Genomic DNA, 57331 nt, shown 5'->3' on the forward strand with positions numbered 1-57331 from the left:
GGGAGAGTAGGACACCGCCGGACAAAACTTGATAGATAGATATATGTGTTATGCAAGGTAGGCCATCCACGGTGTGGATGGCCTACCTGCGTTTATGGACCATTTCCGCCGCAGGCCCCGGATCGGCTGTTACGACACCTCGCGCCCACCTCGGGACTCCCATCCCCCAGGCCGGCCAAGACCCAGGACCCAGGACCCAGGACGGGAATACCGGCCCAGCCGTGCCCGCCCGAGGGCAAGCGAATGGACCCGCCCGGCATACGAGTGGATGGTCCAAGGGTCGCTGCCCACCCCGATCGTCAGTCCGTCAGATACGGCGGTAGTAGCGGGGTGGGACGGCCGGACGATGGTGGCCGGTGGAGTCGACACCGTCCTGGGTCCGTCCCGCGACGTCACACTCGACACTCGCGCCCACGCCGGCACACCCATCCCCAGGCCCCACCTGAAGCGTGGCTACAGGAACCGGCCTGGCCGTGCCGTCAGCAGAGGATTAGATACGCCCGCCGGAGAAGTCGAATGGGGCCCGCCCGGCATGCGCGTAGGTGGTCTGTGCGTGCTGCCTACCCCGGTCGTCGGTCCGCCACGCGGAGCGGTAGTGGGGCGGGACGGCGGGACAATGGCCGGCGGCACCGGTCGCCGTCCTGCGGCGCCCCACTCAACACCGATCCACCCTCGCACACTCATCTTCGGGCCGATCTGAATCGTGACTCGGGATCAGGAAAACCGGCACAGCGGTGAAGGCCGAATGAGACCCGTCTGGCATGCGGGTGGGTGGTCCGAGGGTTGTTGCCCACCCCGGTCGTCAGTCCGTCAGGCCGGGCGGTAGTAGGGCTGGTACTGCGGGACGGTGGTCGGTGGGCCCGAGGTCAACCTCGTCTTACGGCGGCTACTCCCCCCGGCGGTTCATGGGCGCCGTTGCCGGCGGGCCTCCTGTTGAGGCGCACTCCGCCACTCGGCGTCCTGCTGCCAGCCGGCTTGGCGAAGATCGACGCCGATCCCGAACTCACGGGGAGTCAGGCTGCGCCGCCAGGGACTGGTGAGCGAACAGGCCTTACTCGGCGGCGTACGCTTCGAGGCGGTCCGCCAGTTCGTGCGGGCGGCTCAGCGCGGGGGTGTGCCCACCGTCGATCTCGTCGGGGATGATTCCCAGGCGCTCCTGGGCGACGCGGCGAAGAAAAGCAGCCGGGAACATGCGGTCGTCACGACAGATCAAAACGCGTGTGGGGACATCTGGCCAGGCTCGCAGTGGCGAAGGTTCCCCCATCCGAACCTCGGACTGGGCGCGCGCCCGCTTCAGCGCCTCAGTGGCCAGTTCCGGCGGAACATCCTGGTAGAACAGGGCGATGGCATCGTCGTAGTGGTCCCGCGCCTCCTCCTCGTATCTCGTGCGGGCCGAGTAACCGGCGGGCGCCTCCGCCGGCGCGGGGATCATGGGCGCGACCAGGACGAGGAGCCGCGCCGCCACGCGGTCGCAGACGAGCGGGGCCGTGAAGCCGCCGAACGACTGCGCGACGATGATCAGATCGGGTCCGGTCGCCGATCGCGCCGACCACGGCATCGGCGTACTCCGGCAGGCCGGCCGAGTCGTCGTCGCATGGAAGGTCCGGCGAGATGGCGTCATGGCCTCGCGCATGCAGTTCGGCCTCCACCAGGTGCCAGTACCAGCCGACATCGCCAGCGCCGTGGATCAAGACAAATGTGGCCATCATGCCACCTTCCGGTGCTCACATCCCGATCCAGGCGACGAGCTGCCGTCTGGCTCCGGGAAGATCGACGGGTGGACCGCAATCGCCGTTCGTGGCTGAGGTTAGGCGACGGGGCTGACATTCTCGGCGGCGTCACCAGGCCGGCTGATCTCACCAGGCCGCCCATCTCATGAGTCCCGCTGTGTCCTCGATCTCGGCTGTGTTCTCGATCGTGGCTGTGTCCTCGATCCCGCGGGCAGCGGTTGGCCGGTGTCATTGAATCGCCCAGTGTCACTGCATCGACCGGTGTCACGAGTCGGTCGGTGTCACGAGTCGGTCGGTGTCACGAGTCGGTCGGTGTCACGAGTCGGTCGGCGCCGGCGGCGGGTTGCCGGCGGCGGTTGCCGGAGTGGGGAGGCGGTCACCATGGACATAGGTGGCCCGGTGGTCCCGGTGAACATCTGGTGACGGCTTGGTCTGTTCGGTTCGCAGTCTCGTGGTGGCATGGAGGAGCTCGGCGGGGGCCGACGGGACGGTGAGGGTGGCTAGGGGATGTCGAGGGTGCCGGACCAGATGGTGATGGCGCTGCCGCTGAGTTCGAGGTGGTCGTCGTCGCGAAGAGTGGTGTGGACGATGCCGCCACGTTGCGATAGTTGTGCGCCTACAAGTGACTTTTCGCCGATTTTTCCCGACCAGTACGGGCCGAGCATGCAGTGCGCCGAACCGGTTACCGGGTCCTCCGGGACGCCGGCTGCGGGGGCGAAGAACCGGGAAACGTAGTCGACGCCGCCCGAGGCGTCCGTCGCTCTGGCGGTGACACAGACGGCCCGCGCGTTCAGAGTCGCGAGCGCGTCAATGTCGGGGGTCAAACTGCGTACGACCTGCTCGGACTCCACCACGGCGAGGATGTCGAAGGGGCCCGTACCGACCCAGACGACCGGCACTCCGAGCGCCTCCACCAGGCCGTCCGGAGTGGAGATCTCGGTGGGCATGTAAGCCGGGAAATCCATCGAAATACGACCGTGATCAAGAAGTTTGGTGGTCAGGATTCCGCTTCTCGTGGAAAACTCGAGCGGTCCTGACGTCGCCCCTGTCGAATACAGAACATGTGCGGCCGCCAGGGTGGCGTGGCCGCACAATGCCACCTCGACGGTAGGGGTGAACCACCGCAGAGAGAGGGGCCGGCCGTCGCCCTGCCCGAGGACGAAGGCCGTCTCGGAGTGTCGCATCTCGCTGGCCAGGGCCTGCATCCACTCGTCGGATCTCCCAGAGTCCAGCAGGCAGACGGCCGCCGGGTTACCCTTGAACGGCTGATCGGTGAACGAATCGACGGTGAAGATACGCATGCTCTCGACCCTATCCACCCCCAGATAACCGGTCGATACGGGAGCGAAAGCCGGGCAAAATCAAAAGCACATGGGCGTGTCGCGCCGCCCCAGGCGGCACGTCGGTTACGGTCATTTGTGTCGGGGCACGGCGAATGTGGCCGGTTCTCGCGGAAAGGACAGCCGATGGGGGCAGTGCGCAGGGTGGTGAGCTACCTTGGCATGGGCGATGGGGATCAGTACGACGAGCCCTACGACTATGACGAGTACGAGGATGAGTGGATGCCCGCGTCGGAACGGGCCGCCAGGCGCTGGGGGTCGGGTGGGGACCCCGCGCGGATTGTCATGATCCGTCCGCGGAAGTACTCCGACGCGCTTCTCGTGGGGCAGCACTTCAGGGAGGGGCAGGCGGTGATCATGGACGTCGCCGGGATGTCCATGGCCGAGGCGACGCGGATGGTCGACTTCGCCGCGGGCCTGACATACGGCTGTGAGGGGCGCATCGAGCGCATCGCCGACAAGGTGTTCCTCCTGGCCCCCGCCGACGTTGAGATCAGCACGACATGACCGGCAGCGGCCATGACGACCACCTGACCGTCGTCGGGTGTGATGATCACTGGCGCGCCGCCGGTCATGGCGACCACTTCGCTGTCATCGAGGGTGACGACTCCCTGGCCCTCACCGGCCGTGGCGGCCATTCGACCGCCGCCTCACGTTGTGGCGGTCGCGTGGCCGCCGCTGATCATGGCGACGACCTGGCCGTCATCGAGTGTGACGATCACTTGGTGGCCATCGGCCATGGCGACCTTCTGGCGACCTCCGAGCAGGCGACCTCCGGGCCGACATCGGCTGTTTGACCGCCGGTGCGTCCTATGTCCGCGTGACCATCAGCGACCCTCAGGGGCAATGACGATCAGCGACCCTCAGGGGCAATGACGATCAGCGACCCTCAGGGGCAATGACGATCAGCGACTCTCAGGGGCGGTGGTCGGTGGCTACTGCTGGGCCTCTGCGGAGGAGGCGGCTGAGGGCGGTGAGGTTCTCGGACGCCTTGTCGGCCCGTTCGCCGGCCTCTCGGGCGTAGTCGTGGAGCGCCCACATGGCCGCCTCGGCCTGCTCGCGCAGTTGGGTGATCTCGGTTTCGACGCGACGTGCCTCGGCCTGTTCCCGGACGCTGCGGCGCCACAGGATGTACCCGGCCACCCCTCCGAGAACGAGCCCGGCTACGGCGAACAGCTCCGAAACGGTGAAGGCGAGCACGACCGCCACGATGGGCAGCAGGGCGGGCGCGTACACCAGCCAGCGTCCCGACAGGCGTGCCGCTCCTTCGGCTCTGATCTTCGCTTCGGCGCCGGTGAGGGTGCCCTCGTCGGCGCCCTCGGGCCTGAGGATGACGTCATGCCCGTGGATCGGCACGATGATCTCGTCGGGCGGCGTCACGCGGGTCGCCTGAGCCAGGTCTTCGGCGGCGGCTCGTACGACGGGCGCGGCGACGTGGAAGGCGATCGCCGCGAGGTGCGGGTCGGAGCCCGACCGTACGTCCTCCAGAAGGTGACTTGTCAGCGAACCGAGCGGGCCCGGATCCTCGAATCCGATGAGCGCTCGCAGGACGGTCACCGGCTCGGTGTCCGGCCAGGGGCCGGGGCGGTCTGGCCGGGGAGTGGCCGCCGGGCGCGTCGCGGTGATCTCGGCGCACCGTTCGAGCAGCCGGGCCAGCCGCGCCGCGGCCTGGACAGGCCGCGTCAGCTCTGAGACCTCGGCCAGCGCGGGAAGGGCCGAGAGCGCCGGTGACTCCGCCAGAGCCTGTGCCACGGCCTCCGGCGAAGCCGCCGCGGCCTGCGATGGCGTTGAAGCCGCCGAGGACCCCGCGGGCGAAGCCGGTGCGGTACCGGTTGGAGCCGATGCGGTATCGCTTGACGGGGATGTGGTGCCGCTCGAAGGGGATGCGGGAGAGACCGGGGGCGAAGCCGCGTCGGTCGAAGGCGATGTCGCGGTGCTCGGAGGTTGTGCGGCATCGCTCGACGGGGATGCCGCGCTGCTCTGAGGAGATGGGGTGCCGTTTGGAGCGGGTGTCGCGTTGGTGGGCGTAGGCGAGGCGGCGCCGTTCGGGGGTGATCCCGTGTCGGCCGGGGTGGATGAGGGGGCGGTGGCCGCCGGAGGCGGGTCGCCGGGGACCAGGGCGGTCAGCCAGCGGTCGGGCTCGGCCGTGGAGGGCACGGCGGCGGCGTCCAGCTTGCGGAGGACGAAGATCTTTCCGGCCGGTCCGTAGGCGCCGCGCGCGGCCGCCATCCACAGGGCCCGCTGGCCGGGTTCGACAGGGCGGTCGGTCGACAGTTCGCCGAAGGCGGTGCCCAGCCATGAGGCATGGATGCGGTCGCCGTGTCCGCTGACGGCGAGGGACAGGCACAGGAACAACGCGGTGTTGGCCTGATCGAGCTGAGCGGCCCGGGTGAGGGGGTCCAGCGCGTCCTCACCGGACAGAATCAGAAGAAGCGCCTCGATGGCGGGGGCCAGCCAGTGACCGCGGACGTCCAGGACGCTGGGAGGCGCGGGAGGCGCGGTGCCGTCGGCGGCGAGCTGGGTGATCAGCGCCTCGGCGTACCGTTGCAACTCGGAGAGGTCGCCGTCGTGGTGGTGCGGCCGGCTGGGGGCGCCGCCGTGGTGCTGTGTCTCGGAGAGGGCGACACCGTGGTCAGCTGCTTCGGAGAGGTCGACACGGCGGCCGGGTGCCTCGGAGAGGTCGCCGTCGTGGTCGGGTGGCTCGGTGATCGACCCTTGAGGTTCTCCGTTGTGCTGCTGTGGGTGCTCAGCGTCCGCGGCCCGAGGGAGGTCGGGGTTCGCGGTCAGATCCATGCTCAAAGCGGGCAACTCCCCGAAGGCGTGAGGAAGGCCCCCGGAGGCGAGGGTTCGGCGGGCACTCCCATGACCGCGCCCAGGTTAGTTCTTCCAGCCCAGCCATGCCTGGCGGCACGCCGACACACGTGAGTAACTTGATGCCGTCATGTCGGTCGATGCCCGGCGGCCCGCCGGCACATTGCCCCCCGGCCGCGCCGATCTGGGCGTCGGCCCACCGACAGCCGGCCTGGGCGTCGGTCCGTACGAGTCGCACGGGCCCTACGAGTCTCAGGGGCCCTACGAGTCGCAACGGGCCGCACGAGTCGCACGGGCCGCACGAGTCGCACGGGCCGTACGAGTCGCACGGGCCGTACGAGTCGCACGGGCCGTACGAGTCCTCCGGGGCCCACGTCGATGGGTGGGAAGGTCGATGGGCTGGGGAAAGGGGCGGCGGTTACATGCGCTCGGGGATCGGCACGCCCAGGAGGGTCAGGCCGGTCTCCAGGACGCGGAGGGTGAGGGCGCACAGGGCCAGGCGGGAGGCGCGGGTGGCGGGGGGGACGTCGTCGCGCAGGACCGGGCACTTCTCGTAGAAGCCGGTGAAGGCGCTCGCGGTCTCGAAGAGGTAGGCGCAGACCCGGTGCGGCTCGGCCAGGGCGGCGGCGTTCTCGATCACCGAGCCGAAGCCGAGGAGCTGGAGCGCGAGCTCACGCTCCGCCGGCTCGCCGAGGACGATGGGCCCGGCGACGGTGGCGGGGTCGACGCCGCCCTTACGGAAGATCGACCGGATGCGCGCCGTGGCGTACTGCATGTACGGACCGGTGTTGCCGGTGAAGGACAGCATGCGGTCGAAGTCGAAGATGTACTCGCTGTCGTGGCTGACCGACAGGTCGGCGTACTTGACCGCGCCGATGCCGACGGCCCGCGCGATCTCGGCGCGGGTCGCCTCGTCGTACCCCCGCTCGGCGATGGCGGCGGAGGCCCGCTCGACGGCCTCGTCGAGGAGGTCGGTGAGCTTGACCGACTCGCCGCTGCGGGTGCGGAACCGGCGGCCGTCGGCGCCGAGCATCATGCCGATCTGGATGTGCTCGGCGGAGACGTCGTCGGTCAGGTAGCCGGCCATGCGCGCGGCGGCGAAGACCATCTGGAAGTGCAGCGACTGGTCGGCGCCCACCACGTACAGGATGCGGTCGGTCTTGAGGTCGCGGACGCGGTAGCGGACGGCGGCCATGTCGGTCGTCGCGTAGCCGTACCCGCCGTCGCTCTTACGGATGATCAAGGGCAGCGGCTTGTCATCACTGCCCGTGAAACCCGGCGGGAAGACGCAGAGGGCGCCCTCGCTCATCACGGCCACCCCAGACGCCTCGAGATCGGCGCAGATCTCGGCGAGCATCGGGTTGTACATGCTCTCGCCGGCGATGTCGTCGTCGGTGAGGGTGACGCCCAGCGTGTCGTAGACCTTGTTGAAGTAGCGGATCGTGGCGTCCATGAACATGTGCCACAGCCGCATGGTCTCGGGGTCGCCGCCCTGCAGGGTGGCCACCCGCCGCCGCGAGCGCTCTTTGAACTCGGGGTCGGAGTCGAACTTGGCCCGGGCCGCCTGGTAGTACTCGTTGGTCTCGCCGGCCTGCAGCTGGGCGATGGCATTGGCCTCGCCGATGTCGAGCAGGTGCTCGATGAGCAGGCCGAACTGCGTGCCCCAGTCGCCCAGGTGGTTCTGCCGGACGACATGGTTGCCGAGGTGCTCGAGCATGCGCACGAGGGAGTCGCCCACGATGGTGGTGCGCAGGTGGCCGACGTGCATCTCTTTGGCGGCGTTGGGCGCGGAGTAGTCGACGATGACGGTCGCCGGCGGCGTGCTCAGCCCCACCCCGTTGCGCGGGTCTTCCAGGGTGTGCAGGGCCTGGGCGGCGACCCACTCGTCGTTGAGCGTGATGTTGAGGAAGCCGGGGCCGCTGACCTCGACCGTGGAGAAGACGTCGCCGGCGTCCAGGGCGTCGGCGATGGCCTGGGCGACCTCCCGCGGCGCGCGTCGCAGCCGCTTGGCCAGGCTCAGTGCCACGTTCGCCTGGTAGTCGGCGAACTGGGAGGGCCGGATCAGCGGGTCGGCGCCTGCGTACTCCGGGCCGAAGGCGGCGCCCAGCGCCCGCTGGACCCTTTCGGTGAGCACGAGCTGCGGGTCGGTCATGCCACAAGGATATCCGCTGATCATCCGCCGCCGAGAATGGATATCCGGCCCTGTGGACGAGTCGGATGGGTCCCGGTCTGTGGACGGTCCCTGGTGCTTCCCCTTCCGTTGGTGGGTCACTGTACGGATCTCTCCCTGCGGATCCCCCGTTTCTCGAGAATCCGCCCCCGCGGGTGGTTCTTCGATCTCTGGAGGACCCCCTCCTGTGGACGGGCCACACCTGTGGACGACCGGCCCCCGGCGAACGGCTCTCCCTCGCGGGGAGAGGTCACCAGCGGCGGTGGGAGCGCTGGGTGGTGGCGATGCGGTCGCCGACGCGGGGGACGGTGCCCTGGCGGGCGAGCGTGGCGGCGAGGACGCAGGCCGCGGCGATGCCCTTGGCCGTCGAGGAGCCGTGGGCGATCACCACGGTGCCGTTGAGTCCGAGCAGCACCGCGCCCCCGTACGCCTCGGGGTCCAGCCGTTTGCGCAGGTCGCGGAGCCGGCCGCGCTGGAGGGCCGCGGCCAGGCGGGAGATCCGGCCGCCTTCGAGGGTCTCGCGCAGCTCGCTGAAGGCGTACCGGACCGCGCCCTCCATCGTCTTGAGCGCCACGTTGCCGGTGAAGCCGTCGGTGACGATGACGTCCACCTCGCCGCCCAGCAGGTCGTGGCCCTCCACGTTCCCGGTGAAGTTCATGCCGGGGACGGCGGTGAGCAGCTCGTGGGCGCGTTTGGTGAGCTTGTTGCCCTTCCCCGGCTCGCCGCCGATCGTGAGCAGCCCCACGCGCGGTGAGGTCAGGCCCAGCGCGGTCTCGGCGTACGCGACGCCGAGGTGGGCGAACTGCACGAGGATCTCGGGCTTGGCGTCGGCGGTGGCTCCGGCGTCCAGGAGCACCGTGGGATGGGGGCGGGTCGGCAGCGGGACGGCGATCGCCGGCCGCAGCACTCCCTGCTGCGCCCGCAGCCGCAGCTTCCCGGTGGCCACCACGCCCGCCGTCGAGCCGGCGGACACGACCGCCGAGGCGTCGCCGCGCCGGACCAGATGGCAGGCGAGGGCGATGCTGGACCGGGGCCGGCGCAGGCTGGCCAGGGCGCCCTCGTCCATGGTGAGGGCCTCCTCGGCCCGCACGATGGGGATCTCGCCGACGGCGTCGTGCTCGGCGAGGGTCTCGGCGATCGGCCGGGGCGCGCCGACCAGGACGACGGGCACGCCGTGTTCGCGTACGGCCCGCACGGCCCCGGCCACGATCTCGCCGGGGGCGTTGTCGCCTCCCATGGCGTCAAGGGCTATCGGCGCAATGCCGTCCAAGCGGTCACCTCGCGCGGAATGAGTGTGTGTCCCGCATCGTAGGTGGCCACGCGGGGTGGTCGGCCACCGCCCACCGGTCGTCGCGCCGACGCTGGAGACCTCCGCCGGTCAGCTGTCGCGCCAGGGCCAGTGCCACTGGGCTTCGCGGGAGACGACGACCTTGCCGAACATGGCGCGGCCGGTCACGCGGATGAGCGGAGCGTCGGGATCGCCGCCGTCGGAGGCGCCGCCCTGCGCGCCGCCGGAGACGTGGCGCTTGGAGAACACGGCGCTGCCCTCGTCGATGACCCGGGCGTTGGCGGGGACCCGGACGATCAGCTTGCCGCAGAAGGAGTTGAGTTCGAGGGTGACCTCGCGCCCGGGCAGGACGGCGTCGGTGAGGTCGATGATCAGTGCTCCGAAGGTCGAGCGGAGCGTGGTGTGCCGCCCGGCGACCCATCGGCCGCTCCGGATGACCTTGCTGAAGACGGCGGCGACCTCCTGCTGCTCGGCGCTGAAGCCCGAGGAGGACGGGCCGAGCGTGGACGGCAGGTCGCGGGTGAGGGGGACCAGGTCGCCGACGGTGACGGCCGTGTAGGCGGCCTCCAGCCGGTCGGCGTGCTCGACGCTGGTGAGGCGGCCGGTGGCCAGTCCCTCACCGAGGACCGCGGCGACGCGGTCGCGGTCGGCGTCCGATGCGCGCTGTGCGGTGTCGCCTGACTCGAAAGGCGTAAGGGAGCTCACTCGGCCAGCGTAGCCCAACTCAAGATATGTCGCGATATCCGGAAGGTTTTACCGAGGCTTTTCGGTCGGACGGAACCAGGCCGACACGTTGGCGCGTCCGTACAGAAAAGCGTGAGACGCACAACAGGCGCATCAGGTTTACCGGAGATCCCCAAAGAGAGGAAAATCTCGAGTGACCCTGACACAGACCGGTACACGCGGGTTCAAGGCCTACACGGCGAAACATCTGGATGATCTGCTCAAACGTGGCCACCTCAACGCCGAGACCCGGCTGCGCGTTCGCGCGGTGGCGACCGTGTTGCCCTTCCGGGTCAACCCCTACGTCGTCGACGAGCTGATCGACTGGTCGGACATCCCCGACGACCCGATCTACCGGCTGGTCTTCCCCCAGGAGGACATGCTGCCCTCCGACGAGGTGTCGCGCATCGCCGCGCTGCTGCGGTCGGAGGCTCCCCGGGACGAGCTCCAGGCGACCGTCCGCGCCGTCCGCATGCGGATGAACCCGCACCCGGCCGGGCAGATGGAGCTCAACACGCCCCGGGTCGGCGGCGAACCGGTCGCCGGCATGCAGCACAAATATCCCGAGACCGTGCTGTTCTTCCCCAAGCAGGGGCAGACCTGCCACGCGTACTGCACCTACTGTTTCCGCTGGGCCCAGTTCGTCGGCGAGCCTGATCTGAAGATGGCCTCCGACGACGCCCAGGCTCTGGTCCGCCACGTTCGCGAGCACCCGGAGATCACCAGCGTCCTGTTCACGGGCGGCGATCCGATGATCATGAGTGCCGCCGTGCTGAGGCGGTACGTCGAGCCGCTGCTGGGGCTCGAGCAACTGGAGTCCATCCGCGTCGGCACCAAGTCACTGGCGTACTGGCCGGGCCGCTTCGTGACCGACCCGGACGCGGCCGACACGCTGCGCCTGTTCTCCTCGGTGGCCGAGTCGGGCAAGAACCTGGCGTTCATGGCGCACTTCTCCCACCCGCGCGAGATGGAGTCGCCGCTCGTGCAGACGGCCGTGCGGGCGATCAGGGACGCCGGCGCGGTGATCCGCACGCAGGCGCCGCTCATCCGCACCGTGAACGACGACCCGGGCATCTGGGCCGAGATGTGGCGCAGGCAGCACGCGCTGGGCATGGTGCCCTACTACATGTTCGTCGAGCGCGACACCGGCCCGCAGGACTACTTCGCGGTGCCGCTGGCGCGCGGGTACGAGATCTTCCGGGACGCCTACACGCAGGTGTCGGGCCTGTGCCGCACGGTGCGAGGGCCGTCCATGTCCGCGACGCCCGGCAAGGTCTGCGTCGACGGCGTCGCGGAGGTCGCCGGCACGCGCGTCTTCGTCCTGCACCTCATCCAGGCCCGTGACCCGGCGCTCGCCGGGCGGCCGTTCTTCGCGCACTACGACCCCGAGGCGGTGTGGCTGAGCGACCTGCGCCCCGCCTTCGCCGACCGGTTCCCGTTCGAGACGGCGCCGGCGGCCGGCGCTCGCCTGGCCCTTGAGGAGCCGCCGCCGCGCTGACCGCCCCCGCGGACGCGCGTGACGCGGAGCGGCCGGCGCCCCGGGTGGGGCGCCGGCCGCTCGCGGTCTACGGGCGGACGTCTGTGAACCGACGTCTTCGCGACGGGGGGCGTTCTCGAACAGCGGCCTTTCGAACAGAAGCCTCGGGTGGGCCTCCGCCGAACGGATCTCGCTCGACCGGATCTGTCGGATCTCGTGCGACCGGATCTGTTCGGATATTCGGACATGTGGGGAAGCGCTGGGTTCGGCGGGCGGATCGGTCTCGGTTGTCGGCCGCCAGGCGGCGGACCGGCGGATATGCGGATATCAGGCGTCGGACGCCGGAGCGCGCACGTACGTGCGGCGGGCGATCTGGGCCTGAAGTCGGGCCATCTGCCAGTGCAGCTCGATGAGCTGCTCGGCGAGCAGGCCCCGCGGAATGTCCGACGGGTCTTCGGCGGACAGGTTATCGATCGCGTTCGCCAGCTCTCGCACCCCGCACCCCCACTCCATCACGGTTTCCCTCGGCTCGAATCTTCGTTCGAATCATAGTGGAATCGCGTGCGGGGTGTCAGCAGATTCACCGGGCGTGTCCGGACTTCTGTACGGTCTAGCCGCGTCCGTACCGGTACGCGCGCGGGGCCACTCAGACGCCGTCAGACCCTGTGGAGCCGTCGGGCCCCCAGAGTCGTCAGGCCTCCTGGAACCGTCAGGTCTCGTAGACCGGAGCGATGTAGCCGCGCGCCAGCGTGTTGGCCACGATGGTGAAGCCCACGACGGCCGGCGAGGCGTCCTCGCCGACCCCGAGCTTGTCCACGCCCAGGGCGTGCACGGCGAACAGGTAGCGGTGCGGCGCGCCGGGCGGCGGGGCGGCGCCGCCGTACTCGCGCAGGCCGTAGTCGTTGCGCCCGTGGACGGCGCCCTCGGGAAGGCCCTTGTTCTCCCCGCCGCCCGCGCCCGCCGGCAGCTCGGTGACGCTCGCGGGGATGTCGAACAGCAGCCAGTGCCAGAAGCCGCTGGTCGTGGGCGCGTCGGGGTCGTAGCAGGTGACGGCGAAGCTCTTGGTGCCCTCGGGCGCGCCCGACCAGCGCAGGTGCGGCGAGATGTTCTGCCCCGACATGCCCCAGTCGTTGAACACGTGGTCGTCGGACAGACGCTCGCCGTCGCGCACGTCGTCGCTCTCGACGGTCAGCGCGGGGACCTCGGGCAAGAAGTCATAGGGGATCGGTGGCTGGTTGGCCACGATGGACCTCCGAAGGAAGGACGTTCCGGACCTCCCCATCTTGCCCTCTGAGACGGCCCTCAGACGATCGACGGGCGCCGCGCCTCAGGGAAGGACCGGAAAGCCGTGAAGGCGCCCTCACGAGGCCGTGAGGGCGCCTTCACGCGGGATCGACCGGCCGGCCGGTCAGGAGTTGTAGGCGGCGAGCACCGTCGCGGGGTCGCCGTCCATCTTGATCTTGCCCTTGTGCAGCCAGATGACGCGGTTGCAGGTCTCCTCGATCACGTCGAGGTTGTGGGCGACGAGGAAGACCGTGCCGGCCTCTTCGCGCATCTGGTGGATGCGCTCTTGGCTCTTGCGCTTGAAGTCGCGGTCGCCGGTGGCGAGCGCCTCGTCGATGAGCAGGACGTTGTGGCTCTTGGCCGAGGCGATGGCGAAGCGCAGCCGCGCGCCCATGCCGGAGGAGTAGGTCGACATGGGGAACTGGACGAACTCGCCGATGCCGGAGAACTCGACGATCTCGTCGTACCTCTCCTTGACCTGCGCGGGCGTCATGCCCATCGCGTAGCAGCCGAGCACGATGTTGCGCTCGCCGGTGAGCTCTTTCATCAGCGCGGCGTTGACGCCGAGCAGCGACGGCTGGCCGTTGGTGTAGACCGAGCCCTTGTGCGGCGGCAGCAGGCCGGCGATGGCCCGCAGCAGCGTGGACTTGCCCGATCCGTTGCGGCCGATGATGCCGATGGCGTCACCGTGCCGGGCGACGAAGGACACGCCCTTGACGGCGTGGACCTCCTTCATCTGCGGCCGGCCCTGGCGGCGGATGAGCCGCATGAGGGCGTTGGCGGCGTTGCCCTTCTCGGCGTCGCTCGCCGCGCCGTACACGCGGTAGACGATGTGCAGGTCGTCGACGACGACGGTGGGCGTGCCGGGCTCGCGCTCGGGCGCGCTCGCGGGGGCGGGCTGGGGCGCCTCGTCCTGGGGGTGGGCCATCTGGGACGGCTCCTTGGTCAGCTCAGCCACGGCCATACCTCTCCTCGGCCCGCCAGAAGTACCAGAAGCCGCCGATCAGTGCGACCGCGGCCCAGAAGCCAGCGTATAGCCACAGTTGGGGCAGGGTGCTGTGCGGGAACTGGTGCACCTGCAGGTCATGGCCGTAGCTGCGCAGCAGCAGGTGGCGCATCAGGTCGATGAAGACCGAAGGAGGGTTGAACTCCAGCAGGAAGCGCGCCCACTCGGGGCTGCCCTTCATCTTGGCCGGGATGCTGTAGAACACGCCCGAGGTGTACAGCCAGGTGCGCAGGATGAACGGGAGCAACTGGTTCATGTCGCGGACGAATGCTCCGACGCGTGCGAGGAGCAGGCTTATCCCGACATTGAAGATCGTCTGCAGCAGCAGAGCGAAGGGGATCAGCAGCCAGGCCCAGGTCAGTGGCTCGCCCGTGACGAGCACGATGACGAACAGCACGCCCATCGAGATGGCGAGCTGCTGGAACTCCTGGATCGTGTAGGCCAGAGGGAGCGCGGCGCGGGGGAAGTGCAGCGCCCGGATGAGCGAGAGGTTCCCCGAGATGGACTTGGCGCCGCCGGTGATCGACCGCTGGGTGTAGGAGTAGACGAACACACCGGTGATCAGGAAGGCGGTGTAGTTCGTGAGGTCCTTCTTCTGCCCCAGGATCACGCCGAACATGAGGAAGTAGACGGCGGCGTTCAGCAGCGGCGTCAGCACCTGCCAAAGCTGGCCCAGCGCCGAGTCGGAATACTTCGAGACGTTACGCGACGTGGCGTACGTGAGGACGAAGTGCCGCCTGTCCCACAGTTGGCGCAGGTAGACGGGCAGACTGGGACGCGCGATGGCGCGTCGCAACCCGTGGCGCTCGGCGAGCGCGGACAGCGATTCCTTCCCGTTGGGAGAGGTGCCGCCCGCCCGGTCGCCCGCCCGGGAGTCCGCTACAGCGGATTCCGGCTGACTCATGGGATGGACTCTATTGGATACCGGTGAATGAGATGCCTACGGTCCCACTTGATCGCTCTTGAGCGGAAGCCGTCCGCCGAGGCGGCGCCGATCATGGCCGCGGGGCCGTGTCATCGCAGCTCGGTACCTGAGATGGCCGAAAGCGGCCACCCGGCCTGGATGTGCGATCACATCCCGGCCTGTGTACCTTGGTGACTGCTTTATGCCGTATCAGGGCATTATTGACAGCCTAGTTGGTATGCGTGTGACGTCCGTCAGGGGCACGTGTGACCGAACTGCAATGCGCCAGAGACTCGCTGGTGAGAAGTAGTGAGGAATGCTCGCGGTCGTCTGGCAGGGCGTCAACTGATTTGACCGTGTCCGCGAACTCCAGGGATCGATCCCCTGGGAGGCGTGCCCGACATGAGCGGCTCAGTCCTAACGCCCACCTTAGAGGGAGGATTAATCCACGATGCGTGTGACCAAGGGCGCACAGATCGTCGCCGGGACCGCACTGCTGGCGCTCGCGGTTGCGGCGTGCGGCGGCAGCGGCGGCAGCACCGGTACCAGCTCCAGCGCCGCAGGCAACGCAGGCGCGGTCAGGGTCGAGATCGCTGAACCGCAGCACGACCTCATCCCGGGCAACACCACCGAGACCAGCGGCGCCGAAGTGCTGAACGCACTCTTCGTCGGCCTCGTCGACTACGACGCGGACAAGAAGCCGTACAACCGCGTCGCCGAGTCCATCGAGTCGCCGGACTCCACCACGTGGACGATCAAGCTCAAGGACGGGTACAAGTGGCACAACGGTGAGCCCGTCACCGCCCAGAACTTCGTCGACTCCTGGAACTTCACCGCCAACGGCGCCAACGCCCAGGAGGGCAACTACTTCTTCGGCAGCATCGTCGGCTACGACGAGCTGAACCCGGGCGAGGGCAAGACCCCCACCGCCACCGCCCTGAAGGGCCTGAAGGTCGTCGACGACAAGACCTTCACCGTCGAGCTGAAGAACCCCTTCTCCGGTTTCCCGACGATGCTGGGCTACACGGCGTTCTACCCCCTCCCCAAGGCGGCGTTCGAGGGCGAAGGCAAGCTCAAGGCCGACTTCGGCGGCAACCCGATCGGCAACGGCCCCTTCAAGATCTCCAAGCCCTGGAAGCGCGGCACGGACCAGACCATCTCCCTGGTCCGCGACGACAACTTCAAGGAGGGCAAGGCCAAGATCGACGCGGTCGACTTCAAGATCTACACCGACCTGAGCACCGCGTTCAACGACCTGCGCGCCGGCAACCTGGACATCATGGACCAGCTGCCGCCGGAGGCCATCTCCACCGCCAAGCAGGAGTTCGGCGACCGCTACATCGAGCAGCCGTCGTCGGGCATCGGCTACATCGGCTTCCCGATCAAGAGCGGCGGCGACTACGCCAAGAACGCCGACATCCGCAAGGCCATCTCCATGGCGATCGACCGCAAGACGATCACCGAGACGGTCTTCTCCGGCACCCGCGTCCCGGCCGACGACTTCATCAGCCCGGTCGTCTCCGGCTACCGCCAGGGCGCCTGCGGCGAGGCCTGCACCTACGACCCCGCCAAGGCCAAGGCCCTGTTCGAGCAGGCCGGCGGGCCGAAGGCCGGCACCATCGAGATCGGCTACAACGGTGACGGCGGCCACAAGGAGTGGATCGAGGCCGTCGCCAACAACCTGCGCACCAACCTCGGCGCCGAGGTGACGCCGAAGCCGGTCGAGAAGTTCGCCACGATCCTCGAGGACCTGGGCAACAAGAAGTGGCCGGGCGCCTTCCGCATGGCGTGGATCATGGACTACCCGTCCCCGGAGAACTACCTGCGTCCGCAGTTCGGCTCGGGCGGCAGCTCGAACTACTCGGGCTACAAGAGCAAGGAGTTCGACGACCTGGTGACCCAGGGCGACGCGGCCAAGACCCTCGACGAGGGCGTCAAGTTCTACCAGCAGGCCGATGACCTGGTGCTCAAGGAGCTCCCGTACATCCCTGTGTACTTCTACCAGACGAACGGCGCATACTCGCAGCACGTGAAGAACGTCAAGATCGACCCGTTCGAGCGGATCGACCTGTTCAACGTCGAGAAGGCCTGACGTCAACCACTCCGGGTGGTTGGGTACCCTGAACCACCCGGAGTGGGCGACACCCACGAGGGCAGCTCTGTTGGTTGCGGCGGGCTGCCCTTTGTAATGATCGGGAGACTAGATGGGCCGCTACGTCATCAGGCGCCTTCTCCAGGCGATCCCTGTGCTGTTGGGCACCACATTCCTCATCTTCGCCATCGTCTACGCGCTTCCGGGTGATCCCCTCCAGGCGCTGGCCGGCGAAAAACGCGTTGACCCGGTGTTCGCGGCGGCACTCCGGGAGCAATTCCACCTCAACGACCCCCTCATCGTGCGGTATGGCTACTACATCCGCGACATTCTGAGCGGGAACTTCGGCACCACCTTCCGAGGGTTGCCGGTCTCGACCATCTTCGAGGGCAAGTTCCAGGTCACCCTCCAGTTGTCGGTCACCGCCCTGATCTTCGAGGCGGTCATCGGCGTCGGCCTAGGCCTGTGGGCGGCGCTGCGCCGCGGCAGGTGGGAGGACAAGGCCATCCTGGCCGTCACCCTGCTGATGGTGTCGGTCCCCACGCTGGTCAGCGGCTTCGTCCTGCAGCTCGTGCTCGGCGTGAAGCTGAAGCAGAGCACCGGCATCGACTTCTTCCCGGTGGCCGGCATCCAGGACGGGCTGCGAAGTTACATGGTGCCCGGGTTCGTGCTGGCGATGATCTCCATCGCCTACCTCACCCGCCTGACACGGACGAGCCTGATGGAGACGCTGCGCGCCGACTACGTGCGCACGGCCATCGCCAAGGGCATGCCCAGGAGACGGGTGCTCGCACGGCACGCCCTGCGGAACTCGCTGATCCCTCTGGTCACCTACCTGGGCGCGGACCTCGGAACGCTCATGGGCGGCGCGGTGATCACTGAGACGATCTTCAACCTGCCCGGCATCGGCCAGCAGCTCTTCCAGTCGGTGTACCTGCAGGAGAACTCCGTCGTGGTGGGCATCGTGACGGTCCTGGTCCTGATCTACATCGTGGCCAACCTCGTCGTCGACCTGCTGTACGCCGTCCTCGACCCCAGGATCCGCTATGAGTAACGACACCCTTCCTTCGCTGGCTCCGTCGCAACCCGCCGAGCCCGCCAAGGAGAGCAAGCCCGCCAGCCTGTGGTCGGACGCGTGGTACGACCTGCGGCGCAACCCGGTCTTCCTCATCGGCGCCGCCATGCTGGTGCTGCTTGTCGCCATCTCGGCCTTCCCGGGGCTGTTCGACACCGTCGGGGTCGACGCGAAGACCTGCTCCCTGGCGCAGGCGCGCAAGGGAATCACCCCCGAGCACTGGTTCGGCACCGACAACCTCGGCTGCGACGTGTACTCCCGCGTCATCTGGGGCGCCCGGGTCTCGATCATCGTCGGGTTCGTCAGCGCCATCGTCACCGCCCTGATCGGCGGCGCCCTGGGTCTGATCGGCGGCTTCTACGGCCGCTGGGTCGACATCCTGCTCTCCCGCATCGCCGAGATCTTCTTCGCGATCCCCTCCATCCTCGGCGCCCTGCTGATCCTCGCGGTCATCGGGCGCGACAACGCCGGCATCGGCAGCGTCGTGCTCGCCCTGTCCCTGCTCGCCTGGCCGATGATCCTGCGCATCATGCGCGCGGCGGTCATCACGGCCAAGCACCAGGACTACGTGATGGCGGCCCGCGCGCTCGGCGCCGGACCCGGGCGGATCATGCTGCGGCACATTCTGCCGAACGCCGTCGCGCCGGTCATCGTGGTCTCCACGATCAACCTCGGCGCGTTCATCGCCGCCGAGGCGGCCCTGTCCTTCCTCGGCGTGGGCATCCAGTCGCCGCAGATCTCCTGGGGCCTGATGATCGCGGACGCGCGCAACCGCTTCCTGGAGGCGCCGCTCCCGCTGATCTTCCCGGCGCTGTTCCTCAGCCTGACCATCCTCAGCGTCGTCATGCTGGGTGACGCGGTCCGAGACGCGCTAGACCCGAAGCTGCGGTAGGAGAGGGCAACCGAAGGTGAATAACCCGTCGATCGACACCCACCCCCAGGAAACCGGACCCGCGCACGAGCCCCTGCTCGTGGTGGACAACCTGCACGTGGAGTTCGCCACGCGGCAGGGCGTGGTGCGGGCCGTGAACGGCGTGAGCTACACGGTGAACGCCGGGGAGTCCCTCGCCGTGCTCGGCGAGTCGGGCTCGGGCAAGTCGGTGACCGCCCAGGCCATCATGGGCATCCTGGACATGCCGCCGGCCCGCATCCCCAAGGGCGAGGTCCGCTTCCGCGGCACCGACATGCTGAAGCTCTCCGACCAGGCCCGCAGCCAGATCCGCGGCCAGCGCATCGCGATGATCTTCCAGGACGCTCTTTCCGCGCTGAACCCGGTGTTCACCGTGGGCTGGCAGATCAGTGAGATGTTCCGCGTCCACCGCGGCATGTCCAAGCGCGACGGCATGAACAAGGCCGTCGAGCTGATGGACCGCGTGCGCATCCCCGCGGCCAAGCAGCGCGTCAACGACTACCCGCACCAGTTCTCCGGCGGCATGCGCCAGCGCATCATGATCGCGATGTCGATCGCGCTGGACCCGGAAGTCCTGATCGCCGACGAGCCGACGACCGCGCTCGACGTGACGGTCCAGGCGCAGATCATGGAGCTGCTCGCCGAGCTTCAGCGCGAGAGCAACATGGGCCTGATCCTCATCACGCACGACCTCGGCGTGGTGGCGGACGTGGCCGACAAGATCGCCGTCATGTACGCCGGGCGCATCGTCGAGCACGCCCCGGTCCACGACCTGTACAAGAGCCCCGCGCACCCCTACTCCAAGGGCCTGCTCGACTCGATCCCCCGGGTCGATATGAAGGGCCAGGAGCTCTACGCCATCAAGGGGCTGCCGCCCAACCTGCTCAACATGCCATCGGGCTGTGCCTTCCACCCCCGCTGCCCCTACCGTCGCGACAACTGCGTGACCGATGTGCCTCCGCTGTACGAGATCAGCGGGACGCGTGGGAGCGCCTGCCACTACTACCGGGAGGTCCTCGATGGCACCCTCGGGTGAGCGGATCCTCGAGGTTCGTGACCTGGTCAAGCACTTCCCGCTGACCCAGGGCATCGTTCTCAAGCGCCAGATCGGCGCCATCAAGGCGGTGGACGGGGTCTCCTTCGACCTGCACCGCGGCGAGACGCTCGGCGTCGTGGGCGAGTCGGGCTGCGGGAAGTCCACCCTCGCCAAGCTGCTCATGGCGCTGGAGCGGCCCACGTCGGGGGAGGTGAAGATCAACGGCACCGACATGGCCCGGGCGCACGGGGGAGACCTCAAGCGGATGCGCCGCAACATCCAGATGGTCATGCAGGACCCCTACACCTCGCTGAACCCCCGCATGACGGTCGGCGACATCATCGGGGAGCCGTTCGAGATCCACTCCGAGGTGGCGCCCCGCGGCGACCGCCGCAGGAAGGTGCAGGAGCTGCTCGAGGTCGTCGGCCTCAACCCCGAGCACATCAACCGGTACCCGCACCAGTTCTCCGGCGGCCAGCGGCAGCGCATCGGCATCGCCCGCGGCCTGGCGCTGCAGCCGGAGATCATCATCTGCGACGAGCCGGTCTCGGCGCTGGACGTGTCGATCCAGGCGCAGGTGATGAACCTGCTGGAGCGGCTGCAGGACGAGTTCAACCTCGCCTACATCTTCATCGCCCACGACCTGTCGGTCGTCCGGCACATCTCCGACCGCGTCGCGGTGATGTACCTGGGCAAGATCGTCGAGCTGGGCAAGGACGAGCAGATCTACGAGCGGCCTGCTCACCCGTACACGCAGGCGCTGCTGTCGGCCGTGCCGGTCCCCGACCCCGAGGGCCGCGAGACGCGCGAGCGCATCATCCTGCAGGGCGACCCGCCGTCGCCCGCGGACCCGCCCTCGGGCTGCCGCTTCCGCACCCGGTGCTGGAAGGCGCAGGACATCTGCGCCGAGCAGGAGCCGCTGCTGGAGATCCGCGCCGGCGGGCACCTCAGCGCCTGCCACTTCGCCGAGTCGTACGACGTCATCCACGCCTCCTGACCCGGCGCACCCGGTACGCCTGGGCCGCACGGCCCACGAGAGACCCCTCCACGGCAGGTCCGCGGAGGGGTCTGTGTCTCTGGCGCTCGCTCCGCTCGCGCGGGTTCGGGCGCCTTTGAGCCGGTCCCCTTCCCTCCTCACTCCGAAGCGCTCGTTCCTCGCACTTCCTCCCTCGTCGGTCAGGGAACCGGCGCGCCCGAACCGCGTTTTCCGGCGCTCGCTCCGCTCGCCGGCGGTTCAGCCGGTCTTGGCCGGGTGGGCGGTCTTGGACGGCGAGCGGAGGGCCGTGTCGGGGCCGTGGGCATTCGGGGCGTACAGCCCCGCGTCGGCGGCGGCGCTGACGTTGGTGTCGGCGTTGGTGTCGGTGGTGGTGTTGCTGTTGGTGTTGGCGACCACGGGCGTGCCCAACTCGGTGCCCAGCCCGGTGCCCAGGCCCAGGCCGACGCCGAGGCCGGTGTCCGTGTCGGTGTCGTCAGCGGTGTCGTCAGCGGCGTCCACGTCGGTCCCGGTCCCGGTGTCGGTGTCGTCTCCCCGGTGGATGCCGGCGGAGGCGGGGCTGTGGGCGCAGGCCGCGGCGGCCGGCACGACGATGGCGACGGCGGCGCAGGCCGTGGTGATCAGAAGACGGCGAATCATTTGTTGCTCCTCCCGAAGGAAACCCGTCACGGCGCCCCGGTCCAGGTCCCCTGGGAGACAGAGGTCTTTGATCAAGAACTGTCCGCGTGCGGGTGACTACTCTGGGCGCCGGTGTGACCGTACCCATCGCCCGAATGCGGATAAGAGTGATGAACGGTCAGCGGATGGTAAGGATTGCCGATCTCCGGCAGGGAGCCGCGGACGCCCGCTGTCGCGGCCGGTCAGATGTCGGCCGCCCGCGCCAGCCGCACATGGGCGCCGGGCGGCAGGCCGAGGCGCTCGGCGGCGTCGCCGGAGCGCACGGCGAAGGTGATGTGCCCCGCCGAGTCGGTGAAGGCGACCAGGCTGCCCGGCGGGACGGCGGCGAAGGTGTCGCGCAGCGGGACCGTGATCTGCCGCCTGCCCATGGAGACCGCCAGGGTGTCCCCGACGTGGACGCCGATGGAGGCGAGGTCGTCGGCGGTCACCGACAGTTGCACGTTGCCGTTGCGGTCGAGCGAGAGGACCTCGCCGTCGGCCGCCCCCTCTCCGAGCCGCGCGGTCGGCGCCGGCAGCGACAGCAGGCGGTCGAGCGGGACCTCGGGGCCGACGTCCGCGGGCTTGCTGCCGGTGCACAGGCGCGCCGCGACCGGCGCGTAGATGTCCCTGCCCGGGAAGGCCGGCGACAACCTGTTGAGGAACAGGTCGCGGTTGGAGATCTCGTAGGCCACCCGCGCGCCTCCCGCGGCCATCAGCGCCCACGAGAGCAGGCCGTTGTCGGGGCCGATGAACACGCGGTGCCCCGCCTCGACGACGACCGAGCGGCGGGCGCCCGCGGTGGCCGGGTCCACGGCGCCGACGTGCACACCGGCGGGCAGGTATGGCAGCGTCTGGGCGAGGATCGCGGCGCCGCGCCGGATGTCCCCGGCCGGGACCAGGTGACAGACGTCGATGATCCGTGCCTGCGGGGCGATTCCCATGATCACCCCGTGGCAGGAGGCCACGAACCCGTCTTCCAAGCCGTAGTCAGTGAGAAGCGTGATGACAGAGGTCACACTTGGTGACTGTACGTCGTTGGACCGCGGTGTCATAGGGGCCCATCCGCAGACGCCGGCAACCTTGCCGATCTTCGTGCCCGGCAGGCCCGAGGCGGCGGGCTTTCGCCCCGATATAGCGGTCACCGGTGCTCGGCCCCGCCGGGCGCGCGCGGCGTTCCCCGGCGATGCTCGGGTCCGGGTCTCCCGAACTGTCATGAACAGCCGCGAATTCCCGACTACGATTGCCACGGGCCGCACGCGCGCGTCGTGGCTCAGGGTCGCGCTCGACCGAGTGCACGACGCATCTCCCTCGCCCTGCCCGGCCCTCCGTCCACGTCTCCCGTGTACCCGACCGAGGAGGACATCTTGGACACCGCACCAGATCGTGGTGACAGCGATCCCGAGGAACCCTCCACCCCCGAGACCCCCGGCGGCCTGACCGATCGCGAGCGCGAGCTCCTGGCCTTCGAGCGCCAGTGGTGGCGGTACGCGGGCGCCAAAGAGCAGGCCATCCGCGACGCCTTCGACATCTCGGCGACGCGCTACTACCAGCTGCTCGGCCGGCTCGTCGACCGGCCGGAGGCCATGGCGTTCGACCCGCTCACCGTCAAGCGGCTGCGGCGGCTGCGCGCTTCGCGGCAGCGCGAGCGCGCGGCCCGCCGTCTGGGCATGCGCCCGTGATCCGGGGGGTAGTGCTGAACGCGTGACTCATGATGTGTTGCCGGACATCGCCGGATTGGCGGCGATCAAGGCCGATCCCCAGGGCGCCGTGATCGGGCTGGACTTCGACGGCACGCTCGCGCCGATCGTCCCCGATCCCGCCGACGCCCGCGTCGACCCGCACGCCGCCGCCGCGCTGGTGCGCCTCGGCGGCCTGGTCGGGGCGGTGGTGCTCGTGACCGGCCGCCCCGCCGCCACGGCCATCGCCTACGGCGAGGTGCCCGGCGGGCCCGGCCTCGCCGACGTGCCCGGGCTCGTGGTGCTCGGCCAGTACGGCCTGGAGCGCTGGGAGGACGGCACCTTGAGCGCCCCCCCGCCGCCGCCCGGCGCCGATCGCGTCCGCGCCGAGCTTCCCGGCCTGCTGGCCTCGCTGGGGCACCCCGTCAGGGACGGGAGCGAGCCGGGGATCACCGTGGAGGACAAGGGCAGGGCGATCGCCGTCCACACCCGCAGGGCCGCCGACCCTGAGGGCAGCCTGCGGGCCCTGCGCGACCCGCTGGCCAAGCTCGCCGCCGAGACCGGCATGCTGGTCGAGCCGGGGCGGCTGGTGCTCGAGCTGCGGCCCGCCGGGATGGACAAGGGGCACGCCCTCGGGGCGTTCCTCGCCGAGCGCGGCGCCCGGTCGGTGCTGTTCGCCGGGGACGATCTCGGCGACCTGGCCGCGTTCGAGGCCGTCCGCCTGTCGGGCCTGCCCGGCGTGACGGTGTGCAGCGCCTCCGCCGAGGTCACCGCGCTCGCCGAACGCGCCGACCTGGTCGTGGAGGGCCCGGCGGGCGTCGCGGCCCTGTTGTCGGCGCTCTCCGACGCCCTGACCCGCCACTGAGACCGGTAGGCGGCGAAGCACTCGAACGGCTCAGAAACCGTGTCAGCGCGCGATCGACCGCCTCCGCCGCGCCGGACGGCCGCGTCGAACGGCCTCGCCGGACGGCCTCGCCGGACGGCCGCGATCAGCGGTCGAGGGCGGCGAGCTGGTCGGCGAACCACTGGCGCGGGGGCAGGGCCGTGGCCGCCGCGCGCAGGCGGGTGCCGCGCTTGGCGCGCTCCTCCTCGGGGAGCATCAGCGCCTCGTACAGGGCGCCGGCCGTGCCCGAGACGTCGTAGGGATTGACCATCAGCGCGTCCCGGCCCAGCTCGGCGGCGGCCCCGGCCTCCCTGGACAGCACCAGCGCGCAGTTGGGCGCGAGGATGGGGCCCTCTTTGGCGACGAGGTTCATGCCGTCGCGGATGGGGTTCACCAGCAGCACGTCGGCCAGGCGATAGGCGGCGAGCGAGCGGGCGTAGTCGTCGTCCACGTTGAGGATCAGCGGGTCCCAGTCCTCGCCGGCGAACTCGTCCTCGATCTGCTTGGCGCACCGCTGCACGGCGGCGGTGTACTCGCGGTATTCGGGCAGGTCGTGCCGGGAGGGGTAGGCGAAGGCCAGGTGCACGACCTTGCCGTGCCACTCGGGATGGTCGGCGAGGAACTGCCGGTAGGCCGACAGCCCCCGGACGATGTTCTTGGACAGCTCGGTGCGGTCGATGCGCACGATGAGCTTGCGGTCGCCCACCCGCTCGCGCAGGGCCAGCATGTGCGACTCGACGTCCGGCTCCAGGGCCCGCGCCCACAGCGCGTCACCGTCGACCCCGAGAGGGTGCACGCCGATGCGGGTCGTGCGTCCCTCGTAGGTGATCGTGCGCTGGACGCGGTCGACCTGGGCGCCGAGCAGGGTCTCGCAGCAGTCCATGAACGCCGAGGCCCAGCGCGCGGTCAGGAAGCCGGCCTGGTCGGCGCCGAGGATGCCGGTCAGCAGCTCGGCCGCGATGTCGTCGGGCAGCAGCGAGAAGTACTCCGGCGGCGCCCACGGGGTGTGCGAGAAGTGGGAGATGCGCAGGTCGGGGCGCTCCACCCGCAGCATCGCCGGAGCGAGCGTCAGGTGGTAGTCCTGGATCATCGCCCGGGCTCCGTGCGCGGCCTCCTCGGCCAGCGCCAGTGCGAACGCGGCGTTGTAGTCCTGGTAGGACTCCCACTCCCGGCGGAAGCGCATGTCGAACTGCGGCGAGTTGGGCGTGTCATACAGCAGGTGGTTGACGAACCACAACGTGGAGTTGGCCACCGCGTTATAGGCCCGGTGGAACGTCGCGGGCGGTATGTCCAGCATGCGCACCGGGCCGGTGTCGTAGCCGGCCTGGTCCAGGCGCCCGCCCGACGCCAGCCGCACGGCGCTGCGGTCGCCGTCGGACAGCGCGGCGCACACCCACAGCACCTCGGCGTCCTTGGCCACCTCGGACAGGCCGGAGACCATGCCGCCCCCACCGCGGCGCATCGTCAGCGTGCCGTCATCGGCGAGCGTGAACGACACGGGCCCCCTGTTGGAGGCCAGCAGAACTGTGTTCATCCGCCCATCACCACTCCTCGTCCGCCCTGCGGCGGTCGTCCCTCGCCGGTTCATCTCCGCTGTGACGCGCACCTGGCCGCAGATTAATTGAATTTAACGCTCCCAATAAGATGGGTTGGCGGTCAGGTCAGGGCTGGCCGCAGGCGGTCGAGAGGAGCTCCGGCATGGCGCTTGACGAGACGACCGAGGATCTGGCCCGCGCGGCCGCCGCGGGCGACCACCGTTCGCTGGGCGAGCTCCTGCGCCGCATCGAGGCCGACGTGCTGCGCCACTGCTCGCGGCTGCTGCCGTACCACCAGGACGCCGAGGAGGCCTGCCAGGACACCCTGCTGGCCGTGGCGCGCAACATCGGGCGGTTCGAGGGGCGGGCCCGCTTCTCCACCTGGCTGCACATCGTGACGACCAACTGCGCCCGCACGACCTACCGCACCCTCAAGCGCCGTGCGGCCGAGCAGACGGCCGATGAACTGCCCGAGCTGCGGGCCGACCCGCGCAGGGTCAGCGTCATCGCCGGGTCGCGGCTCGACCTGCTCGACGCGATGGAGTCCCTGGAGGCCGACAAGCCCGAGCTGGCCCAGGCCCTGGTGCTGCGCGACATCTGCCAGCTCGACTACAACGAGGTCGCCGAGCAGCTCGGCATCCCGCTGGGCACGGCCAAGTCGCGCATCCACCAGGCGCGCAAGTACGTCCAGGCGGCGCTCGGCGACGCCTACGGCCGGCCCTTCGCCTAGCGGCCCGCGCGGTGCGTCACGCGCCCTCTTCCTGCCTGCTCTGTTCCGGGACGGAGCTTCTCGCAACGCTTCTCGCAACGTGCTCACCTGCGGCTTCGGTTTCTTCCATCGTGCTCTCACGTCTCGGAGAATGAGACGGACGGCCGTCCGCGCCGGTGGGCGAGGTACAGTTCTTAAGGCCTGCTTGTGATATGAGCGGGACCACAACTTCATATTGCTCATCCAGAGGGGTGGAGGGACCGGCCCTGCGAAGCCCCGGCAACCCTCCCGGCTGTGGTCATCCGCGTCTGCCGAACGACGCGGCACTCAAAGACCAGTGAGACCGGCCGGGACAGGTGCCAATTCCGGCCCGTGACCAAGGTGGTCCGGGCGAAGATGAGGGAAAGGCCTCGCTTCATGGCGCTCGCAACAGCTGAGACAACGACCACGCTCGACTTCGGTCCCGCCGTCGCTCTCTCGTGCCGCGAATGCGGCACCAGGTTCGACCTGGGACCGATCTTCGCCTGTGCCGAGTGTTTCGGGCCACTCGAAGTGGCCTACACCTGGAGCTCTCCCGGCGAGACCGGGGCGGCGGTGACCCGCGAGCAGATCGCCTCGGGTCCGAGCAACATCTGGCGCTACCGCGGGCTGCTGCCGGTGCCCGCCGACGTCGCCTCCCGGCCCAACCTGGCCCCCGGCTGGACCAAGCTGGTCAAGGCCGACAACCTGGCTCGCGAACTGGGCCTGCGCAGCCTGCATGTCAAGGACGACTCCGGCAACCCGACCCACTCGTTCAAGGACCGGGTCGTCGCCATCGCGCTGGAGGCCGCGCGCAACTTCGGCTTCCACACCCTGTCGTGCTCCTCCACGGGCAACCTCGCGGGCGCGGTGACAGCAGCGGCGGCGCGCGCGGGGCTGGACGCCTGCGTGTTCATCCCGTCCGACCTCGAAGAGGCCAAGATCGTCATGGCCTCGGTGTACGGCGGCCGGCTGGTGGGCATCGAGGGCACCTACGACGACGTCAACCGGTTCTGCTCCGAGCTCATCGGCGACCCGCTGGGCGACAAGTGGGGCTTCGTCAACGTGAACCTCCGGCCGTACTACGCCGAGGGCTCCAGGACGCTGGCCTTCGAGATCGCCGAGCAGCTCGGCTGGCGCCTGCCCGAGCAGATCGTCATCCCGGTGGCCTCCGGCTCCCAGCTCACCAAGATCGACAAGGGGTTCCGGGAGCTGATCAAGCTCGGCCTGGTCGAGGACCGCCCCTACAAGGTCTTCGGCGCGCAGGCCGAGGGCTGTTCGCCGGTGTCGGCGGCCTTCAAGGCGGGCCACGACATCGTGCGTCCCGTCAAGCCCGACACCATCGCCAAGTCGCTCGCCATCGGCAACCCGGCCGACGGCCCGTACGTGCTCGACATCGCCCGTCGCAGCGGCGGCGCGGTGGAGGACGTCACCGACGCCGAGGTGGTGGACGCCATCCGGCTGCTGGCGCGCACCGAGGGCATCTTCGCCGAGACCGCCGGCGGCGTGACCGTCGGCGTGCTGCGCAAACTCGTCTCCAACGGCCTGCTCGACCCCGAGGCCGAGACGGTGGTGCTCAACACCGGGGACGGCCTCAAGACGCTCGACGCGGTCTCCGCCGAGGCGAGGCCCACCGCGGTCATCCGTCCTTCGCTCGACGCATTTCGTACGGCTGTCGCCGACCACTCCTGAAAGGGCCTGATAAATGAGCGTTTCTGTGCGGATTCCGACGATTCTTCGCACCTACACCGACGGTGCGTCGGAGGTGAGCAGTGACGGGGCGACCCTGCGCGAGGTGCTCCAGAAGCTCGACGCCGACTTCCCGGGAATCGGGGCCCGTATTCTGGACGAAACGGGCAAGATCCGCCGTTTTGTCAACGTGTATGTCGGAGAAGAGGACGTCCGATTCGTGGACGGTCTCGACACCGCAACCCCCGACGGAACCAACATCTCGGTGATCCCCGCCGTCGCCGGGGGCTGACCTCCGCGCCCTTCCGGCCTTTGTGAGGCGTGCTCAAGTCTCAATGGCCCCATGAGTCACATCACGCCCATGCGTCCTAGCTGGACGCATGGGCGTCGCCATGTCCGTAAGGGGGGCCCGGTAGCGGGACGACTATCATAATAGAAGTGATTACCGGGTCCTCCGTTAGTGTAATTGTCAACTAACTAAACGCGAGCGGGAAATAGCCGAGTGCCGCTGAGAGCGAACGTCAAGTAGTAGTTTCCCGATTGACTCTGTTGCTTCAACCCTTGCCACAGGTATGGTCGAGAACGATCGACGTAGCCGAGGAGTTCGCATGCGTCTCGGCTCCGAAGGTCACGGACCTCGCGGAGGAGTGGGCGGGGTCCGGAGCCCAGCAAGAGGAGTCGGAAAGTGGCGCAGGGCACCGTCAAATGGTTTAACGCGGACAAGGGCTACGGCTTCATCGCGGTAGACGGTGGTAAGGACGTGTTTGTCCACTACTCAGCGATCCTGTCCGAGGGATACCGGTCCCTAGAGCAGGGTCAGCGGGTGGAGTTCGAGATCACGCAGGGGCAGAAGGGCCCGCAGGCGGAGTCCGTTCGCACTGTGTGACGTGGCCGGCGTCGCCCGGCCAGACGAAGATCCACTAGTCTCTCCCCGTCAGTAGCGCTGGAAGGTTCGGTCTGTCATGCACCAAGACGGGCCGGGCCTTCCTTCATGTCAGCCTGCGGGGTCGTACCGCCTACCCTGTGGGGGCGGGCCCAATATTCGGCATACGGTCGGAGAAATCCTTGTGCCGCCCAGGTCATAGGGGTTGTCGCTTGCACTCGACCGGGTAGAGTGCTAAACAGTTCGTTGGCACTCTCCTGTCGAGAGTGACAAACCTGGATCGAGGCGATGGGGCCTGGCGATCCACGGCGACAGGTGCCGTGGAGGCGCGGGTTTCATGCCGTCGCGGGCGTCGGCTCGATCCGCTGCAAGCCACCCTGTATCTGGGAGGTCTAGCCGTATGGCAGCCAAGATGATCGCGTTTAACGAGGACGCCCGGCGCGGTCTCGAGCGCGGTATGAACCAGCTCGCCGATGCCGTCAAGGTGACCTTGGGTCCCAAGGGCCGCAACGTCGTGCTGGAGAAGAAGTGGGGCGCTCCCACCATCACCAACGACGGTGTCTCCATCGCCAAGGAGATCGAGCTCGAGGACCCGTGGGAGAAGATCGGGGCCGAGCTCGTCAAGGAGGTCGCGAAGAAGACCGACGACGTCGCGGGTGACGGCACCACCACCGCCACCGTGCTCGCCCAGGCGCTGGTACGCGAGGGCCTGCGCAACGTCGCCGCCGGCGCCAACCCGATGTCCCTGAAGAAGGGCATCGAGGCCGCCGTCGAGCGCGTCAGCGAGGAGCTCTCCAAGATCGCCAAGGATGTGGAGACCAAGGAGCAGATCGCCTCCACCGCCTCCATCTCCGCCGGCGACACCCAGATCGGCGAGATGATCGCCGAGGCCATGGACAAGGTCGGCAAAGAAGGCGTCATCACCGTCGAGGAGAGCAACGCCTTCGGCCTGGAGCTCGAGCTCACCGAGGGCATGCGCTTCGACAAGGGCTACATCTCCGGTTACTTCGTGACCGACCCGGAGCGCATGGAGGCGGTCCTCGACGACCCCTACCTCCTGATCGTCAACTCCAAGGTGTCGGCCAACAAGGACCTCCTCCCGCTGCTCGACAAGGTCGTGCAGGCCGGCAAGCCGCTGGTGATCATCGCTGAGGACGTCGAGGGCGAGGCCCTGGCCACCCTGGTCGTCAACAAGATCCGCGGCCTGTTCAAGTCCGTGGCCGTCAAGGCCCCCGGCTTCGGCGACCGCCGCAAGGCCATGCTCGGCGACATCGCCATCCTCACCGGTGGCCAGCCGATCAGCGAGGACGTGGGCCTCAAGCTCGAGACCGCCACCCTCGACCTGCTCGGCCGCGCGCGCCAGGTCATCATCACCAAGGACGAGACCACCATCGTCGACGGTGCGGGCGACCCCGAGCAGATCGCCGGCCGGGTCAACCAGATCCGCGCCGAGATCGAGAACACCGACTCCGACTACGACCGCGAGAAGCTCCAGGAGCGTCTGGCCAAGCTGGCCGGCGGCGTCGCCGTCATCAAGGCCGGCGCGGCGACCGAGGTCGAGCTCAAGGAGCGCAAGCACCGCATCGAGGACGCCGTGCGCAACGCGAAGGCGGCCGTCGAGGAGGGCATCGTGCCCGGCGGTGGCGTGGCCCTGCTCCAGGCGGGCGCCAAGGCCTTCGACAAGCTCGAGCTGTTCAACGACGAGGCCACCGGCGCCGCGATCGTCCGCAAGGCGCTCGAGGAGCCGCTGAAGCAGATCGCCGTCAACGCCGGCCTTGAGGGCGGCGTCGTGGTCGAGCGTGTGCGCAACCTCGAGACGGGCGTCGGCCTCAACGCCGCGACCGGCGAGTACGTCAACATGCTCGAGGCCGGCATCATCGACCCGGCCAAGGTCACCCGTTCGGCGCTGCAGAACGCCGCCTCCATCGCGGCGCTCTTCCTCACCACCGAGGCCGTCATCGCCGAGAAGCCCGAGAAGAACCCTGCCGCTCCCGCCATGCCCGGCGGCGGCGACATGGACTTCTGAGCCTCCGGCTCACGCCACATCGAAAGGGCCGCTCCCGGATTCGTTCGGGGGCGGCCCTTTCGGCGTCCGCGCGGGCTCGTCCTTCCGGCGCGGGCTCCCCTCAGAAGCCGGGGCAGGCCCGCTCGACGGCGTCGAAGGCCCGCTCCAGCAGGGCCAGGTGGTCGGGCATGACCTCGGCCGCGCACTCCCCGGCCATCATCCGTCGCGCGCTCGCGACGTACACCGTGCGGTAGGCGGCCAGGAAGAGCGCGGCGGCCAGCTCGGCATCGACGTCCCCTGAGCCGGGGCCGCCACCGACGTTCCCTGAGCCGGCGCCGCCGTGGACGTCACGGGACCCGGCATCGGCGTCGCCAGGGCCGGCGTCGGTGTCGCCAGGGCCGGCGTCGGTGTCGCCAGGGCCGGCGCCGGTCGCCTCCGCGAGCAGGGCGGCGATCAGCGCCTCCAGGTCCTCCAGCGCCTCCCGCACCCTGGCCCGCAGCGCCGGGGAGTCCAGGATGACCTGCCAGAAGGCCTGCTGGCCTTCCCTGATGCCCGACAGGGCATGACCGCTCCGCAGCAGCTCGAAGATCAGACGGCGCAGCGCCGCCAGTGGCGGGCGGCCCTCGGGCCGGTCGCGGACCGCCCGGGTGACCAGCTCGACCACCTCGGGGACCCGGTCGAGGAACAGGTCCTCCTTGCGCGGGAAGTAGTTGAACACGGTCTTGGCCGAGACGTTCGCCGCCTCCGCCACCTCGGCCACCGTGACGTTGTCGAACCCGCGCATGAGGAACAGGCCGGAGGCCACGTCCGAGATCAGCTGCCGGGTCTGCCGCTTCTTGCGTTCACGAAGCCCGAGGTCGGTGTCCACGCCGTCCAATATAGTGGCTAAAAAACTACTGCTACAGTAAGTTTTTAGCCAAGGAACCGAAGTGGAGGCGGCATGTCGTACGACGTGGACGTGGTGGTGGCCGGGGGCGGTCCGGTGGGGCTGATGCTGGCCTGCGAGCTCGCGCTCGGGGGCGTCTCGGCCATGGTGGTCGAGCGGCTCACGGAGGTGGACCCCACGATCAAGGCCGGAGCGCTCAACATGCCGAGCGTCGAGGCGCTGTACCGGCGCGGCATGCTCCCGGCGCTCCGCGAGGCCCAGGAGCGCAACCTTGAGCATTTCGCCGCCTTCATGCGGCAGCAGGCCGCCCATCGCGAGGACACCGGGGACGGACGAGCGGCAACGGCCGACGCCTCCGAGGAGGCACCGCCCCCGCGGACGCCGCCGAAGTTCGCCGGGCACTTCGCCGGCATCATGCTGGACGCGGCCCGGCTCGACGACGCCGACCCCGACCTCGCCGGTCACGGCCCGGCCGGGGACATCGGCCTGGTCAACCAGCAGCAGATCGAGGGCATCCTCGGCGAGCACGCCGCGCGGCTGGGCGTCCAGGTGCGGAGGGGCGTCGAGCTGACCGATCTGTCGGCCGACGACGAGGGCGTCACCGTCTCGACGAGCGCGGGCCGGGTGCGGGCCCGCTGGCTGGTCGGCTGCGACGGGGGGCGGAGCGTCGTCAGGAAGCTCGCCGGCTTCGACTTCCCCGGCACCGACCCCGAGATCACCGCCTACCAGGTCCTCGGCGAGATGGAGGGCGCCGAGGCCCTGGGCGTCGGCTGGCACGCCACCCCGACCGGCGTGTACGCGCACGGTCCCGTCCCTGGACGCATCCTCACCGTCCAGTTCACCGGTCCGCGCGCCGACCGCGACACCTCCGTCACCCGCGAGGAACTGCAGGAGGCGATCCGGCACGTCACCGGCGTCGAGGTGACCGTTACCGCGATCAAGACCGCCACCCGCTTCACCGACAACGCGCGCCAGGCCTCCACCTACCGGCTGGGCCGGGTGCTGCTCGCCGGCGACGCCGCGCACGTGCACTCGCCGTTCGGCGGCCAGGGGCTGAACCTCGGTCTCGGCGACGCGGTGAACCTGGGCTGGAAGCTCGCCGCGACCGTGCGCGGCTGGGCGCCGCACGACCTGCTCGACACCTACACCGCGGAACGGCACCCGATCGGGGCCTGGGTGCTGGACTGGACCCGCGCCCAGGTCGCGCTGATGCGCCCCGATCCCCGCGCCAGGGCCCTGCGGAGCGTCGTGAACGACCTGGTCGAGACCGTCACCGGCACCACCTACTTCGCCAAGAAGATCTCCGGGGTCTGGCAGCGGTACGACCTGCCGGGCGACCACGCGCTGGTCGGCGCCAGTGCCCCCGACCTGGAGCTGTCCGACGGATCGCGACTGGCCGACCACCTCCACGACGGCAAGGCGCTGCTGCTTGACCCCAAGGGCGAGCTGTGCGACCTGGCCGAGGGCCACCGCGACCGGATGACCGTGCTCGCCGCGGGCGCGGACGAGCGTCCCGAGCTCACCGGGCTGTTCCTGCGGCCCGACGGGATCGTCGCCTGGGTCGGCGAGCAGGACCGGGACGACCGCGGCGCGCTGGAGAAGGCCCTGGCCACCTGGCTCGGCGCACCGGCCCCGGACGCCGGCGACCAGCGGCGTTAGCCGATTCCCAGCGCGGCGGCGACCTGGCGGGATACGGCCAAGGCGACCTTAAGCGGCCTCCCAGCCCGCCCGGACACTCTTGGTTCATCGGGACGCGGCGACCGGCCGGAAGAGCGGCGGGCACGCGTCCAGGGACACCACCGATCCAAGGAGAACGTCATGAAGATCCGTCACAGCCTCCGCGCCGTCGCCGCCGCCACCGCTCTGGCCGGAGGGCTGCTGGCCGTCACCGGCCCCGCCTTCGCCGCCACCACCGCGAAGATCGCCAACTACGCCTCGATCGCCCCCGGCACCACCACGTCGATGCTCCTGGTCTGCCCGTCCTACGCGCCGACCATGCTCCTCGGCACCGTCGCCTTCACCCCCAAGGCCGGGGTCACCGTGACCGGCACCTCGCTGGACACCTCCTCCGACCCCTTCCACCGCCACATCCTGACCATCACCGCGCAGAACGGCTCCGCGGTGTGGAGCGGCCTGACCGCGCTGGCCACCTGCACCAGCTGACCGCCCGGCACTCACGGGGACACGGGGGAGCCGCACGGGGCGGGGAAGGGAACCGGGGAGCGGAACCGGGCACGCGAACCCGGCGAGGACGGGGAACACGCACCGAGGGGAACGGGCACGGAACCGGGGGAACGGGGAACGGAACCGGGGCACGGGGAACGGAACCGGGGCACGGGGAACGGGGTACGTGGACCGGGGCACGGGGGACGGGGTACGTGGACCGGGGGACGGAGTACGCGAACCGGGGGACGCGGAACGGCGGCGCCGGTGAGCCGCGAGGCTCAGCCGGCGCCGTAGCGGCCGAGGCCCTTCTCCAGCAGGTCGAAGGCGAGCAGGGCCTGGGCGCGGACGCCGGCGACGACCTGCTCGTGGCCTTCCCCCGCCGCCTTGCGGCGCACGCCGTCCGCCGCCAGCCGCCGGGTGACCGCGCAGATCTGGGCGGCGGCCAGCACCGGCATGACGTCGTCCTCGGCGGCGCCGGTCACCTCCGCCAGGGTCTCGGCCAGGCGCTCCTCCCGGCGTTCGGACAGCTCGCGCATGCGGGCCAGCAACGAGGGGCTCTGGTCGATCATGCGGGTGACGACCTCGGCCCCCTCGTTCAGCCCGGAGCGCCAGTCGCCCTCGTCGAGCGCCTGGAGGTAGTCGCGGCGCAGCGCCTCGATCACCGACTCGCCGGGGCGCCGCTCGCGGACGATGCGGCTGGGCTGCTCGACGAAGGCGTCCTGGCGGTCGAGGAAGAGGTCTTCCTTGGTCCTGAAGTAGTTGAACACCGTGTTGACGGAGACGTCGGCCACCCGGGCCACCTCGGCCACGGTCACGTTGTCGAACCCGCGCATCATGAACAGGCCCATGGCGATGTCGGCGATGCGCTGCCGCGTCTCGCGCTTCTTGCGTTCGCGCAGGCCGAGCCGTTCTTCCATGCGCCCGATCCTAGGCACGGAAAATGGGGCGGCACCACCTATGGGGCCGCCCCACGTTCGCCGGGGCGTGCGGCAGGGTCACCAGGGGCGACCGCGGCGGGGTCACAGTGGCTTGACCCAGCGGCCCCACTGCGGCTGGCGGACGTAGCCGGCCGCGGTCCAGGCGTGGTGGGCGAGCGTGTTGTCGTCCAGGACCATCGCGTCGACCCGCATCCCGCCGTGCTCGGCGAAGCGCTTCTCGGCGGTGTCCAGCAGGAAGCGGGCGATGCCTCTGCGGCGGTGGGCGGGATCGACGGCCAGCCGGTACAGGTGGCAGCGCCATCCGTCCCATCCCGCGATCACCGTGCCCACCATGCGCCCGTCCAGCTCCGCGATCAGCAGGGCCTCGGGGTCGCGCTCGATCAGCCGCCGCAGGGCCGGCTCGCTGTCACGCCGGTCGGTGCCCTCGGCGGCGTGGGACCAGAACGCCAGCACCGCCTCCAGGTCCTGCGCCGTCCCGGTCCGCACCGTCGGAGCCCCGTTAGTCACGTCCGTCACGAGGGCCACACTAATCGGCGTGGGGATTATGTGAGTTCGGCGGGCAGGTCGCGGGTGTGCAGGACGGTGAGGGAGGTGACGGCCCGGGTGAGGACGACGTAGAGGCGGGCGAGGCCGCGCTCCTCGGCTTCGGCGATGTCGGCGGGCTCGACGACGATGACGTGGTCGTACTCCAGGCCCTTGGCGAGTGAGGCCGGGATCACCGAGACGCGCTGCTCGGGGACCCCGTCCGGGCCGAGCAGGTCGTGCGGAAGGCCCGCGGCGGCCAGGACGGCGGCCACGGCGTCGGTCGCGGCGTCGGCGGCGATCACGCCGATGGAGCCCTCGCGCTCGGCGGCCTCGCGGGCGGCCGCGGCCAGGCCGGCGTCCAGGTCGGCGGTGCGGCGCAGGGACAGCGACCCGGCGCCGGGGCGCAGCGACCTCGGGGCGGCGAGCGTGGGGGCGACCGAGGGGAGCAGGCGGGCGGCGAAGTCGAGCACCTCGCGGGGGACGCGGAAGCCGAGGGTCAGCTCGGTCACCGCGCCTTCGGCGAAGCCGAGGTGGCCGAGCACCTCCTCCCAGGACCGGGCCGACCACGGGGTGGTGCCCTGGGCGAGGTCGCCGAGGACGGTCGCCGAGCCGGTGCGGCAGCGGCGGCCGAGCGCGCGCAGTTGCATGGCCGACAGGTCCTGCGCCTCGTCCACGACCACGTGCCCGAGGGTGGGGGTGCGCTCGATGAGGTCGGCCAGCTCGTCCAGCAGGGCGGCGTCGGCGGCGGACCATCGGGCGGACTTCCACGACCGGGCGGGCTTGGCCCAGAGCAGCCTCTGGCACTCCTCCGGCGTCAGATCGGACTTCGCGGCGGCGGCGGCGAGGAAGTCGCCGTCGGAGAGCAGCCGGAACAGCACCTGCTGGGGCGTCACCCGGGGCCAGATCTGGTCGATGAGCTGCTTGACGGGCTTGGACCTGGCCACGGCGTCCTGCACCCGGTCGTCGGGGGACTCTCCGCGCTGCTCCATGCGCACCAGCACCGCGTGCGCGAGCCGCTGGGCCAGGGCGGCGCGCCCCGGGCCGTACCGGGTGGTGCCGCGCAGCGAGGCGACGATCTCGCGCACCTCGTGGTCGGGGACGCGGAAGCGGTTGACGCCCCGGGTGAGCAGCAGGCCCTCCTCGGGCTTGCTGATGTGCAGCCACAACGCCCGGCGGAGCACCGGCGCCATGCGGGCGTCGCCCTTGAGCGCCGCGACGGCCGGCGCCTCGGGGGCGGCGTGGTCGCCGAGGATGCCGGCGACGGTGGTCTGGTCGACCTTCACCTCGCCGAGGGCGGGCAGGACGGAGGAGATGTAGGAGAGGAAGGCGCGGTTCGGGCCGATGATCATCACGCCGGACCGTGCGAGCTTCTCGCGGTGGGTGAACAGCAGGTAGGCCGCGCGGTGCAGGCCGACGGCGGTCTTCCCGGTGCCGGGCGCGCCCTGCACGCAGACGGTCTGGGTGACCTCGGCGCGGACGATCTCGTCCTGGTCGGGCTGGATCGTGGCGACGATGTCGCGCATGGGGCCGGTGCGCGGCCGCTCGATCTCCTCGGTGAGGATGCGCGACTCCTGGAGCGTGGCGCCCTGGTCGAGGGGCTCGTCCTCGTAGGCGGTCAGCTCGCCGCCGTGGAAGCCGAACCGCCTGCGACGCAGCACGCCCATCGGGTCGGACGGGCGTGCCTGGTAGAAGGCGCGGGAGACCGGCGCACGCCAGTCGATCACCAGGGGCCGGCTGTGGTCGTCGTGCACGTGGCGGCGGCCGACGTGGATGGTCAGGGGCAGGTCGTCGTCGCCGGCCCGGTCGAGGCGGCCGAAGAACAGCGGGGTGTCGGGGTGGTCGGCCAGGGCGGCGACCCGCTGGTCCAGCAGGCCTTGCAGCACCTGCTGGGAGACCCAGTCGCCGGCGGCGTCGGCGGACAGCGACTGGGCGTGTTCGCGCATGGCGCGCAGCGCGGCGCGGGAGGCGGTCAGGTGGTCGCGTTCCGCCCGCAGCACGCCGGCGGGATCGTCTGGGTGGCTGGTGGAGTCGTCGCCGGATATGTCGGGGGCCAATTGGTGTCCGGGCATGCCGAAGCGCTCCTTGAGGGACGGAGGTGGTTGACAAAGGCAGCGAACCCACAAGCTTATATGCTTACGCCGCTCGGGGTGCGTGCTCATCGGCCGCGCCGGAGCGACGGGCGTACGATGCGACGCTTGTGCGGAGTTTGCCTGGTCTTGACCTTTGGGTACTCGAGTGAGGGTGACGATGCGAGCCCCGGTGGCGGTGTCCCCGGTCATTCCCGCTCTTGCGAACATGCTGCTCGGCGGCCTGTGGACCTTGTCGGTCTTCGCGGGCTGGGGGCTGGCGGCGTTCTGCGGGACCGGCGAGATGCCGGACGCGTGCATGGACCGCCTGACCCTGGTGTCGATGCTGTCCGGCCTCTTCGCGTTCCTCGGGGCCATCGGCACGGCGGGCGGTCTTCTGCCACCCCTAATGCGCAGATATCCAGAAAAGTCGCTGATACTTGTGGGAATCGCGACCGCTTCCTGGCTAATAGCCCTGGCCGTGCTTTACGTCGGCGGGTTAGTCGGTCGGTGATCTGGCCGACACGTTGCGTTAGCTTCTCTCAAAATCCTGAAAAAGCGGGACAAACCTTGTGATTCGATTGAATCATGGGGGTATGTCGCAGTTGGCGCCGAGGCAGCCAATAAGCGAGGGGGTGATGTGGTTGAACAGGGCCCACGGTATTTCCTGGACCTGAATGCCCGTCGCCTGGGGGGAGCCTTTCCTGGGACGGGTTGGGGGGTCGGCGGCGTGCCGCTCAGCGAAGATCACTCGCTGGCGAGCACGTCGTCCGCGTCGATGATCTGGTACGCATACCCCTGCTCGGCCAGGAACCGCTGGCGGTGCGCCGCGAAGTCCTGGTCGACGGTGTCCCGGCTGACCACGGAGTAGAAGCGCGCGCCCCCGCCGCTCGCCTTCGGGCGCAGCACCCGGCCGAGCCGCTGCGCCTCCTCCTGACGCGACCCGAACGTCCCCGACACCTGGATGGCCACGGACGCCTCCGGCAGGTCGATCGAGAAGTTCGCCACCTTGGAGACCACCAGCACCTTGATCTCCTTGTCGCGGAACGCCTGGAACAGCCGCTCGCGCTCCTTGACCCGCGTCTCCCCCTTGATCACCGGCGCGTCGAGGTGCTCGGCCAGCTCGTCCAGCTGGTCGATGTACTGGCCGATGACCAGCACCTGCTCGCCCGCGTGCCGCCGCACCAGCGTCTCGGTGACGTGCGCCTTGGACGGGGTCGTCGCGCAGAAGCGGTAGCGCTCCTCGGGCTCGGCCATGGCGTAGGCCAGCCGCTCCTGGTCGGTGAGGGTGACCCGCACCTCCACGCAGTCGGCCGGCGCGATCCAGCCCTGGTTCTCCATCTCCTTCCAGGGCGCGTCGTACCGCTTGGGGCCGATGAGGGAGAACACGTCTCCCTCGCGGCCGTCCTCGCGGACCAGCGTCGCGGTCAGCCCGACCCGCCGCCTGGCCTGCAGGTCCGCGGTCATCCGGAAGATCGGCGCGGGCAGCAGGTGCACCTCGTCGTAGATGACCAGGCCCCAGTCGCGGGCGTCGAACAGCTCCAGGTGCCGGTACACGCCCTGGCGGCGGGTCGTCATCACCTGGTAGGTGGCGATGGTGACCGGGCGGATCTCCTTCTTGGTCCCGGTGTACTCGCCGATCTCGCTCTCGGTGAGCGAGGTGCGCTTGAGCAGCTCCTGCTTCCACTGGTGGGCGGAGACGGTGTTGGTCACCAGGATCAGCGTGGTCGCCTCGGCGTGCGCCATCGCCGCCGCGCCGACGAGGGTCTTGCCGGCACCGCACGGCAACACCACGACCCCCGAACCGCCGTGCCAGAAGGCGTCGGCCGCTTCCCGCTGGTAGGGGCGCAGGTGCCAGCCATCCTCGGCCAGCGTGATCGGGTGGTGCTCGCCGTCGACGTACCCTGCGAGGTCCTCGGCCGGCCAGCCGATCTTCAGCAGGGCCTGCTTGATGTTGCCGCGCTCGCTCGGGTGCACCGCCACGACGTCCTCGCCGACGCGCTCGCCGAGCATCGGCTGGATCTTCCTGGACCGCAGCACCTCTTCGAGCACGGCCTTGTCGGTGCTGGTCAGCGTCAGGCCGTGGTGGTCGCTCTTCTCCAGCCGGAGCCTGCCGTACCGGGACATCGTCTCGGCGATGTCGACCAGCAGGGCGTGCGGCACCGGGTAGCGGCTGAAGCCGATCAGCGCGTCGATGACCTGCTCGGCGTCGTGCCCGGCGGCCCTGGCGTTCCACAGCGCGAGCGGGGTGACGCGATAGGTGTGGACGTGCTCGGGCGCCCGCTCGAGCTCGGCGAACGGCGCGATCGCCTTGCGGCAGTCGTCCGCCCTCTCGTGCTCGACCTCGAGCAGCAGCGTCTTGTCCGACTGGACGATCAGCGGGCCATCAGACACGTTTCGATCTCCTGGGGTTCGCGTACGGCCACCGTGCCGGCGGTCCCGTCCGCTTATCCAACAAGACGGCGGCCCGGATCAGTCCCGCTTTCCCGCGCCTTGACGCCGCTCCGGCGTTGCGCGGGAGATGTCCGGGGCCGCGGCGGGCGCCCGGCCGCCGTGCGGCGAGGGCGCCTCGCGGTCAACTGGAGGTGACGCCGACGACGATGAGGACGGCGACGCCGATGATCACCAGGCCGATGTTGACGCCGATGGCGACCCAGCCCCACTTCAGCAGCGACCGCGCGCGGTCGGGTTCGGTGTCGGCCTTGCCGAGCGCGATGCCGGACAGGACGACCCCGGCGATGCCGCCCAGCGAGACGTAGCAGCTCATGGCGAGCAGGATGCTGATGATCAGGGCGACGATGGCGTGGGTGCGAGGCCCGTCGCCCGCCGGCCTGGCCGGGTGACCGTAGGGCGGGTAGGGGGTCGCGTACCCGTATTGCTGGTCGTACCCGGGCTGTCCGTAACCGGGCTGGCCGTAACCCTGCTGGGCGTAACCGGGGTCGCCGTAGCCCGGCCGGCCGTAGGGCTGCTGCCCGCCGGCCGGGTACGACGGCTGCCCGGAAGCGCCGTACTGCTGGTCGTACGGTTGCCCCGCGGCGCCGTACTGCTGGTCGTACGGCTGCCCCCCGGCGCCGTAGGCGTCATAGGGCTGCCGCGCGGGCGCGCCGTAGGGCTGCTGCCCGGGGGGGCCGTAGGGCTGCTGGTCGTAGGACCCCTGCCCCGGCGTGCCGTACGCGTCGTAGGGCTGCTGCGCGGGGCCGCTCTGGTCGTACGGTGTCGGTCCGCCGTACTGCTGCCGGCCGTATCCCTGGCGACGACGGGCCGCCGTTGCCGTCCTGCGATCCGTGGGGACTCTGCCACCCGTTCGGGGAGTGCCCGGCGGGCTCGGGAGTGCCGCTGCTCAAGATCGTCTCAATTCTGATGATGGTGGAGCTGATCAACATTTACCACGCCATGGGGTTGTCGTGCTCTCGCAATGCCGGGAACGTGATCCCTTTGGACGGCGCGTGCGCCCGTCAGTTGACGTCGGCGACGCCCGTGATGCGATGCAGCGCGAACCGGTGGACCGCCGCGCGCGTCTCGTCGTAGGCCGTCAGATAGCCGCCTTCCATGCGGGCCGGCTCCAGGATGCGGCTGGTGGCGTGCCCCTGGGAGTCCATGTAGCCGATCCAGACGCGCGTGCCCTGCCGGATGGCCTCCTGCAGCGCCATCACCGTGCCCGTCGAAGGAGAACGCGGCACCTGCCCGTCAGGGGCCGCCACCGTCTGCCTGCGCGCCAGATGGGCGTCGTCGCCGGCCCTGATCGCCCGGACGGCCGCCGCCACCACGTCGGCCTCGGGACCGGCCGCGCCCGGCGCGGGGCGGGCCGCCGGCGGGCGCTCGGTGCGCTTGGCGTCGGCCCGGGTCACCAGCACGTCGCCCTCGGAGGACTCGGCGACCGGGGAGTACCCGAGGGCCCGCAGCGTGTCGACCACCACGGCCCGCGAGCTGCGCGAGGCGATCACCGTGGGCGCGAGCCGGCGCAGCCGCAGCGGCACGGCCCGCTTGTCGGCCATCACCTCGTCCAGCACGGCCGGGTCGTCGCAGCGCACGTAGGAGCCCGCCGTGCCGACCCGGACGCGGCCGTGCCTGCGGGCGACGTCGGCCACCAGGTAGCGCAGCGGCTGCGGCACCGGCGTCGTGGAATGCCTCTCGAGCGTGGCGAGGAGCTCGTCCGCGCTGGACCCGGCGTCCAGCGCCCGCCGGACCGACTCCTCGCCGAACCGGTAGACCGTCGCGCCGCCCTTCGACTCGACGTCGGCGGCCAGCGACAGCCAGCGTCCCAGCTCGCTGGTGAGCGGCCCCGGCGCGACGGCCGTCAGGTCGGCCTGGAGCAGCACGTGGTCGACCGGCTCGGGCAGCAGCGGCGCCAGCAGCCGGGCGGGCTCGCCCGCGGTGGCCGGTGGGAGCAGCACGCGGCCGAAGCGGGACAGCGCGCCGAGCCCGGTGAGCCCGAGCTGCTCGGCCTCGCGCAGGGTGAAGTCGACCAGCCGGTCGCGGTAGGCGCCCCGGCGGCGGGGCTGCTCGAACGCCAGCCGCTCGCGCACCGAGGCGGCGGAGGGGGCGAGCCCCGCGGCGGCCGAGGCGAGCACCCGCAGCGTCCGCAGCCGCACCTCCGCCGCGGCCGGACGGCGCAGCTCGGGATGCAGGACGTTCAGCAGGCGGTCGCGGTCGTCACGCTCGCCGACCAGGCCGGGCACGCGGTCACCGGCCAGCCAGTTCGACGCCAGCACCTCCCAGCGGTCCTCGGTCGCCTTCACCCGCCAGACGTCGTAGCCGGTCGTGGGCAGCCACTCGCCGTCCACCGGCGCGCTGGAGGCCACCAGGCCCGCGGCGTAGGCGACCTCCACCACCAGGGCGGCCGTCCACTCGGGCAGGTCGAGAAGCTGCGCGGTGCGCTTCAGGTCGCGCACGGCGACGCCGCCCGCGCGCAGAACGCCCGGCCCGTCCACGCTCCAGTGCTCGCACAGCTCCTCGACCAAGCGCACGAAGGTGAACGCCTGGCCGGCGGCCGTGCGGTCGGCCAGGGACCGGTCGCGTTCGGCGCCCTCCAGCGGCGGGGCGCAGGGGCGCAGGTCGCGGTGCACCCGCCCGCCGCGCAGCACCAGCGCGACCTCACGGGGCAGGACGACGCTCTCTTCGCCGGTCGCGGCGAGCAGGCCCCGGGCGAGCAGCTGCTCGATCGGCGACTGCGCGGTGGCCACGGTGACCTCACGCCGGGCGTTGGGCAGGCGGCCGGTCGGCGGGCCCCACGCGAGCTCCTCCAGCGCGGCGCGGGCCTGCGGGCCGACGTCGCCCAGCAGGCGCTCGACGATGCCGCCCTCGGCGAGCAGGCCCGCCAGGCGCTCGGGGACGGCCTCCTCGCGGCCGGTGTCGCCGCGGTGGATGGCCTGGATCAGCTCGCGCAGCCGTTCGGGCGGGTGGTGCCGGAACACCTCGGCCACCGGCGGCCCGAGCCCGGCAGGGGACTCAGAGACGTCCCGCACGCCGGGAGCCAGCCGCAGGGCCGAGGCGGGGCCGAAGACCAGGCCGAGCGACAGCAGCCCGTCGACGGCCTCGCGCAGCGGCCCGTCCAGCCGCGCGGCATCCTGCTCGGGCACCGCGCCGGCCATCGCCGCGCGCAGGTCGTCCTGCGACAGGCCGGGACCGTCCTCGGCGGTCATGACCAGCAGCGTCTCGACCACGGCCAGGGCGAAGCGGTCGAGCCGGTCCAGGGCCCTGCCGGTGGCCGACGGGCTGGTCGCCCGGATCGCCAGGCCCTCCACGTGCGCGGGAACCGGGGTGATGAGCTCGGGACGGGCCGCGACCAGGGCCCGCAGCCGGTCGTCGCCGAGGCCGCGCAGCCAATCGGTGAACTCGGTGTTCATCGCTCCACCGAACCCCCTGTCCACCGGCATCCGCCGCACGCCCCACGCCGTGGGAGCGTCCCCTCCATGGTAGGAGCCCATGGGCCGTCGTACGCCAGCCTGATCACCGGTGTTCGCCCGCACCCGGCCGCGGCGGCGTCCGGACGGGAGGCGCGAGGGCGAGGCATGGGGAGCGGTGAGGATAGTCATTTCCGCGAAACGGTGCGCGGGCCGGAGCGCTGGGGCAGTATGGCGAGAGTGATCGAGCGCGCCGATCAGCTGGTCCTCGAGTACGTCGCCAAGGTGGCGGACGCCGCCCATGGCGTGCTCCGCACCGATCAGCGCCTCGACTTCGTGCAGCGGTTGCGCGCACGCATCGAGGAGGAACGCCGGGGCAGCGAAGACCCGGCGGCCGTGCGCAGAGTGCTCGCCCGGTTCGGCGATCCCGCGGTCCTGCTGCAGCGGGAGGTCGCGCGGCTGACCGGCGCCGAGCCCGAGCCCGCCCGGCGGGCCGCCGGCGTGCGGCGTCCCGGCGGCGTCCGCGGCGGCCGTCCTGGGGCCGTGTCCCGGCCTTCGTCTCTGTCCCCTCCTTCGTCCCTGTCGCGTCCGGCCGCCGGGTCCGCGCGGCCCGGTTCCGTACGGCCCGGCTCCCCGTCGTCCGTCTCCTCCGTGTCGCCCCAGGGCGGGGGGCCCGGCCCGGACGGAGCCGAGGGCCCGCCGGTCGCGCCGGTGGAGGAGGCCGCCACGTCGGTCTTCCCCCCGGTGCCGGTCTCCGGCCCCGCGACCGGTCCTGTCGCCGGTTCCGCCGCCGGCGACGAGTTCGGCGACTCGGCGACCGAGGTGCTTCCCGCCGTGGTGGACGACGGCCGGCCGGTGGGTCCCGTGCGGCCGCCCCGCCCGCCGAGGCCCCCGCGCCCGCTGCCCCGCGGCGCCGCCCCCGGAGCGCGCCGTCCCGTGCCGCGCGACGCGCCGGCTCCGCTGCTGGGCCGGTTCGGCCGGGGCGCGATGGCCGTGCCCAAGGCCGCCGACGGGCGCGACGCGCGGACCGTCCTGGCCAACGACCGCCGCGCCGTCGCGGGCATGGCCCTGCTGTTGCTGTCGGGCCTGCTGGTGCCGTTTCCCCTGCCGTCCATCGCGATCTTCCCCGTGCCCGTGCTGGTGTGGGCGCTGGCCGCGCTGACCGTGCTGTCCTGCGACGCGTGGGTGTTCAAAGACCGGATGACGGGGCTGTTCACGCCGATCACGGCCTATGTCGTGGGCGGCGTCCTGCTCGGCGCCCTGCGGGCCCCTGAGACGCCCGGCGACGGCTTCACGGCGTTCGTCACCTCGTTCTGGCACGTCAGCGGGCTGATGTTCATGCTGGGCGCGGCAGGCGGCGTGGCCTGGCTGGCCTATCGCCTTTTCAACCCGCCACCTCCGCCACCCCGGCGGCAGACGCTGAGCGTCCTGCGCTGATCAGCCCGAGCGACAGGCGCACCCACGAGGCGACGAAACGGTCGCGGTCGGCCCGTCCCGGAGGCTCGCCGACGGTCTCCTGGAACAGCCGGTAGTGCACCACCGCGCCCCCCAGCACGGCGCCGATCGCCGGCCAGTCGAGGTCGGCGTCCGCGTACTCCGGCTGGGTGCGGAACCACGTCGTGATCGCGTCGAACATGGGCTGGAGCAGGCCCTCGCGGACGACGGCGACCAGTTCGGGGAACTGGCTGAGGTCGCGGAAGAAGACGCGGGTGAGCCGGCTCTCGTCGCGGACCTTGGCCAGCCCGGCCCGGCACAGGCGGTCCAGCCGCTCCTCGATCGGTATCGACGTGCCGACGGCCTCCACCTCGACCAGCGCCTCGGTGACCTGTGATCGGGTGCGGGCGGCGTGCTCGTTGATCGCGGCCGCCAGCACCTCGTACTTGGACCGGAAATGCCGGTACAGGCCGCCGGCCCCGGGGGACAGCCCTGAGGCGGCCTCGATCTCGGCGACCGACGTCGCCGCGTAGCCGCGCTCGGCGAAGAGCCTGAGGGACTCGTCGATGATCCGTGCGCGCGTCGATCTGGTCATTGCCCGTGGTCACCTCCGGCCCCGACTTTATGTGGTCAAAGTGTGTCAGTTCCCGTCGAATCGGCGTCGCGGGTCGCCCGAGCCGTAGGGGTTCGCGGGGTGCCGTCCATTTGGCATCCTTCAAGGGTGTGTTCCGTGGGATTCGACCTTGACCTGACGCTCGCAGACACCCGCGCCGGGATCGCGGCGGTGTACGAGGAGGTGGCGCGCCGTCTCGGCGTGCCGATCGACACCGCCGTCGTGGTCGAACGGCTCGGCCCGCCGCTGGAGCAGGAGCTGGCCCACTGGCTGCCGGCGGAGGCGATCCCGGCCGCCGCGGCCCTGTACCGCTCCCTGTATCCGGACGTCGCGGTCGCGATGACCACGCCGATGGCCGGAGCAGCAGAGGCCGTCGCGGAGGTCCGCCGGCGCGGCGGCCGGGTCATCGTGGTCACCGGCAAGCACATCGTCGGGGCCGGCCGGACCGTCGAGACGCTGGGCCTGGACGTCGACGAGGTGGTGGGATCGGTGTTCGGCGCGGCCAAGGGCGTGGCGATCTCCCGCTTCGGCGCCGCCGCCTATGTCGGAGATCACGTGGCCGACATCGAGGCGGCCCGGGCGGGGCGCGCGGTGAGCGTCGCCGTGGCGACGGGCCCGTACACCGAGCAGGCGCTGCAAGATCACGGAGCTGATGTGGTGCTGCCCGATCTGACGCGCTTCGGAAGCTGGTACAACGCGTGGTGCGTCTCGCGGAGCCCGGAAATCAGGGCCGTTTCGACGGTCATGTGATGCCCCCGGTGGGCATAACCTACATCCATTACCATTCATGACAGTCTGAACGAGGTCACCCCTGTGCCTACTGGCAAGGTCAAGTGGTACGACGCTGACAAGGGCTTCGGATTCCTCACCCGCGACGACGGCGGAGAGGTGTTCGTACATTCATCAGCGCTTCCCAAAGGCACGGAAGCGCTCAAGCCGGGTCAGAAGGTCGAGTTCGGCGTGGCCGAGGGCCGCCGTGGCCAGCAGGCGCTTTCGGTCCGCGTACTGGAGCAGCCGCCGACGCTCGCCAAGACCGTGAAGCCGAAAGGTAAGCGCAAGAAGCCGGACGAACTCGTCGTCATCGTCGAGGACCTGATCAAACTGCTCGATGACGTCTCTAATTCGTACCAAAGGGGCAAGCACCCCGACGCCGCGCACGCCAAGAAGATCGCGACGGTGCTGCGGGCCGTCGCCGACGACATCGACGCCTGAGCGCAGGCGTCCGCGCTCCTCTCCCCGCCCCATTCATCAAGGTCACGATGGGGCCTCGCCGTCATGCCCGCCCACAGGCGCGCCTCAGTGATGGGGATTGGTCAACGGCTTGGTCGTCCCAGGCTTGGCGCCGGGCGCCTGTCCCTCCCGCCCCGCCTGCCCGTTGTGCGCTTCTCGCCCGTTGTGCGTCCCGGGTCCGCCGTGGGAGGCCCCCTGGGTTTCCGGTCCACCCTGGGTTGCTCCGGCCCCCCGAGGCTCCGGCCCGCCGTGCGGCTGGTCCGGCCCGGGTGAGCCGGGCCCGTGCTCGGCGAGGACGCGCTCGGTGTGGGCGCGCAGCCGCCGGCGCCGCGTGAGGACCAGCCAGAGCAGCGCGGCGGCCAGCGCGGCCGTCACCACCGCCAGGCCCACGGGACCGGCCGAGGGGCCCGAGAGCAGCGACAACATCAGCCCGGCCAGGCCGCCGCCCACCCAGGCGATCTGCAGCAGCGCCTCCACGACGCCGAAGGTGGAGGACCGGACCTCCTCGCCGATCTCCCGCTGGACGGTCGCGTCCAGCGCCAGCTTGCCGATCTCCTGGGCGAGACCCGCGACCAGCGCCACCCCGACGGCCGTCCACAGCGAGAAGAAGAACGCCGCCGCCCCCACCGCGACCGTGGAGAACGCCAGCGCGATCAGCGCGATGAGCTGCGGGGAGCGACCGCGCGTCCAGGACGCGACCGCCGCGCCGAGCAGGCCGCCCGCCCCGGCGCCGCCCGCGAGAATCGCGATCATGACCTGCTCGGGCAGGCCGGTCCCCCGCAGGTTCCTGTCCTGCACGAGGAAGAGCAGGAAGAAGATCAGGAAGCCGGACAGGACGCGGATGGCGGCGTTGGCCTGCATCGCCTCGGACACCACCGGCCCCACGTTGAGCAGCGTGCGCCAGCGCGCCCGCGCCCTGCCACGCCCGGCCCTGCCTCCGCCCTGCTCGCCGCCCCTGAGCCTGGTCCTGTCGCCGTCATCGTCCGGCGGCCCACCGGCCTGACCGTCCGGGTGGCCGGCGGCGCGGCCGTCCGGGGGCTCGCTCGCGGCGCCGTCCACGATCTCCTCGGCGGCCTCGTCGTCCAGCCCGAGATCGGGGGCGTCGACATGGCGGGGCAGCCGTACGGCGGCCACCCCCGCCACCAGGAAGATCACCATGGTGACGCGCAGCAGCCAGGCGGCGCCCGGCCACGCGGTCAGGCCCACCGCCACCGGCGCCGCGAGCGCGGCGCTCACCAGCGAGAACAGCGCCACCCGCGCGTTCGCCGTGACCAGCGTGATGTCGGCGGGCAGCACGCTCGGCATGATGGCGGCCCGCGAGACGTTGTAGGCCTTCGACAGCACCAGGACGGCCAGTGCGGCGGGGAACAGCGTCAGCCCGTCGGCCGGGCCGATCGCCGCCGCCATGGCCCAGCAGAGCAGCCCCCGCGCGAACAGCGTGCCCGCCATGACGTACCGGCGCCCCGACCGGAACCGGTCGAGGATCGGCCCGACGAACGGCGCCACCACGGCGAACGGCACCATCGTGATCAGCAGGTACAGCGCGACCTGGCCGCGCGCCTGGTCCACGGGCAGGCCGAACAGCAGCGTGCCGGCCAGGCCGACCGTGATGAGCGCGTCCCCGGCGCTGTGGGCCGCCGTCACCTCGATCAGGCGGCCCAGCCCGGTGCGGCCGGCGCCCTGGGCGTGGGTCAGCTTGCGCGTCGCCCGCCCCACCCCACGGCCGGCGCGCGCCGTCCCCCGGGCGACCGACCGTCCCGCGCCCGCGGTGTTACGGGCGGCCGAGCGACCGGCGCGGACGGCGCCGCGGCCCGCGTCCGCCACGGCGCGCCCCGCGCGCCCCAGCGATGCCCGCCCACGATGCCAGGACGCCGCCATCACACGCCTGCGGGGGAAGCGCCGGTGCTCGCACCGGTGGCCGGACGTCGCACGCGTTTCCCCTTCCTGCTCGCTCGTCGCCGCCGGGGATCTCCGCCGCCCGGCCCGTCCGCGTTCTTGTCTACTCAGGTGCCCGTGGCCCGGGCCGGCGAGTCGGTGCGGGCGGTTCCTTGGCGGTGGATCTTCCGGTTGATGGCGTGCCGCTTCGGTTTCCAGTCTTACCCGACCCATACGCGTGATGTCCGCTCGCCGCATGGGTGAGAATTGACATGTGAACCGCACTCGTTCCCGCACCTTCACCGCCGACCAGGCTTGCGCCGCAGCCGTGGAGCCGGCGCGGGCCGCCGCCGAGGAGATCGCCCGCCCCGGCGAGGTGGGCGAGCATCTCGGTTTCCAGGCCGAGGGTGAGCGCGTCGTCACGCACTACTTCGCCTGTCTCGACCGCGCTTACCGCGGCTGGCGCTGGGCGATCACCGTGACCCGTGCCTCCCGCGCGCGTAACGTGACCATCAGCGAGACCGTGCTGCTGCCGGGCGCGGGCGCGCTGCTCCCGCCGGCCTGGGTGCCGTGGAGCGAGCGACTGCTCCCCGGCGACCTCGGCGTCGGCGACCTGCTGCCCACCTCCGACGACGACGACCGCCTCGCGCCCGGGTTCACCGAGACCGACGACGACGTCGATCGCCAGATGATCTTCGAGTACGGCCTCGGCCGCGCTCGGGTCCTGTCGGCGATCGGGCGTGACCGCGCCGTGCACCGCTGGCACGCCGGCGACTCCGGCCCGCACACCCCGCTCGCCCATGCCGCGCCCGCGCAGTGCTCCACCTGCGGCTTCTACTGGCCGCTCGCCGGCGCGCTGCGCCTGGGCTTCGGCGTCTGCGCCAACGAGTACGCGCCCGACGACGGCAAGGTCGTCGCCGCCGACCACGGGTGCGGCGCGCACTCCGAGGCCGCCGTGATCGCTCCCGCCTCCGTCGAGCAGCCGATGCCCATCTTGGACGATCTCGGCTACGACCTGATGCCCGAGGAGAGCGTCCCCGCCGCGGGGTCGGTCGACGACGAAGGCGCCGAGCCGCTCGGCCATTCCTGACCGCCGGCCGCGTCCCGGTGAAGGCGGCCGGTCACCGGGCGCGCCGTCCGGCCCCCTCACCGGCCGGCCGCGGGGCTACCGGCATCCCCCAAGGTCGTGGCCCGGGGACGCCATTCCTCAGGGCCATAGGCCCGGAGGTCCCGTCCCACAGGGTCGTAGGTCCGGGGGTGTCGTTCCTCAGGGTCGTAGATCCGGGGATGCCGTTCCCCGCGTCATGGGCTTCGGGGGGACGTTGCACAGGGCCGTGGTCTTGGGGCGTGGTCCCCGGGGTCGCAGGCCGCGAACCATCCGATCGCCGGCACGGGGGCGGCCGGCCCGTCTCCTCCACCTTTGGACATGACTGGTGACTGACATCTTTGGCACCGAACGCATGCGCGACACCGTCCTCGCCGCGTGGACGGCCTCGCCCGCGCGCTTCCGCGAGGACGCCAACGCCGAGGAGGACTTCGCCCTCGGCGGCTACCGCGACCGGCTGATCGTCGAACTGGCGCAGAACGCCGCCGACGCCGCCGCGCGCGCGGGCGTCCCCGGGCGGCTGCGGCTGACCCTGCGCGACGGCGTTCTGAGCGCCGCCAACACCGGAGCCCCGCTGGACGAGTCCGGCGTCGAAGGACTCGCCACGCTCCGGGTGTCCGCCAAGCGCGACGAGACCGGCTCCATCGGCCGGTTCGGCGTCGGCTTCGCGGCCGTCGTGTCGGTCTGCGATGAGCCGGTGATCGCCTCCCGGGCGACCGGCGCGGTCCGCTGGTCGCGGTCCGAGACCGCCGCGCTCGTCGCCGCCGAGCCCGCCCTGGCCACCGAGCTGGGCGTCCGCGGCGGGCACGTGCCGCTGCTGCGCCTGCCGTTCGAGGCCGGGCCGGTGCCCGTGCCGGACGGCTTCGACACCGTCGTGCGCCTGCCCCTGCGCGACCCGACCGTCGAACCGGCCGTGCGCCAGATGCTCGACGAGACCGGCCCGGCGCTGATGCTGGCCATGCCCGCGCTCACGGTGATCGAGATCGAGGCCGGCGGCGAGACGCGCACGGTCACCGCCGACGGCTGGCAGGTGGTCGAGGAGTCCGGCCGCTTCACCCCCGAGCAGGTCGCCGAGCTGTTCGCCGGACGTCCCACCGAAGAGCGCGCCCGCCCCACCTGGCTGGTCCGCTGGGCCGTCCCCGCCGCCCACGGCGACCTGCCCAAGGACGTCGCCCCGGTGGTGCACGCCCCGACGCCCAGCGACGAGCCCCTGGACCTGCCGGCGCTGCTCATCGCCACCTTCCCGCTGGCCACCGACCGGCGGCACGTCGCCGCGGGACCGCTCACCGACTTCCTGGTCGAGCGGGCCGCCGAGACCTACCTGCGGCTGCTCGCCACGCTGCCGCGCACCCCCCGCCTGCTCGACCTGGTTCCCGGCCTGATGGGCAAGGCCGAGCTGGACGCGGCGATCCGGCGGGCCATCCTGCGCCGCCTGCCCGACACCCCGCTGCTCCCGGCGCTCTCCCCGCCCGCCGACCAGGGCGACGCCAAGGACGCCGGGACGCGGACACCGGCCGCGCAGGCCGCGCCCGCCGAGGGCGAGGCGCCGTACGTCGTGTCCGGCCGGCAGGCGTCGGTCGTGGCCGGTCCCGCCGAGTTCCTCGACAAGATCGCGTACGTGGTGCCCGGCCTGCTGCCGGCCGGGTGGGCGTCGCGGCACCCGGCGCTGAACGCCCTGGGCGTCCGGCGCCTGGAGCTGTCCGACGTGATCGACCTGCTGTCCGGCGACGCCGTGGAGGACACCACCCCGGGCTGGTGGCGGTCGCTGTACGACGTGGTGCCCGCCGACGACCGCGAGGCCCTCGGCGCCGTACCCGTCCCGCTCGCCGACGGCCGCCTCGTGCGCGGCCCGCGCGGCACGCTGCTGCTCAGCGCGGGGTCCTCCCTGGACCCCGCGCTCCTCGGCCCGCTCGGGCTGCGCGTCGTCCACCCCGAGGCCGCCCACCCGCTGCTGCTGCGGCTCGGCGCCGCCGAGGCGACCCCGAGGAGCGTGCTGGAGGACCCGCTGACCCGCGCCACCGTCTCGGAGTCGCTCGACAGCGCCGACCCCGAGCCCGTGGCGCAGGCCGTGCTCGCGCTGGTCGACGCCGCCGGGCTCTCGGCCGGCGAGGCCCCGTGGCTGTCGGCGCTGGCCCTGCGCGGAGCCGACGGCGAGCTGTACCCCGCGGGAGAGCTGCTGCTCGGCGAGGGATCGCTGGCCAAACTGATCGACCAGGACGTCCCGTTCGGCGTCGCCGCCCCCGACCTGGTCGAGCGCTACGGCTCGCGCGTGCTGTCGGCCGCCGGCGTGCTGGACGGCTTCGCCGTGGTCAACGACTCCGACGTGCTGCTCGACCCCGACGAGTGCGACCACGACCTCGACGCCGAGGACGAATGGCTGGAGGCCGTGCTAGACCTGCTGCCCGAGGCCGACGTGCCGCCGGTCGCGCGCGAGTTCGCCGCGATCCGCGACCTGGAGTACGTCGCCGACTGGCCCTCGGCGCTGGCGCTGCTGTCCCGTCCGCCGCTGCGCGCCGCGCTCCAGCCGCTGCGCGCGCTGGTCGCCGGCGAGGTCGTCGAGGTGCCCTCCTACACCGCCTGGTGGCTGTCACGTCACCCCGTGCTCGACGGCGGACGGCCCACCTCGCTGCGCCTGCCCTCCGGCGACCCGCTGCTGTACGGCCTGTACGGCGACGCCCCCCAGGGGATGGACGAAACGGCGCTCGCGCTCATCGGCGTGCGCACGACGCTGGCCGAGCTGCTGGCCTCCCACGGCGGTCCCGACGAACTGCTCGACCTGCTGGCCGACCCGTCGCTGGAGGTCGACCGGGCCCAGCTCCGGTCGCTGTGGATGGCCCTCGCGGCAGTGGAGCCCGCCAGGGTGGCGCCGCCCACCGCCGTGCGGGCCGTGCTGAACGGCGAGATCGTCGTCGCCGACGCCGAGGACGGGCATCCCGTCGGCGGCAACGGCGGCCCGGTTCCCGAAGGGCTGACCGCCACGGGCGGGCCGGTCGTCGTCGAGGCGCCCGACCTGCTGCCGCTGGTGGCCTCCCGCCCGCTCGTGCTGGCCCCCTTCGACCTGGCAGAAGCGCTGTCGGAACTGCTCGACCTGCCGGTGATCGGCGAGGAGGTCGCAGCGGAGATCACCTCGTCCGGGGTCGAACGGCCGGTGCCCGCGCAGGTGCGCTCGCTGCTGCCCTCGTCGCCGTCGAGCTACGTCGAGCACGCCGAGCTGACCGTGGACGGCGTGCCGGTGCCATGGCGGTTCCACGAGGGCGTCGTCCACGCGAGCGGGGTCGAGGGCCTCGCCCGCGGGCTGGCCTGGGCGAGCGGGCAGTGGGGGGACCGGCTCGCGGTCGCCGCCCTGCTGCGCGACCCGCAGGCCGTGCCGCTTCTCCTCGCCGAGGCCGACCTCGACGGCTGACCCCCGCCGTACGGCCCCACCCTTGCGCCGCGCCCCCTGACTCTCCCGACGGGGGCGCGGCCAGGGGACCCCCAGCCCGGGCCGTAGTAGACGTCGGCCTCAGAACGGCCTCCGGCCTCGGGCTCTCGTGCCCGGGGCGGGGCTTTCCTCCGGCCGCAGGCTTCCCGTCCGGCCTCTCAGGACGGGCGCAGCCAGGTCGTTCGGTCCAGCCTCCGGCCAGGCCAGGCCAGGCCGGTCCGGTCCGTCTGGTTTCCGGTCAGGCCAGGCCGGTCCGTCCGGCTTCCGGGCTCCGGTCTCCGGCCGGGGCTTTCAGGACGGGGTGCGGCCGGGGACGGAGGCGTCGTCGCGGTCGCCGTCCGGGGTCGTCTCGGCGCGTGCGGCGCGCCGGTCGCGGCGGCGGACGAACCAGTACCCGAAGATGCCCAGGCCCACGCCGGCCACGCACGTCCAGATCCACCACTGGTGGTCGGGAGACGGGCGGAGGATGAGCAGCACGACCAGCGCGACCACCCACAGGCCCGTGCCCGCGATGATCGTCACGGCGTCCTTGGTCTCCAGCGGAGTGGGATCCGGGGGGCGCGGCTCGTTCACGCGTTCCAGCCTAGGCGAGACACGGTTCCACCAGGCTCGGCGGGTCGGATAACCTCCTTCCGAATCCGAACTGCACACAAGTTGGTCTCATTCGGACCACGAGCGCCTCAGGGGTCTTTCCGACTGTGATACCGCCTGTCAATCTGCCCGCGTGAGCGAGATAACCGCACCTGTGACCCGGCCGGCCGGACTGCTCGGCTGGCTCGACCGCTATTTCCTGATCTCCGAACGACGTTCGACGCTCGACCGTGAAATCCGTGGCGGTCTGGCCACGTTCTTCACGATGGCCTACATCGTCGTGCTGAACCCGCTGATCCTCGGCGGGGCCAAGGACGCCGACGGCCAGTTCCTGGGCGACGGCACCGGCTCGGCGAACATCGCGGCGATCGCCGCGGCCACCGCCCTGACGGCCGGGGTGCTGACCATCCTGATGGGCTTCGTCGGCAAGGTGCCGTTCGCGCTGGCCGCGGGCCTGGGCCTGAACGCCTTCGTGGCCTTCGGCATCGCCTCCCAGATGTCGTGGGAGGACGCGATGGGCCTGATCGTCCTGGAGGGCATCGTCATCACGATCCTCGTGCTGACGGGCTTTCGCACGGCGGTCTTCCACGCCATTCCAAGCCAGTTGAAGACCGCGATCAGCGTGGGCATCGGCCTGTTCATCGCCCTGATCGGCTTCGTGGACTCCGGTTTCGTCCGCAAGGCGGCCGGCACGCCGCTGGAGCTCGGCATCGGCGGCGCGCTGACCAGCTGGCCCATCTTCGTCTTCGTGATCGGCCTACTGATCACCGCGTTGCTGGTGGCCCGCAAGGTCAAGGGCGCGATCCTGATCGGCATCATCGGCACCACCGTGATCGCCATCATCGTCGAGGCGATCGCCAAGGTCGGCCCGTCCATGGGCGGCAAGAACCCCACGGGCTGGAGCCTGGTCGTCCCGGCGATGCCCGATCAGATCATCGGCGTGCCCGACACCAGCCTGATCGGCCGGTTCAGCCTGTTCGGGTCGTTCGGCAAGATCAGCGCCGTGCTGGCCGTCCTGTTCGTGTTCACGCTGCTCATCACCGACTTCTTCGACACGATGGGCACCGTGGTGGGCGTCGGCGCCCAGGCGGGCCTGGTGTCGGAGGAGGGGACGCTGCCGCGCACCCGGGAGATCCTGCTGGTCGACTCGATCGCGGCCGCGGCGGGCGGCGCGGCGTCGACCTCCTCCAACACCACCTACATCGAGTCGGCGGCCGGCGTCGGCGAGGGCGCCCGCACGGGCCTGGCCAGCGTCGTGACCGGCGCCCTGTTCCTGCTCGCCGCCTTCCTGTCGCCGCTGGTCAAGATCGTCCCCTACGAGGCGGCCGCCCCGGCCCTCGTCGTCGTCGGCTTCCTGATGATGACCGCCATCAGGGCCATCGACTTCAACGACTACGAGATCGCCATCCCGGCCTTCCTCACCATCGTCCTGATGCCCTTCACCTACTCCATCTCCAACGGAATCGGCGCCGGCTTCATCACCTACGTCCTCATCAAGCTGGTCAAGGGCAAGTCCCGCGAGGTCCACCCCCTCCTCTGGCTGGTGGCCGCCCTCTTCGTCATCTACTTCGCCATCGGCCCCGTCAAGATCCTGCTGGGGCTCGCCTGACGATGCCCGTGAGGCCGTCGCGATGACCTGAACGGTCACCGCGACGGCCTCACGTCGTTTCACCGTTGTTCGCCCGAGAGCTTGCCCCTGCTAGTCGCTGCTCAGAGACGAGCGGGAGAGTCGGAGCTGCGCTTCGATATCGAATCGTCACTGTTCGCGATCAGACTTCTCGCCTTCCGCCGCCATCATGAAGATCGACGGACTGGAGGAGCCCTCATGACTACGGTGGCGGACGCGCCTTTCAACTGGGCCATGATCGGTGTGACTGCTCTCGCCTCGATTGTGGTCAGTGTTATCACGGCGTGGTTGGTCTTCGTGTTGGTAACGAAGCGTCAGATGATCGCGGCAGACCAGATGCGTAGGAAGCAGGAGAAGAGCGACCGAATCCGGGAAGAGGTCCATCGCTGGTCCAACCCGATCCTCGGATCTGTACGCGACCTGCGAGGCAGGCTGGACAACATCCTCCGTAGTGGGGGCCATGTTGCGCTCGCCTCTGAATATCAGCCCCCACGCAACTGGTCGATCAGCCACGACTACTTCATCCGGTCGTCGCTCTACATGTTCGGGGTCTACTTCGCCTATGCGGGGGCGATGCGCGACTCGTTGAGCTTCGAGTTGTTCGAGACCCAGCAGGAGAAGGAGCAACTCTTGAACGGGCTCAAAAATGTCGGTAGTGCCCTCAGTGAGTTTCCGGCTCCTGATGGTTGCTCCGGTAAGGACGTCCAAGTGTTCCATCTGGAACAGCGCGCCATGGGAGCACTGCTCCTCCTGGAGGATGGTCGGCGTTGCATCTCCTACCCCGAGTTCATCGACAAGCTGGAAGAGCCCAGGTTCGCACGCGCTTTCCAGCCTCTACGGGACCTTCTCGTAGGAGCGCGACCGCAGAGTGATTGTCGTTGGCGCCGGCTTGAGCGGGTGAACGTCACCCTGGTTGAGCTGGACGACATCTGCAAGAGCCTGCTGAACATCCGGTAGCCAGGCGGGGTGACCCGCGGTTGTCCCACGCAGGACAGGCGATCTCCTATGCGGTGGGTGTTTCGAGTCGGCCATCGTACCGGTGCTCTTCCGTTGGTGATCAAGAGGCTCCATGCTGCGGACTTCGCTGGTCGCGGTGGCGAGCGGTAGGGAGTGACGGTGTGAAGAGGCGAAGTATGGCCTCCCTGCCCTCAAGGGGTTCATTGAGTTCTTTGCCTACTCGGTGAGGGTTCTCCAGCAGCGGGCCGATGATGAACTCCACGGCGCCACTTGCTCCATCGGGTGGCAACTTGTCCGAGATCGCCCGCTTGGCTGCCGCGCCCACGACAGGGACGAAGGGCTCGCGACGCGAGTGGGTCACCGGAGACGGTCGCCCAGGAGATCGCGGATCGCGTCTACTCCTCGAATGCCCTCACCGGCTGGGATCGACCGACGGGATTCGGTGATCGCCTGGACGGCCTCGTTGTCGGAGAGCACCTCTATGGTCTCCTTAAGCCTGTCCACGAGGGCGATCTGGTCGGCCGGAACCACGGCCGCGACCCGCTTGCCCCGGCCTGTGATGGCGATGACCTGCCCGCCCGCGGCGGAAGCGACGGTCTCCTCCCATCGCTCGGGATGGGCGTGTAGTTCCTCGATGGGAACCTCGTGCGCCGCTTCACTCACGAATCAAGCGTACGTCGTCGAGAAGCCCTGGTCAGTGGACTGACGGCTCTGGCTCGCGACGATGTCCAACTCTGTGCGACCGCCGACACGGCGTCGGGATTCGTCTCGGCCTGAGCTGACGAACCGGGCCGTTCCGGATCCCGCCAAGGCTCCGGAACGGCCTCGACTCCTGTTCCGAGAGCGAGAGGCGCGGCAGGCTCAGCGCTCTCCGAAGACCGCTCGGCCGAGGGGTGGGACGGCTCCGCAGGTGCGGAAGAACCATCGGGTCGCCGACCGCTTCAGAGGGCTGCGGATGATCGCGGCGTTGGTGTTCCGGACGACGTCGCGGACGGTGCGGAACCCGTGGCGCAGCATGTCCGCCTCGTAGGCGTGCAACGCCTGTGGCAACGGCTCCTCGCCGCGGTCGGCCGCGGTGAGCGCGGAGCAGAGTCGGTGCGCGTCGCGCAGCGCCGTGTTGCCGCCGAGTCCGCCGACCGGGGGCATGTGGTGGACGGCG

At 70.7% G+C, this 57331-nt stretch carries 50 protein-coding genes and 1 riboswitch (1 of these 51 cut by a window edge); of the genes, 25 read left to right on the forward strand and 25 right to left on the reverse strand.

The window, feature by feature from the left end:
- Positions 1 to 1051 precede the first annotated feature (1051 nt).
- Entirely contained in the window at positions 1052 to 1633 is a 582-nt protein-coding gene (locus ABZT47_RS22595) for an alpha/beta hydrolase (protein WP_354845292.1), read from the reverse strand.
- Between the two features lie 597 nt (positions 1634 to 2230).
- Positions 2231 to 3031 (reverse strand): PhzF family phenazine biosynthesis protein, encoded by an 801-nt coding sequence (locus tag ABZT47_RS22600; RefSeq protein WP_354845294.1) that lies wholly within the window; start codon positions 3029 to 3031, stop codon positions 2231 to 2233.
- A gap of 201 nt (positions 3032 to 3232) precedes the next feature.
- On the opposite strand from ABZT47_RS22600, the gene ABZT47_RS22605 reads away from it, so the two are divergent.
- A complete protein-coding gene (locus ABZT47_RS22605; protein ID WP_354845297.1) occupies positions 3233 to 3577 on the forward strand; it encodes a cell division protein SepF in 345 nt (114 codons plus the stop codon).
- Entirely contained in the window at positions 3574 to 3867 is a 294-nt protein-coding gene (locus ABZT47_RS22610; RefSeq protein ID WP_354845299.1) for a hypothetical protein, read from the forward strand. Before ABZT47_RS22605 ends, ABZT47_RS22610 begins: the two co-directional genes overlap by 4 nt.
- 118 nt (positions 3868 to 3985) lie before the next feature.
- Here the strand turns inward: ABZT47_RS22610 and ABZT47_RS22615 are convergent, their stop codons facing one another.
- The 4 genes from ABZT47_RS22615 to ABZT47_RS22630 all read right to left on the reverse strand — a co-directional run bounded on the left by ABZT47_RS22615 (position 3986) and on the right by ABZT47_RS22630 (position 10044).
- Positions 3986 to 5863: a hypothetical protein gene (locus ABZT47_RS22615; protein ID WP_354845302.1), complete on the reverse strand. Its 1878-nt coding sequence runs from the start codon at positions 5861 to 5863 to the stop codon at positions 3986 to 3988.
- A 436-nt stretch (positions 5864 to 6299) separates the two neighbouring features.
- Positions 6300 to 8033 (reverse strand): arginine--tRNA ligase, encoded by a 1734-nt coding sequence (gene argS, locus ABZT47_RS22620; protein WP_354845305.1) that lies wholly within the window; start codon positions 8031 to 8033, stop codon positions 6300 to 6302.
- Between the two features lie 268 nt (positions 8034 to 8301).
- Positions 8302 to 9321 (reverse strand): phosphate acyltransferase PlsX, encoded by a 1020-nt coding sequence (gene plsX / locus ABZT47_RS22625; protein WP_354845307.1) that lies wholly within the window; start codon positions 9319 to 9321, stop codon positions 8302 to 8304.
- Between the two features lie 108 nt (positions 9322 to 9429).
- The gene (locus ABZT47_RS22630) at positions 9430 to 10044 is read right to left on the reverse strand and encodes a DUF1707 domain-containing protein (protein WP_354845310.1); all 615 of its coding nucleotides are present in this window, start codon (positions 10042 to 10044) and stop codon (positions 9430 to 9432) included.
- Positions 10045 to 10216: 172 nt separating this feature from the next.
- Between ABZT47_RS22630 and ABZT47_RS22635 the strand changes: the two genes are divergently transcribed.
- Positions 10217 to 11560 (forward strand): lysine 2,3-aminomutase, encoded by a 1344-nt coding sequence (locus tag ABZT47_RS22635; protein ID WP_354845313.1) that lies wholly within the window; start codon positions 10217 to 10219, stop codon positions 11558 to 11560.
- Positions 11561 to 11866: 306 nt separating this feature from the next.
- Here the strand turns inward: ABZT47_RS22635 and ABZT47_RS22640 are convergent, their stop codons facing one another.
- The 4 genes from ABZT47_RS22640 to ABZT47_RS22655 form a co-directional block, all read right to left on the reverse strand.
- Positions 11867 to 12052: a hypothetical protein gene (locus ABZT47_RS22640; RefSeq protein WP_354845316.1), complete on the reverse strand. Its 186-nt coding sequence runs from the start codon at positions 12050 to 12052 to the stop codon at positions 11867 to 11869.
- 196 nt (positions 12053 to 12248) lie between these two features.
- A complete protein-coding gene (locus ABZT47_RS22645) occupies positions 12249 to 12782 on the reverse strand; it encodes a YbhB/YbcL family Raf kinase inhibitor-like protein (protein ID WP_354845319.1) in 534 nt (177 codons plus the stop codon).
- Between the two features lie 165 nt (positions 12783 to 12947).
- Positions 12948 to 13781 carry an ABC transporter ATP-binding protein gene (locus ABZT47_RS22650; protein WP_354845322.1) on the reverse strand — a complete coding sequence of 278 codons (834 nt, stop codon included), beginning with the start codon at positions 13779 to 13781 and terminating at the stop codon, positions 12948 to 12950.
- Positions 13774 to 14733 carry an ABC transporter permease gene (locus tag ABZT47_RS22655; RefSeq protein ID WP_354845325.1) on the reverse strand — a complete coding sequence of 320 codons (960 nt, stop codon included), beginning with the start codon at positions 14731 to 14733 and terminating at the stop codon, positions 13774 to 13776. The genes ABZT47_RS22650 and ABZT47_RS22655 overlap by 8 nt, the downstream gene beginning before the upstream one ends.
- Positions 14734 to 15184: 451 nt before the next feature.
- Here ABZT47_RS22655 and ABZT47_RS22660 point away from each other — a divergent pair, with 451 nt between their 5' ends.
- The 5 genes from ABZT47_RS22660 to ABZT47_RS22680 all read left to right on the forward strand — a co-directional run bounded on the left by ABZT47_RS22660 (position 15185) and on the right by ABZT47_RS22680 (position 20843).
- The gene (locus tag ABZT47_RS22660) at positions 15185 to 16825 is read left to right on the forward strand and encodes an ABC transporter substrate-binding protein (RefSeq protein WP_354845328.1); all 1641 of its coding nucleotides are present in this window, start codon (positions 15185 to 15187) and stop codon (positions 16823 to 16825) included.
- 112 nt (positions 16826 to 16937) lie between these two features.
- Positions 16938 to 17879, forward strand: coding sequence for an ABC transporter permease (locus ABZT47_RS22665; RefSeq protein WP_354845330.1), 942 nt, complete (start codon positions 16938 to 16940; stop codon positions 17877 to 17879).
- On the forward strand, positions 17872 to 18792 hold the full coding sequence (locus tag ABZT47_RS22670) for an ABC transporter permease (RefSeq protein WP_354845333.1): 921 nt from the start codon (positions 17872 to 17874) through the stop codon (positions 18790 to 18792). The genes ABZT47_RS22665 and ABZT47_RS22670 overlap by 8 nt, the downstream gene beginning before the upstream one ends.
- A 16-nt stretch (positions 18793 to 18808) precedes the next feature.
- A complete protein-coding gene (locus ABZT47_RS22675) occupies positions 18809 to 19846 on the forward strand; it encodes an ABC transporter ATP-binding protein (RefSeq protein WP_354845336.1) in 1038 nt (345 codons plus the stop codon).
- On the forward strand, positions 19830 to 20843 hold the full coding sequence (locus ABZT47_RS22680) for a dipeptide ABC transporter ATP-binding protein (protein ID WP_354845339.1): 1014 nt from the start codon (positions 19830 to 19832) through the stop codon (positions 20841 to 20843). Before ABZT47_RS22675 ends, ABZT47_RS22680 begins: the two co-directional genes overlap by 17 nt.
- 237 nt (positions 20844 to 21080) lie before the next feature.
- Here the strand turns inward: ABZT47_RS22680 and ABZT47_RS22685 are convergent, their stop codons facing one another.
- Positions 21081 to 21479, reverse strand: a complete 399-nt coding sequence (locus ABZT47_RS22685) for a hypothetical protein (protein ID WP_354845342.1) — start codon at positions 21477 to 21479, stop codon at positions 21081 to 21083.
- A gap of 221 nt (positions 21480 to 21700) precedes the next feature.
- On the reverse strand, positions 21701 to 22513 hold the full coding sequence (locus tag ABZT47_RS22690) for an SAM-dependent chlorinase/fluorinase (protein ID WP_354845345.1): 813 nt from the start codon (positions 22511 to 22513) through the stop codon (positions 21701 to 21703).
- A gap of 348 nt (positions 22514 to 22861) precedes the next feature.
- Between ABZT47_RS22690 and ABZT47_RS22695 the strand changes: the two genes are divergently transcribed.
- Both ABZT47_RS22695 and otsB read left to right on the forward strand, forming a co-directional pair.
- Positions 22862 to 23176 carry a DUF3263 domain-containing protein gene (locus ABZT47_RS22695; RefSeq protein WP_354845348.1) on the forward strand — a complete coding sequence of 105 codons (315 nt, stop codon included), beginning with the start codon at positions 22862 to 22864 and terminating at the stop codon, positions 23174 to 23176.
- A gap of 22 nt (positions 23177 to 23198) precedes the next feature.
- Positions 23199 to 24038: a trehalose-phosphatase gene (gene otsB / locus ABZT47_RS22700; RefSeq protein ID WP_354845351.1), complete on the forward strand. Its 840-nt coding sequence runs from the start codon at positions 23199 to 23201 to the stop codon at positions 24036 to 24038.
- A gap of 124 nt (positions 24039 to 24162) precedes the next feature.
- Here the strand turns inward: otsB and ABZT47_RS22705 are convergent, their stop codons facing one another.
- Entirely contained in the window at positions 24163 to 25590 is a 1428-nt protein-coding gene (locus ABZT47_RS22705) for a trehalose-6-phosphate synthase (protein WP_354845354.1), read from the reverse strand.
- Positions 25591 to 25754: 164 nt separating this feature from the next.
- Between ABZT47_RS22705 and ABZT47_RS22710 the strand changes: the two genes are divergently transcribed.
- The 5 genes from ABZT47_RS22710 (at position 25755) to groL (ending at position 30916) form a co-directional block, all read left to right on the forward strand.
- On the forward strand, positions 25755 to 26321 hold the full coding sequence (locus tag ABZT47_RS22710; protein ID WP_354845357.1) for a sigma-70 family RNA polymerase sigma factor: 567 nt from the start codon (positions 25755 to 25757) through the stop codon (positions 26319 to 26321).
- A gap of 215 nt (positions 26322 to 26536) precedes the next feature.
- A riboswitch (SAM riboswitch) is annotated at positions 26537 to 26703 on the forward strand.
- 14 nt (positions 26704 to 26717) lie between these two features.
- A complete protein-coding gene (gene thrC / locus ABZT47_RS22715) occupies positions 26718 to 28010 on the forward strand; it encodes a threonine synthase (RefSeq protein ID WP_354845360.1) in 1293 nt (430 codons plus the stop codon).
- Positions 28011 to 28023: 13 nt separating this feature from the next.
- Complete coding sequence (locus ABZT47_RS22720; RefSeq protein ID WP_354845362.1) at positions 28024 to 28299, forward strand: MoaD/ThiS family protein; 276 nt, start codon at positions 28024 to 28026, stop codon at positions 28297 to 28299.
- A 393-nt stretch (positions 28300 to 28692) separates the two neighbouring features.
- Entirely contained in the window at positions 28693 to 28893 is a 201-nt protein-coding gene (locus ABZT47_RS22725) for a cold-shock protein (RefSeq protein ID WP_354845365.1), read from the forward strand.
- Positions 28894 to 29290: 397 nt separating this feature from the next.
- Positions 29291 to 30916, forward strand: a complete 1626-nt coding sequence (gene groL, locus ABZT47_RS22730) for a chaperonin GroEL (RefSeq protein ID WP_354845368.1) — start codon at positions 29291 to 29293, stop codon at positions 30914 to 30916.
- 100 nt (positions 30917 to 31016) lie between these two features.
- On the opposite strand, the gene ABZT47_RS22735 is transcribed toward groL, so the two are convergent.
- Positions 31017 to 31763 carry a TetR/AcrR family transcriptional regulator gene (locus ABZT47_RS22735; RefSeq protein ID WP_354845371.1) on the reverse strand — a complete coding sequence of 249 codons (747 nt, stop codon included), beginning with the start codon at positions 31761 to 31763 and terminating at the stop codon, positions 31017 to 31019.
- Positions 31764 to 31835: 72 nt separating this feature from the next.
- Between ABZT47_RS22735 and ABZT47_RS22740 the strand changes: the two genes are divergently transcribed.
- A complete protein-coding gene (locus ABZT47_RS22740) occupies positions 31836 to 33440 on the forward strand; it encodes an FAD-dependent monooxygenase (protein ID WP_354845374.1) in 1605 nt (534 codons plus the stop codon).
- Between the two features lie 159 nt (positions 33441 to 33599).
- Positions 33600 to 33944: a hypothetical protein gene (locus tag ABZT47_RS22745; protein WP_354845377.1), complete on the forward strand. Its 345-nt coding sequence runs from the start codon at positions 33600 to 33602 to the stop codon at positions 33942 to 33944.
- A 281-nt stretch (positions 33945 to 34225) separates the two neighbouring features.
- Here the strand turns inward: ABZT47_RS22745 and ABZT47_RS22750 are convergent, their stop codons facing one another.
- The 3 genes from ABZT47_RS22750 to ABZT47_RS22760 form a co-directional block, all read right to left on the reverse strand.
- Positions 34226 to 34864, reverse strand: coding sequence for a TetR/AcrR family transcriptional regulator (locus tag ABZT47_RS22750; protein ID WP_354845379.1), 639 nt, complete (start codon positions 34862 to 34864; stop codon positions 34226 to 34228).
- Positions 34865 to 34966: 102 nt separating this feature from the next.
- Complete coding sequence (locus ABZT47_RS22755) at positions 34967 to 35401, reverse strand: GNAT family N-acetyltransferase (protein WP_354845382.1); 435 nt, start codon at positions 35399 to 35401, stop codon at positions 34967 to 34969.
- 26 nt (positions 35402 to 35427) lie between these two features.
- Positions 35428 to 37479 carry an AAA family ATPase gene (locus ABZT47_RS22760; protein WP_354845385.1) on the reverse strand — a complete coding sequence of 684 codons (2052 nt, stop codon included), beginning with the start codon at positions 37477 to 37479 and terminating at the stop codon, positions 35428 to 35430.
- Positions 37480 to 37651: 172 nt separating this feature from the next.
- Between ABZT47_RS22760 and ABZT47_RS22765 the strand changes: the two genes are divergently transcribed.
- Positions 37652 to 37990 (forward strand): hypothetical protein, encoded by a 339-nt coding sequence (locus ABZT47_RS22765; protein WP_354845387.1) that lies wholly within the window; start codon positions 37652 to 37654, stop codon positions 37988 to 37990.
- Between the two features lie 233 nt (positions 37991 to 38223).
- On the opposite strand, the gene ABZT47_RS22770 is transcribed toward ABZT47_RS22765, so the two are convergent.
- The 3 genes from ABZT47_RS22770 to ABZT47_RS22780 form a co-directional block, all read right to left on the reverse strand.
- A complete protein-coding gene (locus ABZT47_RS22770; protein ID WP_354845390.1) occupies positions 38224 to 39870 on the reverse strand; it encodes a DNA repair helicase XPB in 1647 nt (548 codons plus the stop codon).
- 181 nt (positions 39871 to 40051) lie between these two features.
- Positions 40052 to 40243, reverse strand: coding sequence for a hypothetical protein (locus ABZT47_RS22775; RefSeq protein WP_354845393.1), 192 nt, complete (start codon positions 40241 to 40243; stop codon positions 40052 to 40054).
- Positions 40244 to 40931: 688 nt separating this feature from the next.
- Positions 40932 to 43322 carry a helicase C-terminal domain-containing protein gene (locus tag ABZT47_RS22780; protein WP_354845395.1) on the reverse strand — a complete coding sequence of 797 codons (2391 nt, stop codon included), beginning with the start codon at positions 43320 to 43322 and terminating at the stop codon, positions 40932 to 40934.
- A 237-nt stretch (positions 43323 to 43559) separates the two neighbouring features.
- Here ABZT47_RS22780 and ABZT47_RS22785 point away from each other — a divergent pair, with 237 nt between their 5' ends.
- On the forward strand, positions 43560 to 44756 hold the full coding sequence (locus tag ABZT47_RS22785) for a hypothetical protein (RefSeq protein ID WP_354845397.1): 1197 nt from the start codon (positions 43560 to 43562) through the stop codon (positions 44754 to 44756).
- On the opposite strand, the gene ABZT47_RS22790 is transcribed toward ABZT47_RS22785, so the two are convergent.
- Positions 44704 to 45348 (reverse strand): helix-turn-helix domain-containing protein, encoded by a 645-nt coding sequence (locus ABZT47_RS22790; RefSeq protein ID WP_354845399.1) that lies wholly within the window; start codon positions 45346 to 45348, stop codon positions 44704 to 44706. The two genes, ABZT47_RS22785 and ABZT47_RS22790, sit on opposite strands and share 53 nt — an antisense overlap.
- A gap of 135 nt (positions 45349 to 45483) precedes the next feature.
- Here ABZT47_RS22790 and ABZT47_RS22795 point away from each other — a divergent pair, with 135 nt between their 5' ends.
- Both ABZT47_RS22795 and ABZT47_RS22800 read left to right on the forward strand, forming a co-directional pair.
- A complete protein-coding gene (locus ABZT47_RS22795) occupies positions 45484 to 46116 on the forward strand; it encodes an HAD hydrolase-like protein (protein WP_354845402.1) in 633 nt (210 codons plus the stop codon).
- 63 nt (positions 46117 to 46179) lie between these two features.
- Positions 46180 to 46578, forward strand: coding sequence for a cold-shock protein (locus tag ABZT47_RS22800; protein ID WP_354845405.1), 399 nt, complete (start codon positions 46180 to 46182; stop codon positions 46576 to 46578).
- A gap of 84 nt (positions 46579 to 46662) precedes the next feature.
- On the opposite strand, the gene ABZT47_RS22805 is transcribed toward ABZT47_RS22800, so the two are convergent.
- Positions 46663 to 48420, reverse strand: coding sequence for an MFS transporter (locus ABZT47_RS22805; protein WP_354845408.1), 1758 nt, complete (start codon positions 48418 to 48420; stop codon positions 46663 to 46665).
- A 325-nt stretch (positions 48421 to 48745) separates the two neighbouring features.
- Between ABZT47_RS22805 and ABZT47_RS22810 the strand changes: the two genes are divergently transcribed.
- Together ABZT47_RS22810 and ABZT47_RS22815 are read left to right on the forward strand one after the other, a co-directional pair.
- Positions 48746 to 49561, forward strand: a complete 816-nt coding sequence (locus tag ABZT47_RS22810; protein ID WP_354845411.1) for a DUF3027 domain-containing protein — start codon at positions 48746 to 48748, stop codon at positions 49559 to 49561.
- 343 nt (positions 49562 to 49904) lie between these two features.
- Positions 49905 to 52979, forward strand: a complete 3075-nt coding sequence (locus ABZT47_RS22815; protein ID WP_354845414.1) for a hypothetical protein — start codon at positions 49905 to 49907, stop codon at positions 52977 to 52979.
- A 309-nt stretch (positions 52980 to 53288) separates the two neighbouring features.
- Here the strand turns inward: ABZT47_RS22815 and ABZT47_RS22820 are convergent, their stop codons facing one another.
- Complete coding sequence (locus ABZT47_RS22820) at positions 53289 to 53570, reverse strand: DUF2530 domain-containing protein (protein WP_354845417.1); 282 nt, start codon at positions 53568 to 53570, stop codon at positions 53289 to 53291.
- 151 nt (positions 53571 to 53721) lie between these two features.
- Here ABZT47_RS22820 and ABZT47_RS22825 point away from each other — a divergent pair, with 151 nt between their 5' ends.
- Together ABZT47_RS22825 and ABZT47_RS22830 are read left to right on the forward strand one after the other, a co-directional pair.
- Complete coding sequence (locus ABZT47_RS22825) at positions 53722 to 55197, forward strand: NCS2 family permease (RefSeq protein WP_354845420.1); 1476 nt, start codon at positions 53722 to 53724, stop codon at positions 55195 to 55197.
- A gap of 216 nt (positions 55198 to 55413) precedes the next feature.
- A complete protein-coding gene (locus ABZT47_RS22830; RefSeq protein ID WP_354845422.1) occupies positions 55414 to 56172 on the forward strand; it encodes a hypothetical protein in 759 nt (252 codons plus the stop codon).
- A 357-nt stretch (positions 56173 to 56529) separates the two neighbouring features.
- On the opposite strand, the gene ABZT47_RS22835 is transcribed toward ABZT47_RS22830, so the two are convergent.
- Together ABZT47_RS22835 and ABZT47_RS22840 are read right to left on the reverse strand one after the other, a co-directional pair.
- Positions 56530 to 56835, reverse strand: a complete 306-nt coding sequence (locus tag ABZT47_RS22835) for a type II toxin-antitoxin system prevent-host-death family antitoxin (RefSeq protein ID WP_354845425.1) — start codon at positions 56833 to 56835, stop codon at positions 56530 to 56532.
- A gap of 198 nt (positions 56836 to 57033) precedes the next feature.
- Positions 57034 to 57331 carry the 3' portion of an NAD(P)/FAD-dependent oxidoreductase gene (locus ABZT47_RS22840; protein WP_354845427.1) on the reverse strand. It continues 1025 nt past the right edge of the window, so the window shows 298 of its 1323 coding nt (coding positions 1026–1323); its start codon lies beyond the right edge, outside the window — the gene reads right to left on this strand; the stop codon is at positions 57034 to 57036.

The organism is Sphaerisporangium sp. NPDC005289 (genome assembly GCF_040607455.1).
GTDB lineage: Bacteria > Actinomycetota > Actinomycetes > Streptosporangiales > Streptosporangiaceae > Sphaerisporangium > Sphaerisporangium rhizosphaerae.

What these genes read in the sequence shown, in the direction of transcription:
- ABZT47_RS22720 (WP_354845362.1), top strand. Translation starts at nt 28,024, where the DNA reads ATGAGCGTTTCTGTGCGGATTCCGACGATTCTTCGCACCTACACCGAC.
- argS (WP_354845305.1), bottom strand. Translation starts at nt 8,033, where the DNA reads ATGACCGACCCGCAGCTCGTGCTCACCGAAAGGGTCCAGCGGGCGCTG.
- groL (WP_354845368.1), top strand. Translation starts at nt 29,291, where the DNA reads ATGGCAGCCAAGATGATCGCGTTTAACGAGGACGCCCGGCGCGGTCTC.
- ABZT47_RS22705 (WP_354845354.1), bottom strand. Translation starts at nt 25,590, where the DNA reads ATGAACACAGTTCTGCTGGCCTCCAACAGGGGGCCCGTGTCGTTCACG.
- ABZT47_RS22655 (WP_354845325.1), bottom strand. Translation starts at nt 14,733, where the DNA reads ATGAGTCAGCCGGAATCCGCTGTAGCGGACTCCCGGGCGGGCGACCGG.
- ABZT47_RS22670 (WP_354845333.1), top strand. Translation starts at nt 17,872, where the DNA reads ATGAGTAACGACACCCTTCCTTCGCTGGCTCCGTCGCAACCCGCCGAG.
- ABZT47_RS22775 (WP_354845393.1), bottom strand. Translation starts at nt 40,243, where the DNA reads ATGAGCTGCTACGTCTCGCTGGGCGGCATCGCCGGGGTCGTCCTGTCC.
- ABZT47_RS22680 (WP_354845339.1), top strand. Translation starts at nt 19,830, where the DNA reads ATGGCACCCTCGGGTGAGCGGATCCTCGAGGTTCGTGACCTGGTCAAG.
- ABZT47_RS22790 (WP_354845399.1), bottom strand. Translation starts at nt 45,348, where the DNA reads ATGACCAGATCGACGCGCGCACGGATCATCGACGAGTCCCTCAGGCTC.
- ABZT47_RS22605 (WP_354845297.1), top strand. Translation starts at nt 3,233, where the DNA reads ATGGGCGATGGGGATCAGTACGACGAGCCCTACGACTATGACGAGTAC.
- ABZT47_RS22760 (WP_354845385.1), bottom strand. Translation starts at nt 37,479, where the DNA reads ATGCCCGGACACCAATTGGCCCCCGACATATCCGGCGACGACTCCACC.
- ABZT47_RS22745 (WP_354845377.1), top strand. Translation starts at nt 33,600, where the DNA reads ATGAAGATCCGTCACAGCCTCCGCGCCGTCGCCGCCGCCACCGCTCTG.
- ABZT47_RS22660 (WP_354845328.1), top strand. Translation starts at nt 15,185, where the DNA reads ATGCGTGTGACCAAGGGCGCACAGATCGTCGCCGGGACCGCACTGCTG.
- ABZT47_RS22615 (WP_354845302.1), bottom strand. Translation starts at nt 5,863, where the DNA reads ATGGATCTGACCGCGAACCCCGACCTCCCTCGGGCCGCGGACGCTGAG.
- ABZT47_RS22665 (WP_354845330.1), top strand. Translation starts at nt 16,938, where the DNA reads ATGGGCCGCTACGTCATCAGGCGCCTTCTCCAGGCGATCCCTGTGCTG.
- ABZT47_RS22640 (WP_354845316.1), bottom strand. Translation starts at nt 12,052, where the DNA reads ATGGAGTGGGGGTGCGGGGTGCGAGAGCTGGCGAACGCGATCGATAAC.
- ABZT47_RS22750 (WP_354845379.1), bottom strand. Translation starts at nt 34,864, where the DNA reads ATGGAAGAACGGCTCGGCCTGCGCGAACGCAAGAAGCGCGAGACGCGG.
- ABZT47_RS22610 (WP_354845299.1), top strand. Translation starts at nt 3,574, where the DNA reads ATGACCGGCAGCGGCCATGACGACCACCTGACCGTCGTCGGGTGTGAT.
- ABZT47_RS22710 (WP_354845357.1), top strand. Translation starts at nt 25,755, where the DNA reads ATGGCGCTTGACGAGACGACCGAGGATCTGGCCCGCGCGGCCGCCGCG.
- ABZT47_RS22600 (WP_354845294.1), bottom strand. Translation starts at nt 3,031, where the DNA reads ATGCGTATCTTCACCGTCGATTCGTTCACCGATCAGCCGTTCAAGGGT.
- ABZT47_RS22740 (WP_354845374.1), top strand. Translation starts at nt 31,836, where the DNA reads ATGTCGTACGACGTGGACGTGGTGGTGGCCGGGGGCGGTCCGGTGGGG.
- ABZT47_RS22595 (WP_354845292.1), bottom strand. Translation starts at nt 1,633, where the DNA reads ATGCGCGAGGCCATGACGCCATCTCGCCGGACCTTCCATGCGACGACG.
- thrC (WP_354845360.1), top strand. Translation starts at nt 26,718, where the DNA reads ATGGCGCTCGCAACAGCTGAGACAACGACCACGCTCGACTTCGGTCCC.
- ABZT47_RS22780 (WP_354845395.1), bottom strand. Translation starts at nt 43,322, where the DNA reads ATGAACACCGAGTTCACCGATTGGCTGCGCGGCCTCGGCGACGACCGG.
- ABZT47_RS22685 (WP_354845342.1), bottom strand. Translation starts at nt 21,479, where the DNA reads ATGATTCGCCGTCTTCTGATCACCACGGCCTGCGCCGCCGTCGCCATC.
- ABZT47_RS22830 (WP_354845422.1), top strand. Translation starts at nt 55,414, where the DNA reads ATGACTACGGTGGCGGACGCGCCTTTCAACTGGGCCATGATCGGTGTG.